The organism is Streptomyces sp. NPDC057623, from assembly GCF_042800355.1.
In the GTDB taxonomy this organism is placed as follows: domain Bacteria; phylum Actinomycetota; class Actinomycetes; order Streptomycetales; family Streptomycetaceae; genus Streptomyces.
This window is the reverse complement of the sequence record NZ_JBHVGZ010000004.1, coordinates 66,675-124,345: the sequence shown is the minus strand read 5'-3', so window position 1 is coordinate 124,345 and position 57,671 is coordinate 66,675. Positions and strand designations below refer to the sequence as shown.

Below are 57,671 nucleotides of genomic sequence, written 5' to 3'. Positions count from 1 at the left end.
CCGGCGTCGGCGTGATCGCGCCGGCCATCACCGCCGAGCAGGTGAAGCAGGCCCGCGAGGTCTACGGCCACCCGATCCTGGTCTGGGACAACTACCCGGTCAACGACTACGTCACCAGCCGTCTCCTGCTCGGCCCCTACACCGGCCGCGAGCCCGGCGTGGCGAGCGCCTCGGCGGGAGTGACCGCCAACCCGATGGTCCAGGCGGAGGCCAGCCGGATCGCCCTGTTCACCTCGGCGGCGTATCTGTGGAACCCGGACGCGTACGACCCCCGGGCCGCGTTCCTCGCCTCCGTACGGGACCTCGCCGGGCCGGGCGCCGCCAAGTGGCTGCGGATCTTCGCCGAGAACAACTACTCCTCCCAGCTCGACACGACCGAGTCCCCGACCCTCACCCGGCTGATCGCCGTCTTCCGCACGGCCTACGAGCAGGACAGCGGCCTCGACCGGGCCGCCGCCGCGCTCCAGGGCTACTTCGCCGACATGGCCGCCACCCCGGACCGGTTGCGCGCCCGGCTCGACAACGCCCGGTTCCTCGACGAGACCTCCGCCTGGCTCGACAAACTCGGCCGCTACGGCGGCGCGGGCGAGACCGCCGTACAGCTGCTGCTCGCCCACAAGGAGGGGGACGCGGAAGCCGTCACCCGGTACTGGACCGAGCTGAGGGCCGAGCGCAAGGCACTGGACGCCGTGCCCGAGCAGGTCTCCCCTGGCGTGATGGACCAGTTCCTCTACACGACGATGCTTCGGACGGCACCCGACCCCGGCGTCGACGCCTCCTTCTCCCCCGACGCGCTGTCGCTGCGGCCCGGGGCCTCCGCCACGGTCACGCTCGACCTGTCCGACGCGCGAACCGGGACCGTGAACTGGAAGCTCGACGTGCCCGACGGTGTCACCGCCACGCCCGCCGAGGGCACGGTGACCGGACCGGCCTCGGTCACCGTCACCCTCACCGCCGCCACGGCCGCGACCGAAGGCGTCCGCTCCGTCGTCGTGTCGGGGGCGGGGCTGCTCGATCGCGCCCTGCCGGTGCGGGTCACCGACGGCGCCGGTACGCCGCGAGCGCTGACCGCCGACTTCAGCGGCGCGTCGGTGAGTTCCATCGACCTCTCCACCAGAACCACCGAGAACATCGCGGTCGGTGACAACCCGGGCGAGGTCGTCGTGAGCGCCGACGGCCGTACCGCGTACGCCGCCAACCAGGGCTCGAACACGGTCAGCGTGATCGACGTACCGGGCGGCAGGGTCACCGCCACGGTCGCCGTCGGCCGGGTTCCCGCCGGACTCGCGCTCACACCGGACGGCGGCACGCTGTGGGTGGCCAACTACACGGACGGCACGGTGCAGCCCGTGGACACCGGCACCCTGAAGGCGGGCACACCCGTCCCCGTCGGCGACGGTCCGGAGAACATGGCGGTCACGCCCGACGGCAGGACGCTGTACGTGGCCAACATCCACGACAACACGGTCAGTCCCGTCGACCTGGCCACCGAACCGGCCGCCGGCCCGGCCATTCCCGTCGGCCCGCGTCCCTTCAACGTCGTGGCCGCGCCCGACGGCAGGACGGTGTACGTGTCCAACTCCGGTGGCTCGACGGTGACTCCGATCGACACCGCGACGAACGACACCGAGCCGACGCTGCTGGTCACCGGCCAGGCGTACGGGCTCGGGCTGTCCCCGGACGGGCGGACGCTGTGGGTCAGCCCCAGTACCGGGGACCACGTCACGCCCGTGGACACCGTGACCGGCGCGCCCGGCGCCGAGGTCACGGTCGGGAGGTCCGCCTTCGACGTCGGCCTGGACTGGGACGGCGCCACGGCCTACGTCACCACGGCGGACGGAAACGGCCTGGTCCCGGTCGACACCGCGTCGGGCACCGCCGGGGTGCCCCTGCGGACCGGCGCCTATCCGCTGGCCGTCGCGCTGACGCCGGTACCCGTGGAGTGATCAGCTCGCGGTACGCCGGATCCGTCCGGCGTACCGCTTCTCCAGTTCCAGGTTGCCCTCGAAGCCGCCCGGCACGTTGGCCGAGACGTACACCGGCGGTCGCTCCCCGGCGGCGAGGAGCAGACCTGAGGCCTCCGCGACCGCCATCTGCACCAGCAGCACACCGGTGAGCGTGGACAGGGCGCACACCGCGCCGCCGGTGGGCAGTTCCAGCAGCGCGTCGCCGGGCGGGGCCGCGTTGTCGAGGACGACGTCCGCCAGGTCGGCGAGCTTCTTGCCACTCGCGTGTCCCGCGGGGACGGCACGGGTGTGGGCGAGGGAGGTGATGGCCAGGATCTTGTGCCCCTGCTCCTTGGCATGCAGGGCCATCTCGACGATGACGTTGTTGACGCCGGAGTTGGAGATGATGACGAAGAGGTCCTGGGTGTGCGGGGCGGCCAGCTCGTAGAGCCGGGCGGCCACACCGGGCCGGCGCTCCAGGAGCGGGTCGTCCAGGACGCTCGGTGCGTCACCGCCGTACAGGACGAGGTCGGCGATGCTCAGCCGGTTGGTGGGCACCAACCCGCCCGCCCGGCCCGCGACTTCGAGGACCATCGCCTGGGAGTGGCCGGTGCCGAAGGCCTGGATCACGCCGTCCGCCCGTACGCAGTCGGCGATGAGTCCGGCGGCACGGGCCACCTGGTCGCGGGCGGACTCGGTCAGGCGGTCCAGGACAGCCATGCTCTCGCGCGCGAAGCGCCGGGCGCTCACAGACTCGTCGGACACGGGTCACTCCCCACTGACGGGCCCACCGGGCCTGATGGATTGAGCCTGATGGATTGAACCACCCTGTACTCCTGCATCGATGAATCAATAAATCACACACCGCACGGTACGGGCAATGAGCCCTCGCCCTGCGCCCGAGGTCGCCCCCATCTCGGTCCTGATCTCGGTCCTGGTATTCAACCTGTGTGGCAAACGGTGGCTGCTACCTTCTTTCCATGCCCCCGACGGACGTCACCACACTGATCCGCACCGAGCTGCCCCGGCTGGCCGGTTCCCTGCGCAAGGTAGGCGAGCTGATCCTGGAGGATCCGGCCGCCGTCACCCACTGCTCGGCCGCCGAGCTGGGCCGCCGCACCGGCACCTCCCAGGCGACGGTGACCCGGTTCTGCCGGGCCATCGGGCTCGACTCCTACCAGCATCTGCTGATCGAACTGGCCCAGGAGCGCGGCCGCGGCGAGGTCTCCGACTGGGGCAGCGCCGAGATCGGCCCCGACATCTCACCGGACGACAGCCTGGAGCGGGTCGTCCAGGTCGTCGGCAGCGCGGATCTGCGCGCGATCCAGCAGACCATCGAGCGGATCGACCTGGACGCCCTCGAACGGGCGGCCCAGGCCCTGGCCCGGGCCCGCCGTATCGACGTGTACGGCGTCGGCGGCAGCGGGGCGGTCGCCCAGGAGACGGAGACGCGGCTGTTCCGCATCGGCTGCCAGGTCCGGGGCTGGACCGAGGTGCACGGGGCGGCCACCTCCGCGGCCCTGCTCACCCCGGCCGACGTGGCGATCGGCATCTCCCACTCCGGGGCCACGCGCGAGACCCTCGAACCGTTCGAGATGGCCAAGGAGCGGGGCGCCACCACCGTCGCCATCACCACCGACCCGCGCTCGCCGCTGGCCAAGGCCGCCGACATCCGGCTCATCTCGGCCACCTCGGAGACCAGCTTCCGCACCGGCAGCATCGGCGGCCGGCACTCCGTCCTGATGATCGTCGACTGTCTCTACGTCCGGGTCGGCCAGGTCTCCTACCAGCGCGCCAGCGCCTCGCTGGCCCTGACGGACCACATCACGCCGCGGCACGCGGTGAAGAACCGCCGGGCTCGCTGAGCCTGGCCCGGAGTGTATGGATGAACCACCTGAGAACCATATAGGTGGTTGTTTGAATCATCCCGTTGCGCCAGGATGGGGCTCCCCACGAGCACTCGTAGGAGCCCCATGCGCGTCATCTCTGTCGAGCCGACCGAGCTCTTCGTCGGTTCCGAGGACCAGCCGCACCAGGTGGTGGCCGTCGAGATCGGACATGACCCGGGCCGCGCGGTCCGCCTCACCGTCGAGGGACCGGGCGTCCACGGCACCGCCGAGGCGACCGCGGGGGACGACGGCACCGTACGCGCCGAGATACCGGTGACGACCGACCTGGCCCCCGGCGACCGCACGCACATCAGGGTCACGGCCGAGGACGCCGACGACCCGGCGCGCGCTGCCGAGCACTCCGCCGCGTTCACGGCCGCCGAACCGGGCTGGACCATGTTCATGGTCAGCCACTTCCACTACGACCCCGTCTGGTGGAACACCCAGGCCGCCTACACCGAGACCTGGGACGTCGCCGACGACCCCGCCACCACCGGACTGCCCGCCCGCACCTTCGACTCACGCGGCCAGTCGGGCATGAGCCTGGTCCGCGCCCACTGCGATCTGGCGCGGCGCGACCCGGCGTACACCTTCGTGCTCGCGGAGGTCGACTACCTCAAGCCGTACTGGGACGCCTTCCCGGAGGAGCGCGCCTTCCTGCGCCAGCTGATCCGCACCGGCCGCGTCGAGATCATGGGCGGCACCTACAACGAGCCGAACACCAACCTCACCGGCGCCGAGGCGACCGTACGCAACGCCCTGTACGGCGACGGCTTCCAGCGCGGGATCATCGGGGCGTCGCCGGAGACGGCCTGGCAGCTGGACGCGTTCGGGCACGATCCGCAGTTCCCCGGGCTGATGGCGGACGCGGGGGTCAGCTCCAGCTCCTGGGCGCGCGGGCCGTTCCACCAGTGGGGGCCGACCCTCTCCGTGTTCGGCGAGGAGCCGCGGGACCCGAACCGGATGCAGTTCCCGGCGGAGTTCAGCTGGATCGCCCCGTCCGGGCGCGGACTGCTGACCGCCTACATGGTCAACCACTACGGCGCCGGCTGGGCGATCGACAACGCGCCGAACCTGCCCGAGGCGGAGGCGGCCGCGCTCAAGCTGTTCAAGGGGCTGAAGCAGGTCGCGCTCACCCGCAACGTGCTGCTCCCGGTCGGCGGTGACTACGCGCCGCCGTGCCGCTGGGTGATGGGCATCCACCGGGACTGGAACGCCCGTTACGTCTGGCCGCGCTTCGTCAGCGGGATCCCCCGGGACTTCTTCGCCGCCGTCCGCGCGCAGCTGGACGCCGAGGGCCGCAAGGCGTCCCCGCAGACGCGGGACATGAACCCGGTCTACACCGGCAAGGACGTCTCCTACATCGACACCAAGCAGGCCCAGCGCCACGGCGAGACGCTGCTCGCGGACGCGGAGGCCTGGGCGACGCTCGCCTCGCTGGTCACCGGCCACCCCTATCCGGACGCGGCACTCGACAAGGCATGGCGGCAGCTGATCTACGGCGCCCACCACGACGCCATCACCGGCTCGGAGTCCGACCAGGTCTACATCGACCTGCTGACCGGCTGGCGGGAGCTGTACGACCTGGCCGGGGCCGTGCACGCCGACGCGACCGACGCCCTGGCCCACCGGGTCGCCCCCCTGCCGGGCGGCACACCGGACCTGGTGGTCTTCAACGCGGCGACCTGGGAGCGGCGGGACGTCCTGGCCGTCGAGGACCCGGGACTCGTCCCGCTGGACGACACCGGCCTGCCCCTGCCCGCCGTACGGGAGGACGGCGAACTCCGTGTCGTCGTACCGCAGGTGCCCGGCATGGGCCTCAAGGCGCTCCCGCTCGCCGACGGGACCGTCCCCGGGTGGACGCCCGACGAGGGCGCCACCACCATCCGCAACGAGTTCTACGAGGTCACGGTCGATCCCGCGCGCGGCGGCGCCGTCAGCAGCCTGCGGGCCCTGCCGGAGGGCGGCCGGGAACTCCTGCGCCCCGGCGACATCGGCAACGAGCTGGTCGTACAGGAGGAGTACCCGAGACACCCCCGTTTCGGCGAGGGCCCCTGGCACCTCACGCCGACCGGCACGACCGCAGCCCGCAGCCGGGACGTCACGGCGGACATCGATGTCGAGCACTCCCCCGCCGGATCCCGGATCACCGTCCGCGCCGACCTCGGCCTCTTCCGCTACACGCAGCGGCTCACGCTCTGGAAGGGCGTCGACCGCCTGGACGTCACGACGACCGTCGACGGCTACGACGGTGCCGACCGTCTGATCCGGGTCCGCTGGCCCTGCGACGTGCGCGGCGGGCTGCCGGTGCACGAGGTGGCCGACGCGGTGATCGGGCGCGGGTTCGGGTTCGTGGAGGTGGACAGCGAGCGGTTCCCGTGGACGCTGGACAATCCGGCCAACACCTGGTTCGGGCTGGGGTCCACCGCGCGGGTCGCGGTCGCCGACGGCTCCGGCGGGCACCTGGGCGAACGGTCCATCGGTGTCGCCGAGCTGGTGTACGCGTCCTGGGACGACGCCGGTGAGCTGGGCACCGCGCTCGCGGCGGCCCTGGTGCGCGTGGGTGTGACCGCGACCTCGACGATCGCCGGCGGCCCGCGCTACGGCGACCTGGAGATCGACTCCAACCTGCCCGACATCCGGATCGCGGTCGGCGCGCCCGAGCGCAACTCCGTGGTCGCCGAGGCCCTCGGCTGGGACCCGGCGGCGGGGCGCGAACTGCGGCGCCAGCTCGCCGAACGGGGGGTGGCCGCCGTCTGGGTCGCACCGCGCGCCTCCCTGCGGGAGGAGTGGGTGCCCGGCGCCGACCTGCGCGACCTGGAGCGGCTGCCGCTGCTGGTGGTGGCGGGCGCCCGGCCCGAGGACGACGCCAAGGCCGTGGACGCGCTGATCGCCGACCTGGACGACGCGGTCGTCGGGGCCACGGCGGCGGGGGGCGGCGAGGCGCTGCCGCCGGGGGACGCCTGGGACGGGCGCAGCTTCGCGGTCCTGAACCGCGGAACGCCCGGGTGTGTGGTGACCTCGTCCGGCGACCTCTACATGTCCCTGATGCGCTCCTGCACGGGCTGGCCCTCCGGCATCTGGGTGGACCCGCCCCGGCGCACGGCTCCCGACGGCTCCGCCTTCCAGCTCCAGCGCTGGTCCCACACGTTCGAGTACGCCGTGGTCGCGGGCGCGGGCGACTGGCGGGAGCTGCGGCTGCCGCAGGCGGGACACGCCTTCAACCATCCGCTGACGGGACGGGTGCGGCGGACGGCGTCCGAGGACGCGGTGCTGCCCAGGAAGGCCGTGCTGCTGGGCCTCGAACCCTCCGGCGAGGTCCTGCTCGACGCCCTCAAGCCGGTCGGGTCGCCGCTCGCCCGGGGAAGCGTGGCGACGGCGGATCCCGGGCGCGGGGTCGTCGTGCGGGTGCACGAGGTGAACGGGCGGCCGGTGCGGGCGCGGGTGCGCGGGCCACGCGCGTGGACGGACGGCGCGCGGGCGGACGTGCTGGAGAGGCGCGGGGAGCCGCTGGCGCCCGGCGACCAGGGGGCACTGGACCTTGACCTGACCGGCTTCGAGGTGGCGACCGTCCTCGCCACGACGGACGCGGAGACGGCACCCGGCCAGGGCGTCGCCGCGCACGAGCCCGCGCAGCCCGTCCCCACCCGCTACTGGCTCCACAACTCCGGCCCCGCCCCGCGCGGCAACCTGCCGGTCGCGGTCTACGTCTCCCCGGCCACGCTCACGCTCTCCGGCGGTCCGGTCACGGCGACGGTCCGGGTCGGCTCGGAGCTGACCGACGCCCCGGTGTCGGGCACGGTGAGCCTGCACGTCCCGCCCGGCTGGTCCGTCGAGCCGCCCGAACTGCCCTACGCCCTGGGCCCCGGCGGGTTCACGGTGGCCGAGGTCACGGTGACACCACCGCCCGGCGCCGAGCCGGGGCGGCACTGGCTCGCCGCCCGGCTGCCGTACGGCGGGCAGACGTACGAGGACGTGGTGGCGCTGGACGTGCCGGACGGGGCGCCGGGCCCCTCACTCGTGACCGAGCTGGGAGTCGAGCGGGTGAGCGTACGCCGGGGTGAACGCGTCCGGGTTCCGGTGACCCTGCGCAACCCGACCCGGGGCCCGGTCAGCGGCACGCTCTGGGCCGTGTCCTCCTGGGGCACCTGGACGGGCGTGACCCCCGGCATCCAGGGGTTCACGGTGCCCGGCGGCGAGCAGTTGGAATGCGCGATCGAGGTGGACGGCGGGGCGGTGCCGCCGGGTTCGTACTGGCTGATGGCGAAGGTCGGCCGGCACGGCTGCGTCGCCTACACGGAGGCGGTCGTGCTGGAGGTGACGGAGTGAGCGAGCACGCCGCCCTGGTCCACGGCCAGGCAGTCCCCAGGTCCCGCGTGGACGCCTTCCTCGAAGCCGTCCCTCCCCGCGACCCAGAGACCCGCCCCGAGTCACTGGCAAGGGCCGAGCGCCAACGCCGTCGCTGGGCAACCCAGGTGGTGGTGATCGACGAGCTGGCCCGCCAGGCGTGCGCGGCGCACGGCTCGGCAACGCCCCCCAGGGGCGCGGGGCCGTATCGAGATGCGGCTCCGCCGCGGGGCGCGACCAGCCTCCACAGCGCCGCACCCGACGAACCACCCCTCACGGCCCCACCCGCGGAGCGCACCGTGGCCGACCTCGGCAGCATCATCGCCGTCGCCCTGGCCCACTCCCCCGCCGCGCGCACCCTGCTCAGCCACCTGGAAGCCGAGCAGCACATCCCCGAGGCGGCGATACGCGACTACTACGACCGCAACCGGGACCGCTACCTCACCCCGGCCGCACTCAGGCGGGGCGTGGACCCCTACGACCCCGCGGCCACACCCGCCGACTTCCTGCCCTACGAGCGCACGCGCCCCGCCATCGAGCACGAGCTACGGCAGGCGGCCGGCCGCTGGGCCTTCTTCGGCTGGCTGGACCAGGCTCGGACCGGCGTGGAGTACGCCCACGGGCACGAGCACCCCGGCGACCCGTCCCACCCGGACCACGAGCACCGGCACTGAACGGAACGGAAAAGCAACCCGGCAAACCATTGACCTCCGATGAATTCTGGTCCACCTTTTCATCAATCAGAGTCCAAGTTGGTGATTTGAACCAGCGAACACCAGCGACCCAGACGGCTCGGTCCGCCGCAGGAGGGCACCCATGCGCGCAAGCAGACTTCCCGGATCCCTGGCATGTTTCCTCGCCCTGGCACTCGCGGCCGCCGGCTGCGGCCTCTCCGGCGGCGGCTCCGACGACGGCGAGGCCACGGCCGGCGGCTGCAAGGTCGACAAGGCGAACGTCGGGTCGGGGGCGCTCACCGGGGACGTCAAGGGCGACATCACCTTCCAGACGACCAATCTGAAGAAGGACTTCGGCGACTACTTCAACGGCGTCATCGCCGCCTTCGAGAAGGCCCACCCGGACGCCAAGGTGAAGTGGATCGACGACCCGGGCGACGCCACCTTCACCCAGCGCCTGGTCGCCGACGCGCAGGGCTGCACCCTGCCGGACGTGGTGAACATCAACGTCAACACGGCGATCGCGCTCACCAAGAACGGCTACCTGCTCGACCTGGACAAGAAGGCGCCGGACGCGGGCGGCCCGTTCGTCCCCGCGCTGTGGAAGTCGAGCCTGTACGCGGACGCCTCGGGCACCAAGGTGCACAGCGTGCTGCCCTGGTACTCCGGCGGCATCGTGCAGACCTTCAACACCGAGCTGATGAAGAAGGCGGGCCTGGACCCGGCCAAACCTCCGACGACCGTCCTCGGCCTGTTCGAGGACGCCGAGAAGGTGGCCAAGGCATCGGGCGGCAAGTACTACGCCTTCCTCGCCAACCCGCAGCTGCGCATCCCGGCCGACTGGCAGCAGATGGGCATCAAGATCTTCTCGGCCGACGGCAAGTCGTTCACCTTCGCCGACGACCCGAAGACCGTGCGGTGGGTCGAGGCCATGACCAAGCTCTACAAGGCCGGCGGGATGCCCCGCGACTCCCTCTCCTCCACGCAGGACCCGGCCAACGTCTACGGCCAGGGCAAGCTCGTCTACGGGCCCACCAACCCCAACTTCCTGCGGTTCATCCAGCAGAACAACCCGACCGTCTACAAGAAGTCCGGCGTCGCCCGCTTCATGCTGGACGACCTCGGCCACACCGTCGGCGCCCCGCAGTACATAGGCGTCGCCTCCACCAGCAAGAACGCGACGACCGCGCTGTCCTTCGCGCAGTTCCTGACCAACGCGAAGAACCAGCTTCAGTGGGCGAAGGACCCCAACGTGGTCATCTTCCCCTCGACCACGGCCTCGCTGGACGACCCGTTCTTCCAGTCGGTCAAGGGCACGGACCCCTTCGCCGAGGCCCGGAAGATCGTGGCCAGCGACCGCAAGACCGCCACGGCGGACGAGATCGCCCTCACTCCGGGCGAGCTGAACGCCATCTCGGCCCAGATCCAGCTGGCCATGCAGGGCAAGAAGAGTGCCGAGGACGCCCTTGAGGACGCCCAGTCCAAGGGCAACGAGCTGATCAAGCAGGGCAGCTGACGATGGCTCAGCACACCGTGGACCAGGCGCCCGTTCCCGCTCCCCTCGGGGCGGGCGCCCCCCGCCCCGGCTCCGTACCCGAACCACCGCCGGGGCGCCTGCGCCGCGCCCTCCGCTCCGTCACGCCCGGCCCGACGGCGGACGCGGGGGGCGCGGCGCTCTACCGCCGCTGGTGGCTGCCCTGGCTGTGGATGCTCCCGGCGATCGTCGGCACGACGGTCTTCGGGGTGTTCCCGTTCCTCAACACGCTCCTGGTCTCCTTCACCGACGCCAAGCCGCTCGGCGGCGCGTACGACATGGTGGGCCTGGACAACTACACCCGGATGCTGGGGGATTCGGACTTCTGGCTGGCGACCCGCAACAGCGTGCTGTACGCGGTGATCGTCGTCCCGCTGATGGTCCTGCTGCCGCTGCTGCTCGCGATCCTGGTGGAGCGGAACCTCCCGGGCATCGGCTTCTTCCGCTCCGCCTTCTACACCCCGGTCCTCGCCTCCAGCGTGGTCGTGGGCCTGAGCTGGCAGTGGCTGTTGAGCGACCAGGGCCTGGTCAACACCTGGCTGCAGAAGGCCCACATCATCCGCGAGGCGATCCCGTTCCTGTCCGACTCGTGGCTGATCCTGCTGTCGGCGATGGGCCTGACCCTGTGGAAGGGCCTCGGCTGGTACATGATCTTCTACCTGGCCGCGCTGGGGAACGTGCCGAAGGAACTCCACGAGGCCGCGGCCGTCGACGGGGCGGGCGCGATCCGCCGCTTCTGGCACATCACCGTGCCCGGCGTGCGCCAGTCGATGATGCTGGTCGGCACTCTCACCGGCATCGGCTCGCTGCGGGTCTTCACCGAGATCTACATGCTCGGCGGCTCCACCGGCGGCCCCGGCGGCGCCGACCGCACGCTCCCCTTCTACATCCGGGACGTCGGCCTCGACCCGCTCACCGGCAACGCCGGCTACGGCGCCGCGGTCAGCGTCGCCCTGTTCGCCCTGACCCTGGGCCTCACCCTGCTCGCGCAGCGCCTGACGAAGGAGGACGAGGGATGACCACGGCCGTCGAGAAGAACCGGCGCCTGATGCCGCGCTGGCGGGACTACGGCCGCCCGCGCGAACTGGTCGTCCGCTACCTGCTGTTGGTGTTCGTCCTGTTCATCACCGTGGGCCCGCTGGTGTGGCAGGTGCTGTCGTCGCTCAAGGGCCCCACCGAAGACGTCTTCGGCGCCGGCGCCTCCCTGATCCCGCGCCATCCCACCCTGCGGGCCTACGAGCAGGTCTTCGACCAGGTCCCGGTGTGGACGTACATCCGCAACAGCCTGTTCGTCGCGGTCATCTCCATCACCAGCCAGCTGGTCTTCTCCACCATGGCCGGCTACATGCTCTCCAAGCCCGGCTGGAAGGGCCGCAAGCTGGTCTGGGTCGTCCTGATGGCGTCCATGATGTTCCCGTTCGAGTCGATCATGGTGTCGCTGTTCCTGAGCATCCGGGACATGGGCCTGGTCGACAACCTGGTCGGCGTCTGGCTGCCCGGCTTCGTCGCCGCGATCAACGTCCTCATCATGCGGGCCGCGTTCCTCGCCGTCCCGCGCGAGATCGAGGACGCGGCCATGCTGGACGGCGCGGGCGAGTGGAAGCGGTTCCGGTACCTGTACCTGCCCTCCGCGTACGGCGCGATCCTGGTCGTCACCATCAACACCTTCATCAGCGCCTGGGACGACTTCCTGTGGCCGCTGATCGTGCTGCGCACCGAGGACCACTTCACCCTCACGCTGGGGCTGTCCCGCCTCTCGTCGTCGTCGTTCGGCTACGACCAGCGGCTGGTGATGGCGGGGTCGGTCATCTCGGTGATCCCGGTGCTGGTGCTGTTCGTGATCACACAGCGGTGGTTCTACAAGGGGGTCTCGTCGGGGGCCGTCAAGCTCTGAGTCGGTACGGCGGTCAGTGCCGCCCGCGCCGAGCGCGCGACGCGGAACTCGACCACCGTGCCCCTGCCGGGCAGGTCGGCGCCGAGCGGGAACGCGACCGTGCGGGTCTCGCCCGGCGCCAGGTCGACGGCCTGGAAGCCGCACAGCTCCAGCGTGCGCGGCCACACGGGGGTCCGCAGCCGGCGCAGGTACAGCTGGGCGACGGAACGGCCGGGGCGCTGCCCGGTGTTGGTGATCTCGACCTCGACGGTGCGCCCCGACAGCCGCGGTGGGCCGTACGCGAAGCTCGTGTACGACAGGCCGTGCCCGAAGGAGTAGAGCGGCTCGGCGTCCTCGTCCACATAGCCGCCGTACTCGGTGTCCTTGTGGTTGTAGTAGACGGGGAGCTGGGCCGCGGAGCGCGGCACCGAGACCGGCAGCCGGCCGACGGGTTCGGCCAGCCCGAGCAGCACCTCGGCGATCGCCTCGCCGCCCCAGGGGCCCGGGTACCAGGCGGTGAGCAGCGCGGCTCCGGTGGCGGGCACGACATGCGGACGGCCCTGGACCAGCACGACCACGGTCGGCGTCCCGGTCGCGGTGACGGCCTCCAGCAGGGCGTTCTGGGCCCTGCCCAGCCCCAGCCCGGCCAGATCGACGCCCTCGCCGCAGGTCATCTCGGAGACGACGGTCCGGGCGGCCCCGTTGGCGTCGAACTCCGTGTCGGGCGTACGTGCGCTGCTGCCGCCCAGCACCACCACGGCCAGGTCGGAGGCGGCGGCTGCCGCGACCGCCTCGGGGATGCCGGAGAGGTCGCCGCCGGTGAGGGCGCAGCCGGGGGCGTGCCGGATGTCGAGGCCGGGCGGCGCGAGACGGCGCAGCCCGTCGAGCACGCTGACTCCCGTGCCGGGGCGCTGCGGCGCCGTGTAGTCGCCCGACTGGTGGGCGGCGGTGGCGGACTGGGGGCCGAGGACAGCGACACGGGAGACGGTCGCCGGTATGGGCAGGACCCCGCCGTCGTCGTGGAGGAGGGTGACCGCGGCCCGGGCGACGAGGGTGCTCACGTCCCGGCCGTGAGCCGGGAAGGGAGGTGGGGCGCCCTGCCGGTCGAACAGTCCCAGCCGGAACTTCAGCCGCAGGACGCGGGCGACCGCGGCGTCGAGGACCCCCTCGGCCACCAGCCCCCGCTCGACCGCCTCCTGAAGATGCGTGAAGCCCTCGTCCCAGAGGCTCAGATCGACACCGGCGTCGAGCGCGAGGGCGCCCGCGGACACATGGTCGCCGGTGATCCGGGCCAGCCGGTCCACCGCGAGACCGTCGGCCATGACCAGCCCCTCGAAGCCCCAGCGCTCTCTGAGGAGTTCGGTGAGCAGGGCCCTGTTCCCGGCGCACGGCAGGCCGTCCACCTCGTTGTACGCGGCCATCACGGCGGCGGCCCCGGCGCGGACTCCGGCGCGGGCGGCCGGGAGGTGGATCTCGTGCAGCTCCCGCGGGCCCAGCTCGGACTCGGCGGAGTTGCGGCCGCCGACGGTGGCGCCCTGTCCGGCGAAGTGCTTGAGGACGACGGGGGCCTTGTCGGCGGCGAAGTACTCGGCGGGCCCGCCCTGCATGCCGCGCACGACGGCCTCGGTGAAGCGGGCGGCGAGGTAGGGGTCCTCCCCGAAGCACTCCTCGGTGCGGCCCCAGCGGGGGTCACGGGCGATGTCGAGCGCCGAGACGAGGGCCACGTGGCCACCGCGGGCCCGCAGTTCGGCGGCGGCGTGGGCGGCGGCGCGTTCGTACAGCTCGGGGTCCCAGGTGGCGCCGGCGGCCAGATTGACCGGCAGGACCGTGCCGTCCAGCGCCATGTGCCCGTGCGGCACCTCCTCGACGAACAGCGCGGGGACGCCGAGCCGGCTGCGCTCGACGACATGCCGCTGCACCAGCTCGGCGAGGGCCGCGCCGTCCTCGGCGCCGGGCCCGTCGCCGTGGTCGACGCCGGACCAGGCGTCGGCGCGCTGGAGGCCGTAGAGGGCGCCGAGCCCCTCGAAGCGGTCGGTCTCGGCGTACAGGGCGTCGGTGAGTTCGAAGCCGCCGGCGAGGGTGCGACGGTAGGCGTCCCAGCCGTACATCCGCTGGTTGAGCTGGCCCGTCTTCTCGCGCAGGGTCATGCGGGCGAGCAGGTCGCGGACCCGGGCCTCGACCGGGGCGGTGGGGTCTCGGTAGAGCGGGGTGGGCGGGACGTCGGCGCTGTGCGGCCGTGCGGCGGAGGCGGTCATGCCCGGCACCCCAGTCGGGCGAGGGCGACGGCGCCCCGGGAGCCGTCCGAGACCCAGTCGAGGGTGAGCCCGAGAGGCCGGAGCCGGGCCGTGAGGGGTTCGGTCAGCGGTCCGTCCGGGCCCAGCAGGCCGCCGGTCGCGACGATCCGCTCGCCGGGCCGGGGGTCGAGGGCGCGGACGGTGCCGGTGAGGTGGTCGGCGGCCGTTTCGAGGATCCCGGTGGCGACGGCGTCCCGGTGCCGGGCGGCGGCTTCGGCGACGAGCGGGGCGAGCCGGGCCAGCTGGACCGGCGGCCGGTCCATCACGGCGGGAAGCAGGTGCATGCGGTACGCCTCCCGTCGGGCCCGGGTCCAGGCTCCGGTGTCGTGCGGGTCCGCGGCCTCCCCCGGCAGGACGTCCTCCGGTACGCCCAGCGCCCGACCGACCGACGCGGCCAGCGCCGTCGGGCCGCCCCGGCCGTCCGCCATGCGCAGCGCGAGCCGTACCGCCTCGCGCCCGATCCAGAAGCCGCTGCCGTCGTCGCCGAGCAACCAGCCGTCGCCGCCCGCGGTCTCGGTGCACGCGCGTGCCGTGACGCGCACCGCGACCGCGCCGGTGCCCGCCACCAGGGCGAGACCGTCGGCGGGGTGACCGGGCGCGGAGGCGAACGCGGCCTCGATGTCGCTGTGGATCTCGACCGAGTCGACGCCGATGCCCAGCCGGCGCAGCGCGACGGTGAGGGCGGCGTGCGCCCTGACCCGGCCCGGCTCGTCGGGAGCGGTGCGCGAGGCGCCCGCGAACCCGGCCGCCACCGCGACCACCCGGTCGCGCAGCGCTTGCGGCACGGCCTGCGCGAGGGCCTCGGCCAAGTGCTCGGTGAGCTGCGGGCCGGGCACGGTCAGAGCGTTGCCGGGCCCGGAGACGCCCTCGCCCTCGGGATCGCCGCCGCGCACCGGCGCCAGGACGGCACGCGTACGGGTGCCACCGGCGTCCAGGCCGACGACGTACACCGAGGTTTGGTTCAAATCACTATTCATCGTCGCCCATGGTGGTTGATACATTCGCAGCAGACAAGAGACAGACGGCAGCCAAGCCCCGTGCGGGCACGCCCGGCCCGAGGAGGATCCCATCCACCCGCTCCGCTTCGGCGTCAACTACACGCCCCGCCACGGCTGGTTCCACTCCTGGCACGACTTCGACCCGGCACGCGCGCGTGCCGACCTGGACGCGATAGCCGGCCTCGGCCTCGACCACGTCCGTGTCTTCCACCTCTGGCCACTGCTCCAGCCGAACCGCACCCTCGTGCGCACCGAGGCGGTCGACCAGCTGGCGCGCCTGGTCGACCTGGCCGGCGAGGCCGGTCTGGACGTCATGGTGGACGGCGTCCAGGGCCATCTGTCGAGCTTCGACTTCTACCCGGAGTGGACCCGCAGCTGGCACCACCGCAACGTGTTCACCGACCCGGAGGCCATCGAGGCCCAGGCCGGCCTCCTGCGCACCCTCGGCCGCGCGCTCGCCGGCCGCCCGAACCTCATCGGCCTCCAGCTCGGCAACGAGCTGAACAACCTGGTCGAGCACAACCCGGTGACGGCCGACGAGGTGGACCACTACCTCGACACCCTGCTGGCGGCGGCCCGCGAGGGACTCGGCGCCGACGGCGGCCTGGTCACGCACTCCGCCTACGACGCGGCCTGGTACGGCGACGACCACCCCTTCACCCCCGAGGCATCGGCCCGCAAGGGCGACCTGACGACCGTCCACCCCTGGGTGTTCTCCGGCGGCTGCGCCCAGCGCTACGGCCCCCGCTCCCCGCAGGTGCGGCACCTCGCCGAGTACGGCACCGAGCTGGCCAAGGCGTACGCCACCGACCCCGCGCGTCCGGTCTGGGTCCAGGAGACGGGCGCCCCCGAACCGCACATCCCGGCCGCCGACGCCCCGGACTTCGCGCGGGCGACCGTGCGCAACGCGGCCGGGTGCGCGGGGCTGTGGGGGGTGACCTGGTGGTGCTCGCACGACGTGGACCGGTCGCTGGCCGACTTCCCGGAACTGGAGTACACACTGGGCCTGTTCGACTCGGCGGGCCGCGCGAAGCCGATCGCCGAGGCGCTCGCCGAGACCATCACCGACCTGCGTGACGGATCCGCCACCTCCGCCCGGCCCCGCGACACCGCCCTGCTCCTGGACTGCGCGCCCGGCACCCGCTCGGTGTCCGGTCCGGGCGGTGCCTACTTCGAGTCCTGGATGCGGATGCGCGCCGACGGAGCGCGCCCGGCGGTGGTCCTGGCCGCGCGGGCGGAGGACGCCGGGTACCTGGCGGCCCGGGGGATCAAGGAGGTCGTACGGCCGTCCTGAGCGTCGTGTCCGGAGGGCGGGCGCGCTGCGGCCGTCGGTGCCGTCAGCTGTCGGCGACGCCCGCCAGCACCTCGGCCACCGCCCGCAGGTTCACCCGCCCCCGCCCGTACGAGCAGAGCGTGCCGCCCTCCGGCAGCCCTGTGTCCACCCGGATCGCGTCCGGCCGCCGCTCCAGCAGGGCGTCGCGCAGCCGGGCCTGCCAGGGATGCAGCGCGGCGTCGCAGGTGGCCACGACCAGCGGAGCGCCCCCACAGCACCGCAGCGTGCCGTCGACGAGTTCGGCGGGGTCGGCCGGTTCCCCGGTGACCGCCGTGCCGGTGGACGTGGGGTCGACGGCGCGTATCCCGCTCAGCAGGTCCTCGCCGCCCCAGTTGAGTGCGGGGTGCGGCGGCGGGAACAGGTCGACGACATGGGCGCCGCGCACGGCGGGCGGCACGCCCCCGCTCCGTACGGCCCGGCGCGCGGCGTCGAGTCCGGCGCCCGTGTCCCAGTCGGCGACGACGGTGGCGGGGGTCGCGTACCGCTCGGCGAGCCGCCGCACCCGTCCCGCGGCCTCCCCGATCCGCTCCTCGTCGAGCACTCCGGTGCGCAGCGCGTCGAGGACGGCGTCCCGGCAGTCCAGGGTGACGTTCAGGTCCCCCACGGCGACGATCACCTGGTCCGCTCCGGCGGCGAGCGCGATCCGCGCGCCGGCCGCCTCGCCGTACTGGTCGGCGATCGCCTTCATCTCCAGGGCGTCGCTGACGAGGACGCCGTCGAAGCCGAGGTCGTGGCGGAGCAGATCGCCCAGGACGCGGCGGCTGAGCGTGGCGGGGCGGCCCGGGTCCAGGGCCGGGAAGACGACATGGGCACTCATCAGCATCGGCACTCCGGCGGCGATCGCCGCGCGGAACGGTTCGAGGTCGACGCGGAGTTCGTCGTACGGCCGCGGGTCGACGGCCATGCCGTGGTGGCTGTCGGTGACGGTGCCGCCGTGGCCGGGGAAGTGCTTGGCGCATGAGGCTATGCCGCGGGCCTCGGTGGCGGTGATCCAGGCACGCAGATGGCGGGCGGCGAGTTCGGGGTCGGCGCCGAAGGAGCGGGTGCGCACGATCGGATTGTCCGGCCGGTGCTGGAGGTCGGCCACGGGGGCGTAGGAGACGGTGATGCCGAGGGTGGCCAGATGGCCGGCGAGTGCGTCGGCGCAGCGGGCGGTGAGGTTCGGGTCGTCGACGACGCCGAGGGCGTAGGAGCCGGGGACGTCGGGGGCGCCTGCGGCGACCAGGTGGCCGATGCCGCCGCCCTCGTTGTCGATGGCGACGAGGAGGTCCGGGCGTATCGCGCGCAGCTCGTCCGTGAGGCGGCGCACCTGCCGCGCGTCACGGATGTTGCGGGTGAAGAGGATGACTCCGCCGAGGCCGCGGTCGATGAGCTCCTTGAGCTGGTCCGGCACGCTCGTCGCGCCGTCGAACCCGGCGACGAGACAGCGGTGGGCGGCCTCGTCCAGGTCGACGGGGAGTGCGGTCGACCTGGAGGACACATGCTCGAAGTGGCTCACCCCGGCAATGCTCTGGCTCGGTCAGCCGAAAGTCAACCTCCTGGTGGATCGCTGATTCAGCAGGACCGCCGATCCGGCCCCGCAGCCCGGCTGCGCCGACCCGGCACGACGGGGCACTGGATGCGGTGCGGGCGGGACGCGGGCGGAAGCCGGAACGGGCCGCCGCCCCGGCGCACCCGGTCACGTCGCCCGCCCGCCGACGACGCTTCGGTTTGCGGACACCACGGCGTCATACCGGGCGGGCACGTTTCCTTCCGTCCCCTCCAGCCTCGCCCTCTAGCCGTCCGCACCGCGTCCGCGCGGAGAGGACGCGGAAGGACGACCGCGCCGTGTCCTCGCTCCCGCTCAGCGATCTCCCCGGACCACTGCCCGCCCGCCCCGCCCCTTCCCCCCTCCCCTCCCTCGCCCGCATCGCCCGCCACGCGCTGCCCCTGCTCCCGCTCCTGCTGATCGGGGCGTGGGCGGTGGCTGACTGGCACACCGTCCGCGACGGCGCCGCCCGGCTCGCCTCCGCCGACCCCTGGTGGCTGCTGGCCGGTCTCTTCTTCACCTGCACGGGCTGGGTGGTCGCCGCGGTCGTCCGCCAAGGGGCCCTGCCGGAACGGCTTCCGCCGGGCCTGCTGCTCGCGTCGCAGTTCGCCGCCGGCGCCGCCAACCAGGTGCTGCCGGCCGGCCTCGGCGCCCACGCCGTCACCCTTCGCTTCCTCCAGGGCCGCGGCGTACCCTTGCCCCGGGCCACCGCCTCACTCGCCCTGTACTCCCTGGTCAAACCGATCGCGAAGACGCTGGTGCTGCTCGCCTTCCTAGTCGCCTTCCCCGAGCTGCTGTACCTCGGCGAACTCGTCCCGGACCAGCGGACGTCGCTCATGGTCGCCGCAGGCGTGGCGACCGCCCTCGTCACCGCAGGCGTGCTCGTGACAGCCGTACGACCGCTACGGCGCCCCCTCCTCGGTTTCGTGCGCACCGCCCTGACCGACGCGCGGATCCTGCACACCCGCCCCGGCAGGGTCCTCGCCCTCTGGGGCGGGGCCGCCGCCACCCCGCTGCTCCAGGCGAGCGTGCTCGCCTCGGTCGGCTTCGCGCTCGGCCTGCCGTTGTCCTGGACGCAGGTGGCCCTCGCGCTCCTCCTCGCCAGTACGGCGGTGGGCGCCGTGCCCGCGCCCGGCGGCATCGGCCCCGTCGACGCGGCCCTGGTGTTCACGATGACCACCTTCGGCGCGCCGACGGGCCTGGCTGCGGCCACCGTCATCGGCTACCGCGTCCTGACGGTCTGGGTTCCCCTGCTGCCGGGCGCGCTGGTGCTCTCGGTGATGGTCCAGCGCAAGATCCTCTGATCCCCCTGGGCGGGCACGCCACCCTCACTCCTGCGCGACCCGCACCACCGCCACCGTGATGTTGTCGGGCCCGCCCGCCTCGATCGCGGCCTTCCACAGCTCGAAGGCCGCCCGGCCGTCGTCGTGCTCCCGCAGGATCTCGTCCAGTACGTCCTCCGGCAGCGGGTCCGTCAGCCCGTCCGAGCAGACGAGGTAGCGCTCACCGGGGGTCAGGGGTCCTGCCGTGACATGGGGATGGACGGCGCGATAGGTGGGTGAGCCGCCCAGGCACTGGGTGACGAGGGAGGTGGTGTGCCCGGCCGGGTGCGGAGGGCTGTCGTCGACGCTCAGCTGGCGCAGCCCGTCGCCCGACGCCGCGAGGACCCGGCTGTCCCCCACGTTGAACGTCGTGACCGAGTCGGGCTGTACGACGACTCCGGCGATCGTGGTCCCCATGGCGCTCAGCTCGCCTCCCTCATCGCCGCCGGCCGCCTGGTACACGGCGCGGTTGCAGACGTTCAGAGCGTCACGGACGGCGACCTCACTGCTCAGGGCGGGGCCGAGCGAGGCGATCCGACGCACCACCAGGGCACTGGCCACATCCCCGCCGGGATGCCCGCCGAGCCCGTCGGCGACGGCCACGACGAGGGGCGTGCCCAGCGGGAAGATCAGGGTCTGCGGATTCTCGGTCACGGTGCCGCACAGGGTCCACGGTCCGACGACGAGACTGTCCTCGTTCCGCTCGCGCAGCAGTCCTGGATGGCTGATCGCACTCACTGCGACGTACGGCATGCGGCCACACCGCCTTCCCGCGGGGACTGACGGCCGGGCCGGACGTCCCCTACGAGTCTAGGAACACCGGCATCCGGCGTGCCAGCGCAGCAAAGCCCTCGTCTCCGCCCTCGTCCGCCGTCAGCCGCAACGAGATGCTGTTGATGCGGTACCGCTGACCGGTCGCGATGAGCTCCACCGCGTCGGTGCCCTTCGGGTCGTAGAAGGAGGGCCAGCCGTGCCGTCAGACAGCGACCACACGCACATCCGGCGGCGTCAGCCCGCCGCCGGGAGGCGACCAGTGCCGGACACCCGGCATGCAGCCGCCCCCGGCCCGGACATGTTCCGCCCCTCGACCACCTCCACGCCCTGGAGGCCGCCCCGTGACACCGCGTCTTCCCTCATCCGGGTGGAGCGCCCACGGAACCGGGCGCTCGGACCGCGCCGACCGATATGAATCGTGGCTGCGGGCCAGCGCGGCGATCGACGGAGCAGGGGGAGGCAGGTCATGGAACCCATGGCGTTCATCATCGGCGTGGACCAGTCCGGCGGCGCTGGGGCGATGCCGGATCTGTGGCAGCGACTGGCGCAAGGCGCACCGGCCGGCTGCCACTTCGAGCTCCGAAGCGGGCGGCCCGTTCCCCAGACGCTGGGCGGGCTCCCGGAGATCCTGGCATCCGTCGGTGCCGGGGCGGCCACCGGGTGCGCGGCGGTGATCATCGCATGGCTGCGTGAGCGGACATCGAACGTCGAGATCACTGTCACGCGGGAGGACGGTGCCGTGTCCACGGTCAAGGCAGAGCGCTGCGGCCGGGTGGACGCCGCGGCTCTCGCCGAATTCCTGCGTGAGCGGGGCGAGTTGTCCGAACCCGCTGGGGAGTGATCACGTGCCGCCGACGGACCGGTACGGCGCGGTGGACGCGCCCGACCAGATGCTGGTGGTGGCGACCGGGCGGCATGCGCCCGGCTCCGGCCTTGCCGATGTCCCGGCCTCGACGGCCTCGGCCCGCGCCCTGGGCAAGGTACTTGGCGCGGACGCGGCCGGGGCAGGCCGGCATGTGCGCATCCTGACCGACCCGCCCGACGTCAGCGCACTCGGTGAGGCGATCGCCGACGCCGCCGAGCACGCCACCGGCCTGCTGCTGGTGTACTTCATCGGGCACGGCATCCTCGGTCCCGGCGGTGACCTCTACCTGGCCACGCGCACGACGGACAACTCGCGTGCCGTACGCCTCGCCCACACCGCTCTGCCGTGCGCCATGCTCGGCAACTACCTGCTGTCCTCCCGGGCGCCCGCGCGAGCCGTCGTCCTCGACTGCTGTTTCTCCGCGCACTCCTTCACCCGGCTCGGCGGTACCCGCACCTACGTGATCGCCTCGGCATCGGAGGACGTCCTGGCGCCGTCGGGGAGCGTCGTCACACCGTTCACGGCAGCGGCCATCGACACGCTGACGTCCGCACCCACGAGCGACCCGCCCCACGTGACCCTCGACGGCCTGTACCAGGGGGTCTCCGCGCGGCTCACGCAGCAGACGCCACCCGGCGCCCGGCCTCGCCGCCTCGGCGCGGACTGCGTGGGCGATACCGTCCTGTCGGTGCGGGCGCACCGGAACCTGCCGGGCACGACCGCCCCGCACGGTATGGTCCCCTATCCCGGCCTCGCCGCTTTCGAGACGAGCCAGGCCGCCTTCTTCCACGGCCGCGGCCGCGAACTCACCGAACTGCTCGCGCTGTTGGCGGATCGTGCCCACCAGCACCGGCCGCTCGCCGTCACCGCCCCGTCCGGCACCGGGAAGTCGTCACTGCTGCGGGCCGGCATGCTCGCCGCCGTCCAGGCCGATCAGGTGCCCGTGCCCGGGATGAGCGACTGGCCCGTCGCCCTCTTCCAGCCGGGCCGCCGACCGGTCACCGCTCTCGTCGACGCCCTGGCGGCGGCCCTCCCGGCAGGCGACCGCGCGGAGCTCGACCACCTCGTCACGACGGCGGACAGTGCCGGACTGTGTGACGCGGTGCGGCGGATACTGCGGACGGAAGACAGTCCCGGCGTGGAACGGCGGTTGCTGATCGTCGCCGACCAGTTCGAGCAGGCGTTCACCTCCGGTACACGCGAGCGCGAGACGTTCCTGACCGCCCTGGAGGCCCTGTGGCGCCCGAGCGGCCCCGAACCACCCCCTGCCGTCCTGGTGTACGCGGTCAAGCTCGACTTCCACAGCGCCTGCACGACGGCGCCGCAACTGACCGACGCCACCGCGTCGCCGCCCATGCTGCTCGGTCCGCTGCACGCCCGGGAGATCGAGCGGATGGTGACCGGCCCCGCCCGCCGCGCGGGCCTGCGTGTGGACAGCGGACTGGCCGCCCTCGTCCACCAGAACCTCGCCGAACTCTCCGGCGGGCCCGTCGTCGACGCCCAGGTCCTGCCGCTGGCCGCGCACGCCCTGCGCCGCACGTTCGAACACAGCGACGGCCTGAACATGTCCGTGGCCGCCTATCTGGCCGTCGGGGGAGCGTCCAAGGCCCTCGCCCGCACCGCCTCGGACGTCTTCGGCTCCCTCGATCCCGCCGCCCGGAAAGCTCTGCGCGCCCTGCTGCCCCTGCTCGCTCGGATCGGCGACGGCGTACCCGATACCGCGCGCCAGGCCACAGAGGCGGAACTGCTGGGCCGGGCACCCGATACCGCGGCGGCCGGCCGGGCCCTCGACGCCTTCGTCGCGGCCCGCCTGATGCGAGCGCTGCCCGGCCCGGCCTACGAGCTGGCTCACGAGACGCTCCTGCGCCACTGGCCCGAGATGCGGGAAGCCGTCGCCGACGGACATGAGCGCCAGGCCGCCGACCGGCGCATCCGCACCGATGCCGAGGCGTGGGAGGCCGCCGGACGCGACCCCGGCCTGGTGTACCGGGGCGCCCGCCTCGATCTGGCACTGGAGCGTACGCGGATGCCGGACGCCGCACCGGACCCCACCACTGTGGCGTTCGTGCAAGAGGGGCTGCGCACGCGCCACCAGGAGGGGCGCCAGGCAGCCCGGCAGCGCCGACAGCGGCTGGCGATCGTGGCGCTGGTCGCGGTGCTGATCGCCCTGACCCCTCTGCTGCTGGCCCTGAACCACGAGAACAACGCGCTGACCACATCCCAGCAGAGCCGGATCCTCACTGAGGCGGTCAGCCGACTGCGAGCCCGTCAGCAGGCGGCTGCTCTGCAGGTGAGCCTCGCCGCATGGCAGCAGTCGCCGAACCGGGCGAGCCGCAGTGCCCTCTTGAACGCGGCCGGGACGTCGCCGGAGATCCCGCTGGCCGGGCACGACAGCCCGGTCTACGCGAGCGCGGTCAGCAGCCGGAACCTGGTCGCGACCGCCGGGATCGACGGCGACGTACACCTCACCGACCTGACCGATCCGTTCCGTCCCCGTGCGATCGACGTACGGCTGAAGGACCCGGCCGGTGCGGTCTACGACCTGGCCTTCTCCCCCGGCGGCCGCTCGCTGGTGGCGGCGGACGAGAGCGGAACCGTGTGGCGGTGGGACGTCACACGGCCGGCCTCCCCCAGGAAACTGGGTCCCCTGCATGCTCCGCGTCGCGGCGGCAAGGCTGTCGGCGCCGCCCATGCTGTCGCCTTCGACCACAAGGGTTCCCGCCTGGCCGTCGGTTACGACAGCGGCCTCACCCTGCTATACGACACGCGAACCGCCGGGCAGCCACCGTCAGAGCTCCAGGGTGAGCCGTCGTCCTGGGTGAGCGCGGTCGCCTGGAGCCACGACGACACACTGCTGGCCACCGCCTACGGCCGGGACCCCGAAGGGGCACTGGTCCGCTTCTGGGCCGCGGGCCACGGGCGCGCGCCGACCACGGACGGTCCGGCGCACGGCGGGCCGCGCACCAACATCATGGCGCTCGCCTTCAGCGACGACGACACCCGACTCCTGGGCGCGACCACGGACGGCGGGAACGCCACCCGGTACTGGCTCACCGAAGAGCGCCGAACCGGTTCCTCCGCGAAGTCCCTGCAGTCAGGTCCGGACGGCATGGCGTCCGACGTGACGACCGTGCCCGAGCGGAAGCTGATCGCGGTCGGCGGCGTGGACCGCACGATCCGTCTGCTCAGCGAGGACACCTACCGCCCGGTTCGCACCCTCGAGGGACCGGTCCCGGTGACCTCGCTCGCGGCGACCCCGCAAGGCACAGCCGTCGTCGCGGGATACCACGACGGAAGCGTCCGCGTCTGGCCGCTCACCGGCCCCCTCATCCTGGGCCCCGGGGCGACGGCCCAGACGGTGGCCACCCATCCGCACAGCCGGCTCGCCGCGATCAGCAGCACCGATCGCGAGACGGGGGTCACCCTCTGGGACCTCACCCATCCGCGCAGGCCCGCCGAGCTCGCCCGGCTGCCGCTGCCCTCCGCACCCGCGCTGAAAGGGAAGGAGGTGGCACAGACCCTGGCATTCTCCGCGACCCGGCACCTCCTCGCCGCCGCCATCGGCAGGGGGTGGGCCCTCCTGTGGGACATCTCGAACCCCGCAGAACCGAAGCTCGTCGGTGAACCCCTGAGCGTCAGTGACAAAGGCGCGATGGCCCTGTCCGTGGCGCTGAGCGGCGACGGACGACTCATGGCCGTGGGCACCGCGGACCGTGACATCCACGTATGGGACATCACTGAGGCAGACGCGCCCATCCCGCTCGGTGCACCGCTGAAGGCATCATCGAATGTCCAGGCGCTGGCCTTCAGCCCCGACAGCCGCACGCTCGCGTCCGCCTCACTCGACGGGAAGGTCGAACTGTGGGACAGCAGTAGAAGGGAACAGCCCACCATGCTGACAGCTCCACTCGACTCGTCGACGGCGGGCGCCAACAGTCTGGCGTATTCCGCCGACGGGGAACTGCTCGCTGTCAGCTGCGGCGACGGCACCGTCCGGATGTGGCGCATGACAGACGTCCGGCGGCCCCGCGCCCTCCCTCCGTTGAAGGCCGCCGCCGGTTCGACCCACTCCATCGCCTTCGCCCCCGTCAAACCCGACCGGCGGCATGTGCTGGCCGTCGGCTATGGCGACGGCAGCATCAGGCTCTGGGAGCCGGACGCGGAACAGGCCGACAACCCGTCGGCGGTCCTCAGCGCCGGCCCGAGCCCGGTCAAGGGCGTCGCGTTCACCTCCGACGCCCAGACGCTGATCAGCGTGGACTGGTCGGGCACCGGCGTTGCCTGGTTCGTCCGCCCCGAGTCGGCCCGCGCCTACGTCTGCGCGGTCTCCGGGCCACCCCTGAGCAAAGCGGCCTGGCAGGCCGCAGTGCCGGACGCCCCGTATGCGCAGCCGTGCGACGCGAAGCAACAGTGACCGCGCGCCGGTCTCAGCCCTCGTCCGCCGTCAGCCGCAACGAGATGCTGTTGATGCAGTACCGCTGATCCGTCGGCGTCGGATACCCCTCGCCCTCGAAGACATGCCCGAGATGCGACCCGCACCGGGCGCACCGCACCTCGGTGCGGATCATCCCGTGCGAGCGGTCCGCGATGAGCTCCACCGCGTCGGTGTCCTTCGGGTCGTAGAAGGAGGGCCAGCCGCAGTGGGACTCGAACTTCGTGGTGGAGGTGAAGAGTTCGGCGCCGCAGGCGCGGCAGGAGTAGACGCCCGTCGTCTTGGTGTTGGTGTACTCACCGGTGAAGGCGGGCTCCGTCCCGGCCTGCCGGAGGACGGCGTACTCGGCCGGCGTCAGCTCCGTGCGCCACTGCTCGTCCGGCTTTTCGATGTCGTACGACATGAGTGCTTGCCCCTCACTTCGACAGGCGGTCCAGAATGAGCGGGCCCAGGTCGGTGACATCGCCCGCGCCCATGGTGAGAACGAGATCACCGGGCTTCGCCATTCCCGCGACCAGGTCGGGCACCTCGGCCTTGTCGTGCACCGGCGTCACCTCGGCGCCGACGGCGCGGGCCGCCTCGATGATCAGCTCGCTGGTGACACCGGGGATCGGGTCCTCGCGGGCCGGATAGATGTCGAGGACGAGCGAGGAGTCCGCGAGGGTGAGGGCGTCGCCCATCTCCTTGCCGAGCTCCTGCGTGCGGGAGAAGAGGTGGGGCTGGTAGACGACCAGGATCCGGGCGTCCCCGGCGGCCGAGCGCATGGCCTCCAGGTCGGCCGTCATCTCGGTCGGGTGGTGGGCGTAGGAGTCGATGACCTGGACGCCCGCGACCTCGCCCTTCAGCTGGAGCCGCCGCTTCACACCCGTATAGGCCGCCAGGGCGGGGGCCAGCTCGGCGACCGGCACGCCCAGCGCCGCGCCCGCCGCGAGGGCGGCCACCGCGTTGAGCGCGTAGTGGCGGCCCGGGACCGAGACCGTGAAGGTGAGCTCTCGGCCGTCGAGGAGGACGGTGACCTCGCTCTTGAGTCCCTGCGGCACCACCGACAGGACACGCACGTCGGCGCCCTCGGCCTCCCCGTAGGTCACCACCCGCACATCGCGGGCCGTGACCCGGCGGGTCAGCTCCCGGGCCCCCTCCTGGTCCGCCGAGATCACCAGGGTGCCGCCCTCGGTGATGCGGTCGGTGAACGTCACGAAGGACTCGTAGATCTCGTCCATCGAGGCGTAGTTGGCGTGGTGGTCGAGCTCGACGTTCAGGACGATCGCGACGTCGGGGGCGTACTTGTGGAAGCTGCGGTCCGATTCGTCCGCCTCGGCGACGAAGATGTCGCCGTCGCCGTGCAGGGCGTTCGAGCCGGGGGCGTCGAGGTCGCCGCCGATGGCGTACGACGGCTTCAGGCCCAGCTCGGTCAGGGAGACGGCCAGCATCGACGTCGTGGTCGTCTTGCCGTGCGTTCCGGCGACGGCGATCGGGCGCAGCCCGTCCATCAGCGACGCGAGCGCGTCGGAGCGGTGCACCACCTCGATGCCCAGCTCGGCGGCGCGGACCAGCTCGGGGTTGTCCTTCCGGATCGCCGACGACACGACGACACAGCTGGCGTCGTCCGCGAGGTGCTCCGCCGCGTGCCCGATGTGCACGGTCGCCCCGAGCGCCCGCAGCGCCTCGGCGGTCGCGGACTCCCGGGCATCACTGCCGGCCACCTTGGCCCCACGCTGGGCGAGGATCTTCGCGATCCCGGACATCCCGGCCCCGCCGATGCCGATGAAGTGCGGTCGGTCCATGGCGGTGGGAAGGCCGGGTGCCATGCGTGTTCTCCCAGGATTGCGATACGACGGTGAGGCCCCAGCCTATGGGGTGGGGAGGTGGGCCTCGCGAACGGGACGCGGGTGACCGCGCCTACCCAGGGGCGCGGGGCTGTGTCGATATGCGGCTCCGCCGCGTGGTCGCGAGCAACCACGACGGACCCGCACCCGGCAAACTCCTGCACCCCTGAGGCACTACACCTCGCTGTGCGAGAAAAGCTTCAGCACCGGCACCCCCACCTTGTGCCGAGCCCTCGAAGCCCAGTCCCGGTGGAAGAACTCCTCCACGTAGTGGGGATCGGTCAGCACGATCACCTCGTCCGCACCCACCTCGTCGACCACACCCTTCAGCACGTCAAGAGGGTGATCTTCCACCAGCCGCCCCTCCGCTCCACCGCCGGAGGCGGCCCGCAGCGCCGTGAGCGACACCTCCAGCGCCCGCTCCCCCGTGCTCAGGGCCTCCTGGCCCTCGGGGGTCTCCCCCTCCCGTACCGCCTCGTCCAGCTCGCCGAGCGCGATGTCGTCGATGGCGCGCAACAACCTGTCGGCCTGCTCGCCCCGCGGCTGGAGCAGCACATGGAACGAGACCTGCTCGTCCCCGTGCAAGGTGGTGACGAACTCCACGTCGGCCGACGTCAGGGCCTTCTCGATCATCAAAACGCTTGTGAACACCGGGCGCCCCTTCTGCGGAAACCATCCTGCCCCGTGCTCGCACGGGGACTGCGAGTTTTAGTGTGCCCGGCGGAAGCTAAACGGAACGGTGGATTCCGCCGTTTCGGGAGCACGGCATGCAGAGAACCCGTTTCCGGTCCGGCCCAACCTCACGTCCGCCGGTACCGCCCGAACAGAAAGCCCTCCTCCTCCAGCAGCGACACCAGCTCGAACCGTTTCGGGACCGCCACCGACGGTCCCCCGGCGATGCGCTGGGCGTCTCCGGCGGTGAGCATCGGGGAGATCGTCAGACAGAGCTCGTCGAGCACCCCGGCGGCCACCAGCTGCCCGAGCATCCGTGGGCCGCCTTCGGTCAGCAGCCGGGTGTGACCGAGCTCGGCGAGGGCCTGGACGGCCCGTACGGGGTCCACGCCGACGCCGTCACCGGCGATCACCACCCGGGCGCCCGCCTTCTCCGCGGCGGCGACCCGGTCCGGCGCCGCGGCGGCGCCCGTGAGGATCAGGGTGGGCACGGCGGGCGAGGTGAAGAGCGGCAGGCCGTAGTCGAACTCCAGGCCGGCGCTCACCACCGCGATCGCCGGCGCGGGGGCCTGTCCGGCCGCCTCACGCGCCTCGGCGAACTCCGCACGCACGCGCGCCGGACGGTACCCCTCCTGACGTACCGTTTCGGCGCCGACCATCACGACGTCCGCCAGCGCCCGCAGTGTGCCGAAGATCCGCATGTCGGTCGCGGTGGAGATGGGCTGCGAACGGCCGTCGTGCTGAGCGGCCCCGTCCAGCGTGGACACCATGTTGGCCCGCAGCCAGGGCTGCGGAGCGCCGGGCGCGGACTCGGGATAGGCGTAGGCGGCGGCAAGCTCGGCAAGGCTCCACTCCCGCTCGACGGGATCACCCCCGGCCGAACCGCCAAGGGCCCTGGTAGCTGTCTCGTCGGTCACAGGGAACAGGCGTCGCATGTCAAGGAGTGTGGCACGGCGCTTAGCATGGTGAACCGTGTCGTCCTCCTCCGCCGCGTCCCAGCCGAGCCCGATAGCCGAAGCGAGCCCGCTGTCCCTGTGCGCCCGCGAGCCGCATGTCCCGGCGGACCGGCTGGTCGCCGAGATGGTGCCGCCGCCGCGCTTCGACTCGGTTCGCTTCAGCACGTACATCCCGGACCCGAACCAGCCCAGCCAGATCGAGGCGGTCGGGGTCCTGGAGTCCTTCGCCGGCGGGCTCGGCGGGGCGCACGCGAGCGGCGCGGGGAAGGCCAAACGCGGTTTCCTCGGGTTCGGCAGGGCAAAGGCGTCCAAGGTGCCGGCGGGCCCCCGCGGCGTCTACCTCGACGGTGGCTACGGCGTCGGCAAGACCCACCTGCTCGCCTCCCTCTGGCACGCCACCCCGGCCGAGCCGTCCCTCAAGGCGTTCGGCACGTTCGTGGAACTGACCAACCTCGTCGGCGCCCTCGGTTTCCAGCAGACGGTGCAGACCCTCTCCGGTCACCGGCTCCTGTGCATCGACGAGTTCGAGCTCGACGACCCCGGCGACACCGTCCTCGTCTCCACCCTGCTCGGCAAGCTCGTCGACGCGGGCGTGGCACTCGCCGCCACCTCCAACACCCTCCCCGGCAAGCTCGGCGAGGGCCGCTTCGCGGCGGCCGACTTCCTGCGGGAGATCCAGGGGCTGTCGGCCCACTTCCGCCCGCTGCGCATCGACGGCGAGGACTACCGCCACCGCGGTCTGCCCGAGGCACCGGCGCCGTACTCCGACGAACAGGTGACCAAGGCGGCGTACGCGACCGAGGGCGCGTCGCTCGACGACTTCCCGCATCTGCTGGAGCACCTCGCCCGCGTCCACCCCAGTCGTTACGGCGCGTTGACCGATGGCTTGGAGGCCGTGTGTCTCACCGACGTCCAGCCGATTCCCGACCAGTCCACCGCGCTGCGGCTCGTCGTGCTCGCGGACCGGCTCTACGACCGTGAAGTCCCGGTCCTGGCCGCCGGACAGCCGTTCGACAAGCTGTTCAGCGAGGAGATGCTCAACGGCGGGTACCGCAAGAAGTACTTCCGCGCCATCTCACGACTCACCGCGCTGGCCCGCGACGCCAAGAGCCTGGTAACCCACTAATCCCCCCTGGTCAAGGGGTGGTTCAAGCCAAGCCACCCTCGCATTTCAGGCTCTCTTCAGCTCGAAACGTTAAGTTAACCCTGCAAACGACTTTGCCGGGTTAACGTGTTTCTTGACCAACGGTTGACCAAGCATTGGCGTGCACCATAGGTGTGAACTTTCTGGAGGGGGGCGCATGTTCCGAGGTACGACGGCACGGACCGTGGTTTCCGTCCTCGCCGCCCTCCTGCTCGCCCTCCAGTTCTTCACACCCAGCGGATCCTTCGCACACGCGCATACGGTCAGTCAGGCAAAGGCCAAGGCTCAGCCCGGAATCAAATCCTCCGGCAAGGCGTTGCGCGACGAGACCCTCACGTTCCGCCACTGCGCGCCATCAGGTGACGGGGACCCGACCGGTCCGCTGCGCACCCGCGACCACCTGCGCCACGCCGACTCCGGGCCCCAGCCGCCCGACCGCCCGTTGCTCACCCGGGACCCCGCGTCCGCGCACCAGCCGGGCACACCCGGCATCGCGCATGAACGCACGTCGAGATCCTCGACGTCCCACACTCCGGCGGGGCTTCAGATCTTCCGCTGCTGAGAAGCAGAGCGATCCCCCCCCCCACCTCTGTCATGTAAAAACCCCGACGCGCCAATGAGACGCGCCAGGAGGAGTCACCACACATGCAGCCCCTCATCGACAACGCCCGTACGTTCGGACAGCGCCCTGAGGAGTTCGCCAAACTGGCCGCAGGGCAGTCGCCGCAGGTCCTCTTCATCACCTGCTCCGACTCCCGGGTCGTTCCGGCCCTGATCACGGGCGCCCGCCCCGGCGAGCTCTTCGAGCTGCGCACCGCGGGCAACATCGTCCCGCCGTACGCCTCGGAGCACCCCACCAGCGAGGCCGCCACCATCGAGTACGCCGTGGAGGTCCTCGGCGTCAGCGAGATCGTGGTCTGCGGCCACTCCCACTGCGGAGCCGTCGGCGCGCTGGTGCGCGGCGACGACCTGGACGCCGTACCGGCCGTGCGCGACTGGCTCTCGCACGCCACCCCCCGCCCGACGGGCGCCGTGGAGGACCCGGAGGTCGCCGAAGGCGTCCAGGCCCATGTGCTGACGCAGCTGCTGCGGCTGCGGTCGTACCCCTGCATCGAGAAGAAGCTGAAGGAGCGTCAACTGAACCTGCACGCCTGGTACTACGAGGTGCACAAGGGAGCCGTGCGCGTCCACAGCTCCGAGACCGACGCGTTCGAAGCGCTGTGATCGGCATGATGACCAAATTCCCCCACCTGCGGCAGGACTTCGCCGCCTCGTTGGTCGTCTTCCTGGTCGCGCTGCCGCTGTGCGTCGGCGTCGCGGTCGCCTCCGGAGTGCCGGCCGAGCTCGGCCTCGTCACCGGCATAGTCGGCGGCATCGTCACCGGCCTGATGCGCGGCAGCAGCCTTCAGGTCTCCGGACCGGCCGCCGGTCTGACCGTGCTGGTCTTCGAGGCCGTCCAGGAGTTCGGGCTGCCGGTCCTCGGTGTGCTCGTGCTCGCCACCGGTCTGCTCCAGCTCCTCATGGGCGCCCTGAAGCTGGGGCGCTGGTTCCGGGCCATCTCGGTCTCCGTCGTCGAGGGCATGCTGGCCGGTATCGGCCTTGTGCTCATCGCCGGACAGCTCTACTCGGTCGCGGACGCCAAGGCGCCCGCCTCCGGCCTGGAGAAGATAGCCGGGCTTCCCGGCGCGCTCGCCGAAGCCGTCGGGAACACCGAAGCGCTGGCCTCGATCGGGCTGGGCGCGGGCACCATCGCCGTACTGGTGCTGTGGAAGCGGATGCCGCGCCAGGTGCGTACGGTTCCGGGACCGCTCGCCGCGGTGGGCCTCGCGACGCTGGTGTCCGTGGTGTTCGCCCTGCCGGTCGCCACCGTCGAGGTCAAGGGCCTGCTGGGCGCCATCCAGCCGCCGTCCATGAGCGCCTTCGGCGAGCTCGCCAACATCGGCGTGCTGGCCACGGTCGTCGCCTTCACGCTCATCGCGTCGGCCGAGTCGCTGTTCAGCGCCGCGGCCGTGGACCGGCTGCACGACGGCCCGCGCACCGAGTACGACAAGGAACTGATGGCGCAGGGCGCGGGCAACACGGTCTGCGGCGTCCTGGGCGCACTGCCGATGACCGCGGTCATCGTGCGCAGCTCGGCCAACGTCCAGGCGGGCGCGAAGACCAAGGCGTCCCGGGTCATGCACGGCGTGTGGCTGCTGCTGTTCGCGGCGCTGCTGCCGGCCACGCTGGCGCTGATCCCGATCCCCGCGCTGGCGGGCATCCTGGTCCACTCGGGCTTCAAGCTGATCCCCTTCCGCGGGATCGTCTCCCTGTGGCGGGGCCACCGGGGCGAGGCGCTGATCCTGGTCGTCACCGCCGTCTCGATCGTCGCGGTGAACATGTTCGAGGGCGTGCTCATCGGTCTGGCCCTGTCGATCGTCAAGACCGCCTGGGAGGCCTCGCACCTGAAGCTGGAGATCATCGACAAGGGCGCCGGACCGATCCAGGCGCACCTGTCGGGCAACGCGACCTTCCTCAGGCTGCCGAAGATCCTCGACAGCCTGGAGGCCCTGCCCCAGGACCGTCCGGTGGAGCTGGACCTGTCCGGGCTGCACCACCTGGACCACGCCTGCCGTACGGCCCTGGAGAACTGGGCCGAGCGCCACAGCGCGGTGGGCACGGAACCGGTGCGGGTCACCGAGGCCGAGCAGGTCTCGGCGACCTGACCGGCGTACACCCCTAGCCCGGTGTCTGGTCCGGGGCCGTCCATGGCCCCGGACCAGATACCGGGCATATCGTTACAAGAGCGTACAGAACGGGCCTCTCCGCAAGGAGGTCGTCATGGTCGAGGAGCTGCTGGGCGTGGCTGCGGGCGTCTGCGCGGCGGGAGCGGTGTACGTCGCGGCCGGCGCTCGGGTCGTCAAGCAGTACGAGCGCGGGGTGATCCTGCGGCTCGGACGCCTGCGGGGCCGGGTGCGCGAGCCGGGGTTCATGCTGATCGTCCCCGCCGTGGACCGGCTGCACAAGGTCAACATGCAGATCGTGACGATGCCCGTGCCCGCCCAGGAGGGCATCACCCGCGACAACGTGACGGTGCGGGTCGACGCGGTCGTCTACTTCAAGGTCGTGGATCCGACGGCCGCGATCATCAACGTCGAGGACTACCGCTTCGCCGTCTCCCAGATGGCGCAGACGTCGCTGCGCTCGATCATCGGCAAGAGCGATCTGGACGATCTGCTGTCCGACCGCGAGAAGCTCAACCAGGGGCTGGAGCTGATGATCGACAGCCCGGCCGTCGGCTGGGGCGTGCAGATCGACCGGGTCGAGATCAAGGACGTGTCCCTGCCGGAGTCGATGAAGCGCTCCATGGCCCGGCAGGCCGAGGCCGACCGCGAGCGCCGGGCCCGGGTCATCAACGCCGACGCCGAACTCCAGGCCTCCAAGAAGCTGGCCGAGGCCGCGCACCAGATGGCCGACGCGCCCTCGGCCCTCCAGCTGCGGCTGCTGCAGACGGTGATGGCGGTGGCGGCGGAGAAGAACTCCACGCTGGTGTTGCCGATCCCGGTGGAACTGCTGCGGTTCCTGGAGCGGGGGGCACAGCCGGCGCCGGAGCACAAGGCCGAGCCCGCCTCCGAGCAGGCGGCCGTGGAGAAGTCCGCCGCGGAATCCGCGCCGGACGCCCCCGGACAGCCCCTTCAGAATTGAACCCTCCCCCAGCTGAAGCAGCGGGATTCCTGGCTCAGGAAGCCCCGCAGGTCAACAACCTGAAGGGGCTTACTCCCTCATCACCAGCCGGGATGGAACCTGCCCGGTTTGTTGAGCAAAGCTCGACTGTGCCGTCTTGGCTCTCGATCGGCACGGTGTGCGCGCTTGGTTCTCGCAACGCACGGCGCACACCTTACCCGATCATGTGGGCGGTCTCTCGCCCTGGAGGCGAAACCCCGTTCTTACCTTGGTGACACACGCTACGCGCGTGGTTCCCGCGACTGGCGCCAAGTGATAGACACGGCGGGGTCACAGCTCCTGTCCGCCAGCAGGAAGGTTGTCCCATGTCCGAGAACACGGCCGTCGACCGTACGTCACGTCGTCAACTCCTTGCCCGTACCGGCGCGTTGGGCGTCTCGATCGCCTTCGCCGGCAATCTCACCGAACTCTTCGCGGGCACCGCCGCCGCGCAGAACCTCGGCCACACCGGATACGGTCCGCTGGTCCCCGACCCGAAGGGCCTGCTCGACCTGCCGGAAGGTTTCTCCTACCGCGTCCTCTCCCGCGAGGGCGACAAGCTCCGCTCCGGCGAGGGACTGGTCCCCTCCAACCACGACGGCATGACGGCCCTGCCCGGCCGGCACGGCCGCGTCCACCTGGTCCGCAACCACGAGAACCGCGCCGACGGCAGGGTTCCCGTCCCGACCGTCGAGGGCCTCACCTACGACCCCGCCGGCAAGGGCGGCTGTACGGCGCTCGCGCTGGACTCCCGTAACCGCGTCCTGTCCGAGCGGGTCGCCATCGCCGGTACGGCCGTCAACTGCGCGGGCGGGCCCACACCTTGGGGCACCTGGCTGACCTGCGAGGAGACCGAGGACCGGGCCGGCACCAACGGCTACACCAAGGACCACGGCTTCATCTTCGAGGTCGATCCGGCGAACCCGCACCGCTCCGGGGCGGTCCCGCTGACCGCGATGGGCCGCTTCCAGCACGAGGCGATCGCGGTGGACCCGCGGCGCGGCGTCGTCTACGAGACCGAGGACGCCTTCCAGAAACCCTTCGGCCTCTTCTACCGCTTCCTGCCCCACCACCCGCACGGCGGTCTGGGCACCCTGCGCGCGGGCGGCCGCCTCCAGGCGATGCGTGTACCGGGCGTCCCCGACCTCTCCTCGATCCAGGAGACCGGCGCGAGCTTCGAGAACATCGAGTGGGTCGACGTACCGGACCCGCTGGCCGCGCAGACCCCCATCCGCCACCAGGACTTCGGACCCAAGGGCATCACCCACGCGCAGAAGCTGGAGGGCTGCTACTGGGGCGGCCGCTCCGTCTACTTCGTCTCCTCCTTCGCGCGCGCGGCCGAGGGCTCGGCGGCGGACCACTACGGGCAGATCTGGCGCTACGACCCCTCCGAGCGCCGCCTGACCCTGGTGATCGTCTTCGGCCCCGACACGGACCTCCAGCTCCCCGGCGAGTCCCCCGACAACATCTGCCTCGCGCCCAGCGGCGGCCTGATGGTCTGCGAGGACGGCAACGGCGCCCAGCACGTCTACGGCGTGACGCGACGCGGGGAGGTGTACGCGATGGCGCGTAACGCCCAGAACATCGGCACGGCCGCAGAGCCGGAGTGGGGCGAGTTCGCGGGGGTCACCTTCTCGCCGGACGGCAGGACGATGTACGTCAACTGCTACACACCGGGCACGACGTTCGCGGTGACGGGACCTTGGCGCAGGTAGCCGCTCCCCCGGGCCTCCACGAGCGGAGGCCATCTCTCCGGCCGGTCCTCCAACCTGTGCGGCATGAACGCTGCGGGGGATCTCGTCGACGGCCGGTTCGAGCTGGTGGAACGGCTGGGCAGCGGAGGTATGGGCACCGTGTGGCGGGCGCGCGACACGGTGCTGCACCGCGAGGTCGCACTCAAGGCGGTGCGGTCCGACGCGGACACGGTCGGCGTGGTGCGCGAGCGGGTGCTGCGGGAGGCGCGGGCGCTGGCCCGGCTCAGCCATCCCCATGTGGTGATGGTCCATCAGATCGTGGACGCCGACCCGCATCCGTGGATCGTGATGGAGCTGGTGCCGGGCGTCTCGCTGCAACGTCGGCTGGACGACGGCGCCTTGTCCCCGGCACGGGCGGCCCGCCTCGGCCGCGAGATACTCGCCGCGCTGCGGGCCGCGCACGCGGCAGGCATCCAGCACCGGGACGTCAAGCCCGCCAACATCCTCCTGCGCCCCGACGGCAACGCCGTCCTCACCGACTTCGGCATCGCCGCCCTCCAGGGCACGACGGCCCTCACGGCCACCGGCGAACTGGTCGGTTCGCCCGAGTACATGGCGCCGGAGAGGATCCGGGGCCATGGCGACGCCCCGTCCGCCGACCTCTGGTCGCTGGGTGTGGTGCTGTACGTGTGCGTCGAGGGCGTCAGCCCCCTGCGCCGCCCCACCACCCTCGCCACGCTGGCCGCCGTACTCGACGACCCGCTCCCGCCCCCGACCCGCTCGGGCCCGCTGACGCCGGTGCTCGAAGCCCTGCTGGTCCGCGACCCGGCCGCGCGCCCGGACGCGGCCCGGCTGGACGCGATGCTGGCGCGGGTGGCGGCGGGGACGACACCCGACCGGGCCGCCCGGCCGACGGTGACCTCCGTGGCGCCGCACCCTGCGCCGGTGTCCACCCAGCTGGACACCCCGCGACCCACGGCGCCTCAGGCGGTGGGCGCGTCTCGCAGCCGTACGCCCCTGCTCGTGGCCGCGACCGCGGTGCTGGCGATCGCCACGGCCACGGCGCTGGTGCTCGCCCTGCGCCCCGGCGACACGGACGGTGACGACAAGGCCCGCGCCACGACGTCGTCACCCGCCACGACACCCACGCCCACTCCCGCCGTACAGAAGCCGGCCCCGGGCACCCCCACCTCCGCCCCGACGCCGACCCCGACGACGCCGGCCGGCCGCTGGGTCGCCCAGCTGCACTCCGAACCCGTCTCCGCCGGCGTCGCCAACCGGGACCGCAGACTCGCCGTCCTGCGCCAGTCCGTACCGGAGGCCGCCGTCCTGCGCAGCGACGACTACGCGTCCCTGCGCGGCGGCTACTGGGTGTTCTACGCCCCCGGCCCCTTCGCCGACGGCCGCGCCGCCCTGACCTTCTGCGCCGAGCGCGACCGAACGACGGCGAACACCTGCATCGGCCGCTATGTGAGCACCCGGCCGGCCGAGTCCACCCTCCAGTGCCGCCCTCCGGCCTCCGCGCCGACGGGCCGCTGCACCCGCGACGACTGAGCACCACGGCCCCGGCGGGCGGGTGACACGTGCCCGACACACCCCCACACATGCCGATATGACTATCTGATCCTCATATCTTCATGCGGTGATCACACGTGTGCGACGCATCACCGCCGTCTGCGCCCTGAGCGGGCTCGCCGCGTGCGGGGCGCCCGAGGCGACCCGCGCTCCCCACCCGGCCCCCAGCGCCACCGCCGCCGTCTCGCCCTCGGCCCGGCCGCCGACGCTCGCCCCCGGCCCCGCCGGCCTGACCCCCGTCTTCGAGCGCGGCCCGCAGACCCGGGAGAAGACCGTCGCCCTCACCTTCGACGCCGACATGACCGCCGACCAGGGATCGCGGGCGGCGCGGGGGGAACGGTTCGACAATCCGGGGCTGGTCACGGCCCTGCGGGAGCTGAAGGTGCCGGCGACCGTGTTCATGACGGGGCGGTGGGCCGAGGAGTATCCGGGGCAGGCCCGGGCCATCGGGCACAACCCGCTCTTCGAGGTCGCCAACCACTCGTACAGCCACCATGCCTTCACCGAGGACTGCTACGGACTGCCGGTCCTCGGGGAGGAGCGGATGCGGGCGGACGTGGAGCGGGCGTATGCCGTGTTCCGGAAGGTGGGGGTCCGTGACGCGCTGCCGTACTTCCGGTTTCCCGGCGGCTGTTATGACCGGCGTGCGCTGAAGGCGCTGACCCCGCTCGGCGTCACCGCCGTGCAGTGGGACGTGGTCAGCGGGGACGCCTTCGCGACGGACGCCCGCGCGGTCGCCCAGGAGGTGCTGGACGGGGTGCGGCCCGGGTCCGTGGTGGTCCTGCACTGCACGCTCAGCGCGGCTCCCACGACCGAGCGGGTGGTCCGGCGCGTCGTACCGGAGCTGCGCGCCAAGGGCTTCCGGTTCGTGAAGGTGTCCGAGCTGATCGGGGCGGCCGGCGCCGTCGGAGGGCGGGACTGAGGCTCGCACGCTGGACGTGTGAGCGAGGACCAGCGAATGCGAGAGTGGGGGAGGCAGGAGACGCAGCGCACGGCCTGTTCCGGATGATCCGCCTGTTCAGGGCGATCTGCGGGACGTGAGCGCGCAGGCCACGGCGATCGCCGCCGCCGTGAGCAGAGCCGCTGCCGCCAGGGGCAGCAGGGGCAGGGGGACCGTGCCCGAGCGGGAGCCGGTGACCAGGCCGCTGACGGCCGCATGCGCCGGGGAGCCGGTCGCCACCACCGCGAGCAGGGCCGCGAGCAGCATCGCCGGGACCGCGCGGCCGGTCGAGCGCAGCAGCGGCCAGGTGGTGAGGGCGCCGACGGCCGTGCCGAGCAGGGCGCAGGCCAGCGTGGCGAGCAGCCCGGCCGCGCCCGCGGGAAGCCGTGGCACGCGCGTCTCGTGGTCCGCGCTCACCGGGTCGCTGATGAGCGTCACGGCGACGGTCGCGACCACGCCCACGGCCGCCGCGGCGGTCAGCGCCACCAGCAGCGCGGCGAGGTGCGCCCGCCCCGGCCCGACCGCGGCGGAGACACAGCTGCGGGCGGCGGTCGGCTCGTTGGTCACGCAGATCCGCACCAGCCAGGCGGCGACGGGCAGCAGGGCCGCGGCCGTGAAGCCGAGCGAGTCGAGGATGGGCTGACCGCCCTGCACGCCGATTCCGAGGAACGCGACGTACAGGATGAAGGGCGGCAGCCAGCGCTGCGAGCGGACCAACAGGGCGGTCTGGTAGCTGAGAAGGGCGGTCATCGGCGGCTCTCGGTGTCGGGGGTCGGCTCCGTCGCGGGCGGGTCCTGGCTCGCGCTCTGCCGGCTCACGCTCACCACGTGCCAGGGCGGGCGGGCCGTCAGCAGGGCGCGCAGGAGCACGTCCGAGTGGGACGCGGGGAGGGTGAGGCGGTGGGTGCCGGGGGCGGGTTCCTCGACGGATATGACCGTGCGGGTCGCGTCGGTGGGGAGATGCCCGCCGCGCGGGCCCTGGACGACGACGACCATGTGCGGGCCGGTGGGGTCCGCGGCCACCTGTTCCGTACGGAGGTCGAGGCCCGCGTCCCGCAAGGTGTACGTCGCGTCGGGCGCCCCCGCCAGGCGGCTCGGGTCGTGGTCCACGAAGACCACGGCGGTACCGGCCGCGGTGCGTTCGGCGACGGCCCGCTCCAACTCGGCGCGGGCGGCGGCGTCGAGGCCGGTCCACGCCTCGTCCAGGACGAGCAGCTCCGGCTCGGCGAGAAGGGCCTGCACGACGGCGACCTTCTGGCTGCTGCCCTTCGACAGCTGGGCCATGGGAGTTCGGGCGTACGCGGCGGCGCCGAAGCGGTCGAGCCATTCCAGCGCGGCCCGGGCGGCCGCGGGGCGGGAGAGGCCGTGCACCTTGCCGAGGTGGGTGAGGTAGCCGACGGCGGTGAAGGGGAGCGCGGTCGGGAAGCGTTCGGGGACGTAGGCCGTGCGGGGGCGGCCGGTGATACGGCCCTCGGTCGGGGCGTCTATGCCGGCCAGGAGGCGCAGGAGGGTGGATTTGCCGGTGCCGTTGGGGCCTTCGACGCGGACGAGGTCGCCGGGGGCCACGGTCAGGTCGACACCACGTAACACCCAGGGACCGCGCAGGCCGTAGCGGCGGCCCACGTTGTCCAGACGTAGATCATGTCGCATGGGGCCCATCCTCTCCCGCCGCGGAACGGATCTTCCGCCTGGCAGACTGGAGGACGTGACCAGTGACCCGGCCGTTCCCGGCGACAGCCCCTTTCGTACCGAGCCTTCGACGCGCGACGAGGCACCTCAGTTCGTCCTGCCGCTCGTCGTCCGCATCGAGCGGGCCGCTCCCCCGGCCCGTACGGACGCGCTGGAAACCGCCGCCCGTGCCGTGCTGGTGATTCTCGGTGACGAGCGCTCGGCCGGCGAGGGCGAGTGGGCGCCGGCCATGCGGGACTGGCAGGACGCCCGTATCCGCAAGGTGGTGCGGCGGGCCCGCGGAGCCGAGTGGCGGCGAGCGGAAGGGCTGCCGGGCATCACCGTCAGCGGCAAGTCGGCCGAGGTGCGGGTCTTCCCGCCCGTGCCGTTGGACGGGTGGCCCAAGGAGCTGGCGAAGCTCCAGGTGTCCGGCACCGATCTCGACGATCCGGAGCCGCCCGTGGACGCCGATCCGTCGGCGCCCGTGCTCTGGCTGAACCCCGAGCTCGACATGTCGGCCGGCAAGGCGATGGCGCAGACGGGGCACGCGGCACAGCTCGCCTGGTGGGAGCTGTCGGACGAGGAGCGGGCCGCCTGGCGTGACGCGGGGTTCCCGCTGGCCGTGCGCCGTGCGCAGCCGCGGCGCTGGCACGAGCTGACGACGGGCGGGCTGCCGGTGGTGCGCGACGCGGGGTTCACCGAGATCGCGCCCGGCTCGTGCACCGTCGTCGCCGACCATCCGGCGCTGCGGCGGACACCGGGCGCCTGAACATCCCCGGCGTTCTGCGCGTACGTCCTTGCAGTGACCGTTCGCGGTGTGCGGGTCGCCGGTCGCAACCTCAAATGTTGCTCTGAAGGTGGCCCCCGAGAGGTTCGGCTCCCGGTACGGGGGCCATACCCCCGTCACATCCGACACGGAGCGGGCCGAGGAGGGGACGATGGAGCGACTGGGTACGGGCATCGGATGGCGTCCGGAGATCGCGGACGCGGTGGAGCGCATGCCGGGCATCGACTGGGTCGAGGCCGTCGCCGAGAACGTCTGCCCCGGGCATCTCCCCGAGTCCCTGGTACGGCTGCGGGAGCGCGGGGTGACGGTGGTCCCGCACGGCGTCTCGCTCGGCCTCGGCGGGGCGGAACGGCCCGACGCCGAGCGGCTGACCGCACTCGCCGAGCGGGTGGAGGCGCTGGGATCCCCGCTGGTGACCGAGCACATCGCGTTCGTACGGGCGGGCGGGCCGCTGACGGCGTCCCCCCGCCTGGAGGCAGGGCATCTCCTGCCGGTCCCCCGCACCCGGGACGCCCTGGACGTGCTGTGCGAGAACGTCCGTATCGCCCAGGACGCGCTGCCCGTGCCGCTCGCCGTGGAGAACATCGCCGCGCTGATCTCCTGGCCGGGCGAGGAGATGACCGAGGGGCAGTTCCTGTACGAACTCGCCGACCGCACGGGGGTGCGGCTGCTGATCGACGTGGCCAACCTGCACACCAACCACGTCAACCGGGGCGAGGACCCGGCCAAGGCGCTCGCCGAGCTGCCGCTGGAGGCCATCGCATACGTCCATGTCGCGGGCGGCTTCGAGCGCGACGGTGTCTGGCACGACAGCCACGCCCACCCCGTCCCGCAGCCGGTTCTGGACGTCCTGACCGACCTCGCGTCCCGGGTGTCCCCGCCGGGGGTGCTGCTGGAGCGGGACGAGAACTTTCCCGAACCGGCCGAGCTGGAGCGGGAGTTGGGGGCTGTCCGGGAGGCGCTGGAGAAGGGGGCGGCCGAGCGGGGGGCTGCTGACGGGCGGGCGACGGAGGCGCGGGCGAGCGCTGAGGGGGTCTCGCGGGGAGCGGCGCCGGAGAGGAGCGCGGCTCCGGCCGGGGACATCGACCCCGCCCGTCAGCGCGTCGCCCTCGCGCAGGCCGCCCTGCTGTCCGCGCTCGTCGCCGGGACGCCCGTGCCGGAGGGGTTCGACCGGGTGCGGCTCGGCGTGCAGGCGCGGGCGCTCGCCGGGAAGCGGGCGGATGTCGTGGCGAAGGTCGCGCCCGAGTTGCCGGTGATCCTCGGGGACGGGTACCGGCGGGCCTTCCTCGGGTACAGCCACGGGCACCCCATGACCGACGGCTACCGGCGCGACGCCCTGGACTTCGCCGCGTATCTGCTGGCCGAGGGGCGGGTCGAGGACACGCGGGTGCGGGCCGGGCTGCGGGAATGGTGGCTGGAGCGGTCGGGACCGAGGCCGCACTCGCGGCGGCCGGGGGTGCGGCTGGCCCGCGCCACGCGCCGGGTGCTGCTGCGGCGCTGAACGACACCGGCTACGCCAACCGCCGTTCCCTCGCTGGACGCGGACGCCCGCGCCGAGTGTGCCGGGGTTAACACCCCCCGCCCGCCACACGGGCGACTTACCCGTTTCCGCCCCCTTTACCGCTGTACGCCACCCACCTTCGATTCCCTATTCGCCCGTATCCACCCCGGTTGCAACCATTCGCTCCTGTACGGCAGTTGGCGTAGACCCCGCTGTACCCCGAAGTAATATGCCAACCTCACCCCCGAAGCGCACTAACGTGCGGTGCCGCAACAGGAGGCACCATGCGACCGCGACCGCCCATCAACGGCCGAGGCATCTTCAGCGGCACCGGCATCATCATCACGGGCCTGACGGTGACTCTGCTGGCGATGATCTTCCCGATCTGGTCGTACGCCGACCGGTCCGGGACCGGTCTGGACACGCTCAACGCCGAGACCGTCTCGACCGAGTACGGGCCGCTGTCCGCACTCGACCGCGACTTCCTCACGAAGGTCCGGCTGGCGGGGCTGTGGGAGCTGCCCGCCGGGCAGCAGGCGCAGCAGAAGGGCACGACCCCGGCCGTACGGACCGCGGGCCGGCACCTCGTCGAGGGACACATGTTCCTCGACGAGCGGGTGCGCGACGTCGCCGCCAAGCTCAGCCTCGCGCTGCCCAACGAGCCCACCGAGCAGCAGCAGGAGTGGCTGGCGACCCTGAGCGGGGCCCAGAGCGTCGAGTACGACCGGCAGTTCGCCAACATCCTGCGGCTGGCGCACGGCAAGGTGTTCTCCGTGGTCGCCCAGGTGCGGGCCGGCACGCGCAACACCCTGGTCCGCGAGCTCGCCGACGACGCCAACACCACGGTGCTGGACCACATCACGGTCCTGGAGGCCACGGGTTACGTCGACTTCGACAGCCTCGCCCGCGACATGGTCGCCGACAGCACCCCTCCGCTGACACCGCCCTCCGGGCCGCCCGGCCCGACCGCCGACCCCGCTCCGGCCGTCCCGATGACCCCGCCGCCGTCGCCGAGCTACACCCTGCCGCCGGCCGCCACCAGCCCACGGGCGCCCGGCTCCTGAATCCGGAACGTCACATCCCGGCAACTCTCGGTCCGGATTGTGAACAAGGCATGGCGGTTCGCCGGGTCTTTGGCATAGAAACGCGGCATGTTCTGGGTCCTTCTCCTGCTGCTGGCCTGGGCCGTCGCCGGCACCGCGTGCACCCGGCTGTGCCTGGCCGCCGTTCACGCCGCCGCCGCGGACACGAAAGAGGCGACCGCGGGCCGGGGGCACGATCTGACGTTGTACGAGGCCGCGTTCCTGTCCGGCGGGCCGCGGCGGGTCGCCGATCTGACCCTCGTCGCCATGGCGCGGCAACGGCGACTACTGCTCGCCCGCACCGGCTGGGCCACGGTCGTCGATCCGCGCGGGCGGGACGAGATGGAGCGCTCGGTGATAGGGGCCATCGGGCCGGAGGGCCAGTCCCGCATCGAGCCGGTGCGGGACGCCGCGGCCGCCGCCGACGCGGTGGGCAGCCTCGCCGACCGGCTGGTCAGCGACGGCCTCGCCGTGCCCGACGGGGCCCGCACCGGGATCGCGGCCGCGATCCGGCAGGTGCGGTTCGCCGCCGCCGTCGTACTGGCGTTGGGGGCGGCCGCCCTGTTGACGCCCGCCCAGTCGGAGATGCCGGCTCATCTGGTCGCACTCTGGTTCGCGCTCCCCTTCGTGCTCACCCTGAGCTGCCTGGCCATCGCCCGGGTGGAGATCCACCCGTACGCCCAGTGGGCCTCGCCGGCCGGGCAGCGACTGCTCAGCACCCTGGTGCGGCGCTCGCGGGGCGGGGAGGACCGTACGTATCTCACGTCCGTCGCCGTACGGGGCGTACGCGCGATCGGCGAGCCGGACCTGCGCGCGGCGTTCGCGCACCGCGAGACGCACCATCGCGCGCCCCACCCGCGCGACTGACCGCCCCTGAGCCCGGTGACGCATAGGGGGCATTGCGGCGACACCGGCGGGATGGTGCTTGCCTTCGTCAACAGACGAACGAAATATCCCTTTTGTTGCTGCCGTGCTGCGAAGGGATACGCAATGAGAGCTGCCGCCCTCTACTCGGCCGCGGGGGCTCTGCTCCTGACGACCCTGTCCGCCGCCCCGGCCGGCAGCACCGGGGCCGCCCCGGGCACGGCCGAGCAGCACGGCGCCGGCGTGGCCGCCGCGCGTGCCAAGGCGGCCGGCATCGCCTTCGGCAAGTGCGCCAAGGAGCAGGACCTGCCGGGCAGGATGGAATGCGGCACGGTGTCCGTCCCGCTCGACTACAGCCGTCCGGGCGGCAAGCAGATCAAGCTCGCCGTCAGCCGGGCCGTCGCCACGCACAAGGACCCGAACAACAGCAAGCGCCGGGTGCCGGGGCAAGGCTCCCTGGTCTACAACCCGGGCGGACCGGGCGCGTCCGGACTGCTCTTCCCGCTGGTCGGCATGCTGCCCGAGTGGAAGCGGCTGGCGGCCGCGTACGACCTCGTCGGCTACGCCCCGCGCGGAGTGGCGCCTTCCGCGCCGCTGTCCTGCCAGGACCCCAAGAAGTTCGCCCAGGGCCCGGCGCAGGCGCCGACGCACCCCTCGGAGGCGTACAAGCAGGAGCGTGTCGCGCGGGCGAAGGCCTACGCACGGGGCTGCGCCGAGCGCACGGGCAGTGCGCTGCGGCACTACAACTCCCTCAACAACGCCCGTGACCTGGATGTGCTGCGTGCCGCGCTGGGCGAGTCGAAGCTGACGTTCATGGGGGCCTCGTACGGCACCTACTTCGGCTCGCTGTACGCGACGCTGTTCCCGTCGCACGTACGGCGGATGGTGTTCGACTCCGCCGTGAACCCGGACCCCTCGCAGATCTGGTACCGCAACAACCTCGCCCAGTCGGCCGCGTTCGAGGGACGGTGGGAGGACTTCCGGGAGTGGGTCGCCGAGCACGACGACGTGTACGGGCTCGGTGACACGCCGGAGGACGTACTGGCCAGCTACGAGAAGGTGCGGGCGCGGCTGGCCGAGGAGCCGGCGGACGGGAAGGTCGGGCCGGGGCAGCTGCAGGAGGCGTACCTACAGGCCGGTTACTACGACGACTACTGGCCGTCGCGCGCGAAGGCGCTCTCGGAGTACCTGAAGGGCGACCCGAAGGCGCTGGTCGAGCTGGCCGCGCCGGTGCAGGAGGCGGCGGCCGAGCAGGAGAACTCCAGCGCGGTCTACACGGCCGTGGAGTGCAACGACGCGCCCTGGCCGACGGACTGGGCGGTCTGGGACCGGGACAACACGCGGCTCGCGCGCGTGGCGCCGTTCGAGACCTGGGACAACGCGTGGATGAACCTGCCGTGCGCCTACTGGCAGGCACCCCGGCAGAAGCCCCTCGACGTGCGCACCGGACAGGGTGAGCTGCCGCCGACGCTGATCCTCGCCGCCGAGCGGGACGCCGCCACACCGTACGACGGGGCGCTGGAGATGCACCGGCGGCTGGCCGGCTCGGTCCTGGTCACCGAACGGGACGCCGGTACGCACGGCATCGCCTACGGCCCGAACGCCTGTGTCAACGGCCACGTCGACGCGTATCTGCTGGAGGGCCGCCTCCCGGCCCGGCGCGCGGCGTGCGAGGCGCACCCCGAGCCGAAGCCGGAGCGTCCGGGCGAGGACAAGGCGAAGAAGAAGCTGGGCGACCGGGCGGGCGCGACGAAGCCGGGCGGCCGGCCACAGGAGGCCGCGACCGCCCGACTCCCGCACTGATCAGGCGAGCCCGGCGACCGGCTCGGCCACGGACGGCCGCCGCCGGGTGCCGCGTCTCCCGGGGGGACGCGGCACCCGGTCGCCACTGCACGGTGGGCCGGCCCCGGCCCACCTCACCTCACGGCGTCAGGCAAGCCCCGCGACCAACTCGGCCACGGACTTACGGCGCCCGGTGCCGCACCCCCCGGGGGACAACCCCCGGACCCCCGGCCCAGCCACAGTCACCGCACCCACTCAGGCAAGCCCCGCGACCAACTCGGCCACGGACTTACGGCGCCCGGTGTAGAACGGCACCTCTTCGCGGACGTGCATCCGGGCCTCGGAAGCCCGCAGGTGGCGCATGAGGTCGACGATGCGGTAGAGCTCGTCGGCCTCGAAGGCCAGCAGCCACTCGTAGTCGCCCAGCGAGAAGGAGGCGACCGTGTTGGCGCGGACGTCCGGGTAGCCGCGGGCCATCTTGCCGTGGTCGGCGAGCATGCGGCGACGGTCCTCGTCGGGCAGCAGGTACCAGTCGTAGGAGCGCACGAAGGGGTAGACGCTGACGTAGTCGCGCGGCGTCTCGTCGGCGAGGAACGCCGGGATGTGCGAGCGGTTGAACTCGGCGGGGCGGTGCAGCGCCATGTTCGACCACACCGGCTCCAGGGCACGCCCCAGCTTGGTGCGGCGGAAGAGGTTGTACGCCTCCTGGAGCTGGTCGCTGGTCTCGGCGTGCCACCAGATCATGAGATCGGCGTCGGCGCGCAGCCCGGACACGTCGTACGTGCCACGGATCGTCACGTCCTTGGCGGCGAGCTGGTCGAACAGCTCCTGGACCTCGTCGGCGTAGCCCGCGCGGTCCTCGGGGAGCACGTCCTTCAGCTTGAAGACGGACCAGAGGGTGTAGCGGATGACCTCGTTGAGGTCCTTGGCCAGCTTGCCCTTGTTCGGGATCCTGCCGGACTCGGTGGTGGAGGCGTCGTCACTCATGTCACCTATTCTCCCGCTCCGCCGTGCAGACTCTGCACCGGGTTGGCGGTGAGCTCCCGCACTCCCCGCAGATCGCCTTCCAGCTGGTCCACGGCCGCGTACGCGCTCGCGATGCACGCCGGGATGCCCACGCCGTCGTACTGCGCCCCGCACACGGCGAGGCCCGGCACCGCGGCCACGTGCTCGCGGATGCGGGACACGCGCGCGTGGTGGCCGACCGGGTACTGGGGCAGGCCGCCGGTCCAGCGGGTGACGCGGGTTTCGAGGGGGGTGGCGTCGAGGCCGGTGGCCGCCCGGAGGTCCTGTCGGGAGACGTCGACCAGGTGGGCGTCGTCGCGCTCCAGGATCTTCGTCTCGCCGTACCGCCCGAGGGACGTGCGCAGGACGACCACGTCCGGGTCCTCGTCGGCGATCCAGCCCCACTTCTGGGAGGCGAACGTCGAGGCCTTGATGGTGCGCCCGTCGACCGGCGGCACGAGGAAGCCGCTGCCCGCGGGCAGGTCGGTGTCGGCGCGGCGGTGGGCGAGGGTGACCAGGGCCATGGAGGCGTACTCGATGCCGTCCAGCTCGGTGGCGGCTTCGGGGGCCTCGGCGCGCAGGAGGGCCGCGGCGGCCGGGGCGGGTACGGCGACGACGACCGCGTCGGCGTGCAGCACCCGGTCACCGGCGACGACGCGCCACCGGGCGGCCTCCGCGCGGCTCAGCTCCGTGACCGGCGCCCCGGTGAGGATCTCGCCGCCCCGCGCGCGCACCGACTCCGCGACGGCGAGCGGGAGTTGCCCCACCCCGCCCTCGATGCCCATGAACACCGGCCCGGTCTGCTGGTTGGCCGCCGCCTTGGCCTGGATCTCGCGGACCGCCTCGGTGAGGGAGTCGTGCGTCCTCGCCGCCTGGTAGAGCTGCGGAACGGCCGAGCGCATCGAGATGCGGTACGCGTCACCCGCGTACACGCCGCCCAGCAGAGGCTCGACCAGGCGGTCGACGACCTCGCGGCCGAGGCGCGCCGCCACGTACTCACCGACCGCCACGTCGTCCCCGACCTCGGTGCGGGGCAGGTCGGCGTCGCGCTCGATGCGGGCCAGTCCCTCGTCGGACAGGACGCCGGAGAGGGCGGCGGCGGTGCCGGGGACGCCCATCACATGGCCCTTGGGCATGGGGCGCAGGGCACCGCGGGTCCAGATCGAGGCGGTCGCGGTGGCGGGCGGCTGGAGGCGCTCGTCGAGGCCCACCTCGCGGGCGAGGGCGATGGCCTCGGGGCGGCGGGCCAGCATCGACTCGGCGCCGAGGTCCACCCGGACGCCCGCGATCTCCCCGGGCAGCAGCTTGCCGCCGACCCGGTCCGACGCCTCCAGGACGGTCACCTGCCGGCCTCTGTCCAGCAGCCGGTGGGCCGCGGCGAGCCCCGCGATCCCGCCGCCGATGACGACAACCCGGCCCGTACCCGTACGAGTCTGAACTTCGCGCATGTCCACAGCCTCTCAGACCCCACTGACAAGCCCTCCGCGCCCCGGTGTCCTTCACGAGTCCTGACCGTGACCGCATCGGGACCGATCACCGCCAACGTTCCGCCGGACCCCGGCGTCGAAGAAGCGTCAGTCGTCACGACGACCCTCGGGGGTACGCCCAGATGCGCACACGAAGTTCCGCACGATCCGCGGGATCCGCACGATCCGTGCGAGCGGTCCCGGCCCTGGCCGCCGTCCTGCTGGCCGCGGCCCTCGCACTCACCGGATGCAGCGGCGCGGCGGACGACTCGGCCTCCGGCAGCAACGCCGCCGGGGGCGGGGCCGCCAAGTCGGAAGTCGCGGCCGGCGCTCAGGAGGGCGCCCCGGGCAGCGGCTCCGACGCCGACCGGGCGAGCGCGCCGCCCAAGGCCACCGCGAGCCACATCATCCGCACCGCCTCCCTGACCGTGCAGGTCAAGGACGTACCGAAGGCTCTCGACGAGGCCCGCACCACCACCGAGAACGCGGGCGGCTATGTCGGCAACGAGACCACCACACGCGACGAGGAGGGCCACGAGCACACCCGCGTCGTCCTGCGGGTACCCGTCGACCGGTACGCCGAGGTCCTCACGGACCTGGAGGGCGCGGGCAAGCTGGTCGAGCGCAGCGCCAAGGCGCAGGACGTCACCGACCAGGTCGTGGACGTGGAGAGCCGCATCAAGACGCAGCGGGCCAGCGTGGCACGGATCCGTGAGCTGATGGACCAGGCGACCAAGCTCAGCGACGTGGTCACACTGGAGGGCGAGCTGAGCTCCCGCCAGGCCGACCTGGAGGCGCTGCTGGCCCAGCAGGCGTCCCTGAAGGACCGCACCAGCCTGGCCACGATCACCCTCTCCCTGTCGGAGACCCCGGTGAAGAAGGTCGCGAAGGACGACGACGACCCCGGCTTCCTGGACGCGCTCGCGGGCGGCTGGAACGCGTTCGTGACGATGCTGCGCTGGCTCGCGGTCGCGATCGGCGCCGTGCTGCCCTTCGCCGCGGTGGCGGCGCTGATCGTGCTGCTGTGGCTGAAGGTCCTTCGGCCCAGGCTGCCGCGCCGCCCGGATCCGGCGCCCGTGACGACCGCGCTGGGGCCGCTGCCGACGGCACGCCCGGCGCCGCAGCCCACGCGCGCGGGCGACGAACAGAGCGGCGAGCGCGACTGAAATGCCCGGCGCTCGTAGCGTGTTCGCATGAACATGAGCGCTGCGAGGGGTGTGTCGGGTCCGCGAGAGCGGCTGGTCGTGATCGGCGGGGACGCCGCGGGGATGTCCGCGGCGTCGCAGGCACGAAGGCTCAGGAGCGCGGAGGAGCTGGAGATCGTCGCGTTCGAACGCGGCCACTTCACCTCCTTCTCGGCCTGCGGCATCCCGTACTGGGTGGGCGGCGACGTCCCCGACCGCGACCAGCTGATCGCCCGCGCACCCGAGGAGCATCGGGCCCGCGACATCGACCTGCGCATGCGGACGGAGGTCACGGAGATCGACGTGGACGGCGGGCGGGTACGCGCGCGTGACGTCGATTCCGGGGCCGAGTCCTGGACGTCGTACGACAAGCTCGTGATCGCGACCGGCGCCCGCCCGATCCGCCCCGACATGCCGGGCGTGGACGCCCCGGGCGTGCACGGCGTGCAGACCCTGGACGACGGCCAGGCCCTCATCGACACGCTGACACGCACGCGTGGCCGTCGCGCGGTGGTGGTGGGCGCCGGCTACATCGGCGTCGAGATGGCCGAGGCGCTCATCAACCGCGGCTACGAGGTGACGGTCGTCAACCGCGGCAGCGAGCCCATGTCGACGCTCGATGCGGACATGGGCCGCATGGTGCACGAGGCCATGGAGGGCCTGGGCATCACCATGGTCAACGACGCCGAGGTCACCAAGATCCTCACCGGCGAGGACGGCCGGGTCCGGGCGGTGGTCACGGATGACGCCGAATACCCGGCGGACGTCGTCGTCCTCGGCATCGGCGTCCGCCCGGAGACGACCCTCGCCCGGGCCGCGGGCCTCCCTCTCGGCGACCACGGCGGTCTCCTCACCGACCTGGCCATGCGGGTGCGCGGCCACGAGAACATCTGGGCGGGCGGCGACTGCGTGGAGGTCCTCGACCTCGTCTCCGGCCAGGAACGCCACATCGCCCTGGGCACCCACGCCAACAAGCACGGCCAGGTCATCGGCACGAACGCCGGCGGCGGCTACGCCACGTTCCCCGGCGTCGTCGGCACGGCCGTCAGCAAGGTCTGCGACCTGGAGATCGCCCGCACGGGCCTGCGCGAGAAGGACGCGCGCAGGGCGGGTCTCCAGTACGTCACGGCCACGATCGAGTCGACGAGCCGCGCGGGCTACTACCCGAACTCCTCAGTGATGACGGTCAAGATGCTCGCCGAACGCCGCACGGGACGGCTGTTGGGCGTACAGATCGTGGGCAGGGAGGGCGCGGGCAAGAGGGTCGACATCGCGGCGGTGGCACTGACGGCGGGGATGACGGTGGAGCAGATGGTGTCCCTGGACCTGGGTTACGCGCCTCCGTTCTCGCCGGTGTGGGACCCGGTGCTGGTGGCAGCCCGGAAGGCAGCCAAGGCAGTGAACGCCGGAACCTCATGACTGGCGGCGCGGTCAACGCCCCAAAGGGGCGCGGGGAACTGCGCGACCAGCCACAACGAACCCGCGGCCGCAGAACCACCGCGCCCGCACGGCGACTAGGCGGATCCGTTGATCCTCTCGATAGCCTGCCGAGCCTGCTCAGCCGGAGGCCGCGAAGGCAACGACGACACCGACGCGCTCACACTCGGCGGCATCGCGGCGGCGGCAGCGGGCTGCTCCCCCGCCGGCTTCGCATGCGCGGCCCCCCGCGCGGAGCGCAACCGATGGCTCACGGCCTCGTCCAGTGTCACCGGCCGCTGCATCTGCGCGGCGAGCCGCCCCGCCTCCTGCCCCAGCCGGGCCACGTCTTCCCACGGCAGCCGCACCACCACCGAGAGCTCGGCCTCACCGTCGGGCAACGCGTGCATCGCGGGAGTAACTCGGTCGTTCATCGCCTGTTCCTCACGTAGACCCCGCGACCCGCCTTCCCCGTGCCGCGGGCGGTTGAGAACAGATACGGGCGCCCGAACGACGGCGTTCACCGATTCGCCGGACGTTTCCCGGGCAGAAAACCCTCGTGGTCATCCCCGTCCATGACGTGAACCCGGTGCGCCGCACCCCCTGGGTGACATACGCGCTGATCGCCGCGAACGTCCTCGTCTTCCTGTCCACGCCCGGCATAGCCGGCTCCGTGGCCGGTGAGAGCAGCCTGTCCCAGCTGTGTCATCTGCACGCGTTCCTGGACCACTACGCGGCGGTGCCGCGGGAGTTGGTCCACGACCAGCTGCCGGGCGTGGTCCCCACGGGCGATGTCGCCGTGGGCCCCCAGGGCCGCCCGGGGTGTGTGGTCGGCCCGCCGGACTACGACAAGTCCCCGGCGCTGTCCGTCTTCACCGCGCTGTTCCTGCACGGCGGTTGGCTGCACCTGCTGGGCAACATGCTCTTCCTGCTGATCTTCGGCAACAACATCGAGGACCGCATGGGCCATGTGCGGTACTTCCTCTTCTACGTCGTCTGCGGCTACGCGGCGTCGTACGGCTTCGCGTTCCTCAACGACGACTCGGCCGAACCGCTGATCGGCGCCTCCGGGGCGATCGCGGGCGTACTCGGCGCCTATCTCGTGCTGTATCCGAAGGCCAGGGTGTGGGTCCTCGTCCCGTTCCTGGTCTTCCTGCCGCTGCGGCTGCCGGCCTGGCTGGTGCTGGGCTTCTGGTTCGTGCTCCAGGCGGTGTACTCGAACGGCGAGGGCGTCTCCGACGCGGGCACCGTGGCGTACGCGGCGCACATCGTGGGCTTCCTGGCCGGCATGGCCCTCGCCTGGCCGCTCAAGGCGGGGACACCGCCGCCACCGGAGCCGCGTGGCCTGCTGTTCGGCAGACGGGCGCGGCCTCACACGTGGTGAGCGCCGCTACCGGGCCGTCTGCGTGTGGACGTACTCGACGAGCCGGGTCAGCGCGTCCGGGTCGGTGGACGGCATGACGCCGTGGCCGAGGTTGAAGACGTGGCCCTCCAGGCCCGCCGCCGCGTCGAGGACCTCGCGGGTCTTGGCCTCGACCGCCTCGGGGGTGGTGAACAGGATGGTCGGGTCGAGGTTGCCCTGGAGCGCCTTGCCGGGGCCCACGCGGCGGGCGGCCTCGTCGAGCGGGACGCGCCAGTCGACGCCGACGACATCCGCGCCGGCCTCGCCCATGAGCTTCAGGAGTTCGCCGGTGCCGACGCCGAAGTGGATGCGTGGGACGCCGTAGCCCTCGACCGCCCGGAAGACCTTCGCCGAGGCGGGCATCACCGAGCGGCGGTAGTCGGCGGGGGCGAGGGAGCCGACCCAGGAGTCGAAGAGCTGGACCGCGGAGGCGCCGGCCTCGATCTGCACCTTGAGGAAGGCGGCCGTGATGTCCGCGAGGCGGTCGAGCAGGTCGGCCCAGAGCTCCGGGTCGCCGTACATCATCGCCTTGGAGTTCTCGTACGTGCGGGACGGGCCGCCCTCGACGAGGTAACTCGCGAGGGTGAAAGGCGCCCCGGCGAAACCGATGAGCGGGGTGGCGCCGAGCTCGCGGGTGAGCAGGCCGATGGCCTCGGTGACGTACGAGACGTCCTCGGGGGTCAGGTCGCGCAGCTGCGCCAGGTCGGCGCGGGTGCGGATCGGGCGCTCGACGACCGGGCCGACGCCGGGCTTGATGTCGAGGTCGATGCCGATGGCCTTGAGGGGTACGACGATGTCGCTGAAGTAGATCGCCGCGTCCACGTTGTGCCTGCGCACGGGCTGGAGGGTGATCTCGGTGACCAGCTCGGGCCGCATGCAGGATTCGAGCATCGGAATGCCCTCGCGCACCTTGCGGTACTCCGGCAGGGAGCGCCCGGCCTGCCGCATGAACCACACCGGCGTGTGCGGCACGGGTTCGCGCCTGCACGCCTTGAGGAAAGCGGAGTCGTACGTGGCTGACGGCGGCGTCTGATTGGCACTCACGGGGGCAAGTCTCGCACGGCCGCGGCGGGCCCGGCGGCCGGGGTTGCCGTGTTGTCCGGGTGTCTCTCCCTGCACGAAGCCCCCGTTCCCCTTAATCTTCCCGGCATGGCTGCGGCTCAGGAACGACTGTCGGACGGTACTGGCGGGATGGACGACGCGAAGGACGGCGGGGAGGCGGACCGGCATTCGAAGAGTACGGCTCCGCCGGCGTTCCGTGCGGCGGTCGACGCCCTGCGCGGCAGTCGGCTGCGGCCGCAGATCGAGGTCGAGCAGACCAAGGCGCCGCAACGGCTCGCTCCGTACGCGTACGCGCTGGAGGCGGCCGTCGTCGACGGCGACCAGGACCTGGCCGACGGCCGCCTGGTGCTGCTGCACGATCCGGCGGGCCACGACGCCTGGCGGGGCTCCTTCCGGCTGGTGACCCTGGTGCGCGCGGAACTGGAGGCGGAGATGGCCGTCGATCCGCTGCTGCCCGACGTGTGCTGGTCCTGGCTGACCGGTGCGCTCCAGGCGCGCGGGCTGTCGTACGGCGAGCCGAGCGGCACCGTCACGCGGGCGAGTTCGCACTACTTCGGCGGCCTGTCCGAGCGCCCGGCGGCCTCGCAGATCGAGATCCGTGCCTCCTGGACTCCGCGCGAGGGCCTGGGCGGCGTTCCGGACACCGCGGCCCACCTGGCGTCCTGGTGCGATCTGCTCGCCCAGGTCGCGGGGCTGCCACCGGCGGGCCCGGGCGACGCCTCCGTGGTGACGCTGCCGCAGCGCCGCGACCCGCAGGCCCGGTAACCGCTCCTCACTCGACGGCCACGCCCGCTTGACCATCACTTTGTCGATACGGCCACTTTCGGTCAGAAATCAGGCCATGATCGAGCCGTTTTACTCGCCGAACGATCGACCGTGCGTCCGAATTGCCCCGATTGTTACTCACTAAATCGTGATCTTTCCCTAAAGGGCCAGAGGTTTGGTGCCGAAGACGACTGTGACCTTGAAAGCCGTCCCCGCACCCAGGAGGCCTGGTGTCCGTTCTCCTCGAGCAGCCCGCAAGCCTGGTCGCCTACCGCCCGAACAAGCCGACCGCCATGGTGGTCGTGGCCGATCCACGCGTCCGATCCACCGTCACCCGTCACCTCTGGGCGCTCGGCGTGCGCGATGTCATCGAGGCCTCGTCCATCGCGGAGGCTCGTCCCCGCATCGGCAACCCCCGCGACATCTGTGTCGCCGACGTCCATCTGCCCGACGGCTCCGGCCTGACCCTCCTGTCGGAGACCCGTGCCGCGGGCTGGCCCAACGGCCTCGCCCTGTCCGCCGCCGACGACATCGGCGCCGTACGCAACGCCCTCGCCGGTGGCGTGAAGGGTTACGTCGTCACCGGCACCCGCACCAACGTCGGGCTCCCCACCCGGCCCGGTGCCGCTCCCATCGGCGCCGCCGCCGCCCGTATGCACCGTCGCCACCCGGGTGCCCCGAGCCACCCGGGCGGCTACCGCGAGCTGTCCGGTCGCGAGGTCGAGGTGCTGCGGCTGGTGGCGGAGGGCCAGTCGAACAAGGCGATCGGCGTCTCGATGGGCCTGTCCGCCCTGACCGTCAAGAGCCACCTCGCCCGTATCGCCCGCAAGCTGGGCACAGGTGACCGCGCCGGCATGGTCGCCGTGGCCCTGCGGACCGGCATCATCCACTGACCCTCACTCCTTCACCGACACCTGCTCCTTCACCGCCCCATGCCCCCGCCCCCTCACCGACGTGAACGGGATCGACCGCTGATCCCGCCCACGTCCCTCACCTGTCGTGGACCGGGCCGTCCACTTGGCCGATTGGTTTACGACCCTCAGGCGCCCGCCGACGGAACGTTCCGTCGGCGGGCGCTGTCCATGCGGCGGCCTCGGCCGGCCCAAGTGAAGATCACTCGCGGGCGGGAGCGGGAGGGTGTGAAGATCGGCCGGACGGGAAGCGCGGGCTGATAGACAGGCGCACTGACGAGTGCCATCTTCCGGCCCTCGTGATCCCCCCGCCCCGAACGGAGCCTGTCATGCCCAAGCCCTCCTCCTCCTTGGCCTCTTGGGGCCTCGCCGCCGCAGCCGCCGCTGCGCTGCTGGTGGGCTGCTCGTCGGAGGCCAAGCTGGGCAAGGACGAGGTGGCGAACTCGGTGGCCGAGAAGCTCGCCGCGCAGACGGGCCAGCCGAAGCCGGACGTCACCTGCCCCGAGGACCTCGTGGGCAAGGTCGGCACCTCGTTGCGCTGCAAGCTCACCGCGACCGACGGCACGAGTTTCGGGGTGACGGTCAAGGTCAACTCCGTCGAAGGCAGCACGATCCGCTACGACATCAAGGTCGACGAGAAGGCCTCCTGAGCCGGACCAGGCCCCACGCGCCCGCCCGGGCGGGCGCGTGGGAAATGTGTGACCGCGAGGTGCGGATTGTGATGGAGCACCGGTGGGGTGGGCCGGCCGAGAGGCCACAGGAGATGCTGGCTCCATGAGTGGAGCGGAAGCAGTCCTGATCGTGGTGTGGTGTGCCGCCCTCACGGCACTCGTCGTGTGGGTGAACCGGCGCAAGGCCCGCAAGAAGCGTGAGGCCGAAGAGTCGTACGCGCGACTGCGGTCGTTCGCCGAGAGCCGCGGGTGGACTTACGAGGAGGGCGTGCCGAGCCTCGTCGACGCCTACCAAGGGGCCGAGCCGCTCCCGGACAAGGCCAGCAACGTCATGGGGGACAACGTCGTCAGCGGTACTTACCGCGGATTCGGCTTCCGCGCCTTCGAGTACCGCTATTACAACAAGGACATCGATTCGGAGTCGACGCAGGTCATCGTCCACTCCGTCTGGGCCCTGAACCTGGGCGTGGAGGTTCCGGACCTGCGGATCTACCGCGACGGCTGGTTCGACACCTTCTATCGGGGACGGGCCATGGAGGTGGGAATCCCCCAGCTCGACAAGGACTTCCACATCGTCTCCCGAGACGAGGAGCGCGCCCGGCCCGTCGTGCTCGACGGCCTGGCGGGGTTCCTCACCTCCGACCCTCGCGCCCTGGAGATGCCGCTCCGGCTCCACGACGGTCAGCTGATCACCTCGCGTTCGCGGACCAAGCTGAGCAGCGAGACGTTCGACGAGCCCCTTGAGTATCTCGTCGACGCCGCGGGCCACTTGGGAGCCCTGTCACCCGCCCGGCCTCCGCAGGCGCCCTAGAACAGCAGTGCGTCAGGCGCACGATTCGATCGCATCCATGGAGCTTCCCGGCAGGGATCATGGTGATGTCCGGGGGCGTTGTCGCTGCTCCCGTGCCTTTGCGAGACCCTGTCGACGTTCTCAACAATCGGGGTGCCGACGTGCGTTCGCACCCGTTCGGACGTAGAGGGGGGTGCGGATGGGCCAGTTCGATGTGGAGCCGTCCGAACTGCGGTCGGCTTCCAAGAAGATCAAGGACTCCGTGGGCCGGAGCGACAAGGTGAAGCTCGACGAACTCGCGGACTCCGGCGACGACTTCGGCCACGGCGACGCGGCCGGCGAGTTCGGCGCGCTGATGGCCACCTGGATGGAGGCCATCAAGAGCCCGATGAAGGAGGACGGGGAGAGCTCGGCGGAGAAGCTGGACGAGAACGCCGCCTCCTACGAGCGCGCCGAGCGGGAGTCCCAGAACCACTTCACCGGGCCCGCGGTAGCCGGCCCGAGCTACTGACGGGGAAGCAATGGCGGCACAACTTGGCTCCACGCGCGACCCACGCGCACTCATCCCGGGAAACCCGTCGAAGCTCACCGGCGACGCGGACAAGCTCGACGGCCATGCGAAGACCCTCGACGGCATCGGGGACGAGCTCGGCTCCGTCCGTATCTCCAGCTGGCACGGGCAGGCCAGCGACGCCTTCTGGGACGACTTCTCGGGCCAGAAGCAGAAGTGGTTCCGCGGCTCGGACTCGCTGGGCGCGGCCGCCGGGGCACTGCGGGACTACGCCAGAGCCCTCAGCTGGGCCCAGGGCCAGGCCGAAGAGGCCATCCGGCTGTACGACGGGGGCGACGAGAGCGGCGGCGAGCAGCTGCTGGCCTCTGCACGCGCCCATGTCGAGTCGGAGGGCGACGCCGCGGCCGAGAAGTTCAAGGCGCAGGGCGGCGAGGGCGACAACGCGCCCGACTGGCTCTTCTGGGCCTCGGAAGCGGCGCAGGACGAC

At 72.2% G+C, this 57,671-nt stretch carries 48 protein-coding genes (2 of these 48 cut by a window edge); 33 read left to right on the top strand and 15 right to left on the bottom strand.

Going from position 1 to position 57,671, the window contains the following annotated elements:
• On the top strand, nt 1–1,946 hold the 3' portion of the coding sequence (locus tag ACFU95_RS06290) for a beta-N-acetylglucosaminidase domain-containing protein (RefSeq protein ID WP_383822509.1). It extends 1,156 nt beyond the left edge of the window; only the last 1,946 of its 3,102 coding nucleotides appear in the window; the start codon falls outside the window, past its left edge; its stop codon occupies nt 1,944–1,946.
• On the opposite strand, the gene ACFU95_RS06285 is transcribed toward ACFU95_RS06290, so the two are convergent.
• Nucleotides 1,947–2,711, bottom strand: coding sequence for a sugar isomerase domain-containing protein (locus tag ACFU95_RS06285; protein ID WP_383822506.1), 765 nt, complete (start codon nt 2,709–2,711; stop codon nt 1,947–1,949).
• Nucleotides 2,712–2,926: 215 nt separating this feature from the next.
• Between ACFU95_RS06285 and ACFU95_RS06280 the strand changes: the two genes are divergently transcribed.
• From ACFU95_RS06280 to ACFU95_RS06255, 6 genes are all read left to right on the top strand, one after another.
• Entirely contained in the window at nt 2,927–3,811 is an 885-nt protein-coding gene (locus ACFU95_RS06280) for a MurR/RpiR family transcriptional regulator (protein WP_030047801.1), read from the top strand.
• 108 nt (nt 3,812–3,919) lie between these two features.
• A complete protein-coding gene (locus tag ACFU95_RS06275) occupies nt 3,920–8,164 on the top strand; it encodes an NEW3 domain-containing protein (protein WP_383822503.1) in 4,245 nt (1,414 codons plus the stop codon).
• Complete coding sequence (locus tag ACFU95_RS06270) at nt 8,161–8,856, top strand: peptidyl-prolyl cis-trans isomerase (RefSeq protein WP_383822501.1); 696 nt, start codon at nt 8,161–8,163, stop codon at nt 8,854–8,856. The genes ACFU95_RS06275 and ACFU95_RS06270 overlap by 4 nt, the downstream gene beginning before the upstream one ends.
• Before the next feature lie 142 nt (nt 8,857–8,998).
• Nucleotides 8,999–10,372 (top strand): extracellular solute-binding protein, encoded by a 1,374-nt coding sequence (locus ACFU95_RS06265; protein WP_383822498.1) that lies wholly within the window; start codon nt 8,999–9,001, stop codon nt 10,370–10,372.
• Between the two features lie 2 nt (nt 10,373–10,374).
• Nucleotides 10,375–11,409, top strand: a complete 1,035-nt coding sequence (locus ACFU95_RS06260; protein ID WP_383822495.1) for a carbohydrate ABC transporter permease — start codon at nt 10,375–10,377, stop codon at nt 11,407–11,409.
• The gene (locus ACFU95_RS06255) at nt 11,406–12,284 is read left to right on the top strand and encodes a carbohydrate ABC transporter permease (RefSeq protein ID WP_383822493.1); all 879 of its coding nucleotides are present in this window, start codon (nt 11,406–11,408) and stop codon (nt 12,282–12,284) included. Before ACFU95_RS06260 ends, ACFU95_RS06255 begins: the two co-directional genes overlap by 4 nt.
• Here the strand turns inward: ACFU95_RS06255 and ACFU95_RS06250 are convergent.
• Together ACFU95_RS06250 and ACFU95_RS06245 are read right to left on the bottom strand one after the other, a co-directional pair.
• The gene (locus tag ACFU95_RS06250; protein ID WP_383822491.1) at nt 12,248–14,518 is read right to left on the bottom strand and encodes a glycoside hydrolase family 3 N-terminal domain-containing protein; all 2,271 of its coding nucleotides are present in this window, start codon (nt 14,516–14,518) and stop codon (nt 12,248–12,250) included. The genes ACFU95_RS06255 and ACFU95_RS06250 overlap by 37 nt on opposite strands.
• Nucleotides 14,515–15,534 (bottom strand): N-acetylglucosamine kinase, encoded by a 1,020-nt coding sequence (locus ACFU95_RS06245; RefSeq protein WP_383822489.1) that lies wholly within the window; start codon nt 15,532–15,534, stop codon nt 14,515–14,517. The genes ACFU95_RS06250 and ACFU95_RS06245 overlap by 4 nt, the downstream gene beginning before the upstream one ends.
• 91 nt (nt 15,535–15,625) lie before the next feature.
• Between ACFU95_RS06245 and ACFU95_RS06240 the strand changes: the two genes are divergently transcribed.
• Nucleotides 15,626–16,849 (top strand): glycosyl hydrolase, encoded by a 1,224-nt coding sequence (locus tag ACFU95_RS06240; RefSeq protein ID WP_383822934.1) that lies wholly within the window; start codon nt 15,626–15,628, stop codon nt 16,847–16,849.
• Between the two features lie 43 nt (nt 16,850–16,892).
• Here ACFU95_RS06240 and ACFU95_RS06235 read toward each other — a convergent pair whose 3' ends face one another.
• Nucleotides 16,893–18,386: a glycoside hydrolase family 3 N-terminal domain-containing protein gene (locus ACFU95_RS06235; protein WP_383822487.1), complete on the bottom strand. Its 1,494-nt coding sequence runs from the start codon at nt 18,384–18,386 to the stop codon at nt 16,893–16,895.
• Between the two features lie 329 nt (nt 18,387–18,715).
• On the opposite strand from ACFU95_RS06235, the gene ACFU95_RS06230 reads away from it, so the two are divergent.
• Entirely contained in the window at nt 18,716–19,720 is a 1,005-nt protein-coding gene (locus tag ACFU95_RS06230; protein WP_383822484.1) for a YbhN family protein, read from the top strand.
• A 24-nt stretch (nt 19,721–19,744) separates the two neighbouring features.
• On the opposite strand, the gene ACFU95_RS06225 is transcribed toward ACFU95_RS06230, so the two are convergent.
• Entirely contained in the window at nt 19,745–20,491 is a 747-nt protein-coding gene (locus tag ACFU95_RS06225; RefSeq protein ID WP_383822482.1) for a PP2C family protein-serine/threonine phosphatase, read from the bottom strand.
• 487 nt (nt 20,492–20,978) lie between these two features.
• Here ACFU95_RS06225 and ACFU95_RS06220 point away from each other — a divergent pair, with 487 nt between their 5' ends.
• Nucleotides 20,979–21,353 (top strand): hypothetical protein, encoded by a 375-nt coding sequence (locus ACFU95_RS06220; RefSeq protein ID WP_383822480.1) that lies wholly within the window; start codon nt 20,979–20,981, stop codon nt 21,351–21,353.
• A gap of 4 nt (nt 21,354–21,357) precedes the next feature.
• Nucleotides 21,358–25,791, top strand: coding sequence for an AAA family ATPase (locus ACFU95_RS06215; RefSeq protein ID WP_383822477.1), 4,434 nt, complete (start codon nt 21,358–21,360; stop codon nt 25,789–25,791).
• A gap of 13 nt (nt 25,792–25,804) precedes the next feature.
• Here the strand turns inward: ACFU95_RS06215 and msrB are convergent, their stop codons facing one another.
• The 4 genes from msrB to ACFU95_RS06195 all read right to left on the bottom strand — a co-directional run bounded on the left by msrB (nt 25,805) and on the right by ACFU95_RS06195 (nt 29,242).
• Nucleotides 25,805–26,212: a peptide-methionine (R)-S-oxide reductase MsrB gene (gene msrB / locus ACFU95_RS06210; RefSeq protein ID WP_383822474.1), complete on the bottom strand. Its 408-nt coding sequence runs from the start codon at nt 26,210–26,212 to the stop codon at nt 25,805–25,807.
• Between the two features lie 13 nt (nt 26,213–26,225).
• Entirely contained in the window at nt 26,226–27,617 is a 1,392-nt protein-coding gene (murC, locus tag ACFU95_RS06205; protein ID WP_383822471.1) for a UDP-N-acetylmuramate--L-alanine ligase, read from the bottom strand.
• Between the two features lie 192 nt (nt 27,618–27,809).
• Complete coding sequence (locus ACFU95_RS06200) at nt 27,810–28,286, bottom strand: indole-3-glycerol phosphate synthase (protein ID WP_383822469.1); 477 nt, start codon at nt 28,284–28,286, stop codon at nt 27,810–27,812.
• Between the two features lie 149 nt (nt 28,287–28,435).
• Nucleotides 28,436–29,242 (bottom strand): pyrimidine reductase family protein, encoded by an 807-nt coding sequence (locus tag ACFU95_RS06195; RefSeq protein WP_383822467.1) that lies wholly within the window; start codon nt 29,240–29,242, stop codon nt 28,436–28,438.
• A gap of 37 nt (nt 29,243–29,279) precedes the next feature.
• Between ACFU95_RS06195 and zapE the strand changes: the two genes are divergently transcribed.
• From zapE to ACFU95_RS06155, 8 genes are all read left to right on the top strand, one after another.
• Entirely contained in the window at nt 29,280–30,389 is a 1,110-nt protein-coding gene (gene zapE / locus ACFU95_RS06190) for a cell division protein ZapE (RefSeq protein WP_383822464.1), read from the top strand.
• A 175-nt stretch (nt 30,390–30,564) separates the two neighbouring features.
• The gene (locus ACFU95_RS06185; protein WP_383822461.1) at nt 30,565–30,969 is read left to right on the top strand and encodes a hypothetical protein; all 405 of its coding nucleotides are present in this window, start codon (nt 30,565–30,567) and stop codon (nt 30,967–30,969) included.
• A gap of 83 nt (nt 30,970–31,052) precedes the next feature.
• Nucleotides 31,053–31,631, top strand: coding sequence for a carbonic anhydrase (locus ACFU95_RS06180; protein WP_383822458.1), 579 nt, complete (start codon nt 31,053–31,055; stop codon nt 31,629–31,631).
• 5 nt (nt 31,632–31,636) lie between these two features.
• Entirely contained in the window at nt 31,637–33,112 is a 1,476-nt protein-coding gene (locus ACFU95_RS06175) for a SulP family inorganic anion transporter (protein WP_383822455.1), read from the top strand.
• Between the two features lie 115 nt (nt 33,113–33,227).
• Nucleotides 33,228–34,091, top strand: coding sequence for a slipin family protein (locus tag ACFU95_RS06170; RefSeq protein ID WP_383822452.1), 864 nt, complete (start codon nt 33,228–33,230; stop codon nt 34,089–34,091).
• Nucleotides 34,092–34,435: 344 nt separating this feature from the next.
• Nucleotides 34,436–35,824: a PhoX family protein gene (locus ACFU95_RS06165; protein WP_383822449.1), complete on the top strand. Its 1,389-nt coding sequence runs from the start codon at nt 34,436–34,438 to the stop codon at nt 35,822–35,824.
• A 63-nt stretch (nt 35,825–35,887) separates the two neighbouring features.
• Nucleotides 35,888–37,357: a protein kinase gene (locus ACFU95_RS06160; RefSeq protein ID WP_383822447.1), complete on the top strand. Its 1,470-nt coding sequence runs from the start codon at nt 35,888–35,890 to the stop codon at nt 37,355–37,357.
• 88 nt (nt 37,358–37,445) lie between these two features.
• Entirely contained in the window at nt 37,446–38,300 is an 855-nt protein-coding gene (locus ACFU95_RS06155) for a polysaccharide deacetylase family protein (protein WP_383822444.1), read from the top strand.
• A 96-nt stretch (nt 38,301–38,396) separates the two neighbouring features.
• On the opposite strand, the gene ACFU95_RS06150 is transcribed toward ACFU95_RS06155, so the two are convergent.
• On the bottom strand, nt 38,397–39,068 hold the full coding sequence (locus ACFU95_RS06150; RefSeq protein ID WP_383822441.1) for an ABC transporter: 672 nt from the start codon (nt 39,066–39,068) through the stop codon (nt 38,397–38,399).
• Nucleotides 39,065–39,967 (bottom strand): ATP-binding cassette domain-containing protein, encoded by a 903-nt coding sequence (locus tag ACFU95_RS06145; protein ID WP_383822438.1) that lies wholly within the window; start codon nt 39,965–39,967, stop codon nt 39,065–39,067. The genes ACFU95_RS06150 and ACFU95_RS06145 overlap by 4 nt, the downstream gene beginning before the upstream one ends.
• Nucleotides 39,968–40,022: 55 nt before the next feature.
• On the opposite strand from ACFU95_RS06145, the gene ACFU95_RS06140 reads away from it, so the two are divergent.
• From ACFU95_RS06140 to ACFU95_RS06120, 5 genes are all read left to right on the top strand, one after another.
• Nucleotides 40,023–40,754 carry a peptidyl-tRNA hydrolase gene (locus ACFU95_RS06140; protein WP_383822436.1) on the top strand — a complete coding sequence of 244 codons (732 nt, stop codon included), beginning with the start codon at nt 40,023–40,025 and terminating at the stop codon, nt 40,752–40,754.
• Between the two features lie 169 nt (nt 40,755–40,923).
• Nucleotides 40,924–42,273, top strand: coding sequence for a DUF692 domain-containing protein (locus ACFU95_RS06135; protein ID WP_383822433.1), 1,350 nt, complete (start codon nt 40,924–40,926; stop codon nt 42,271–42,273).
• Nucleotides 42,274–42,557: 284 nt separating this feature from the next.
• Nucleotides 42,558–43,337: a DUF4142 domain-containing protein gene (locus ACFU95_RS06130; protein WP_383822430.1), complete on the top strand. Its 780-nt coding sequence runs from the start codon at nt 42,558–42,560 to the stop codon at nt 43,335–43,337.
• 87 nt (nt 43,338–43,424) lie between these two features.
• Nucleotides 43,425–44,222 (top strand): TIGR04222 domain-containing membrane protein, encoded by a 798-nt coding sequence (locus ACFU95_RS06125; protein WP_383822427.1) that lies wholly within the window; start codon nt 43,425–43,427, stop codon nt 44,220–44,222.
• Between the two features lie 123 nt (nt 44,223–44,345).
• On the top strand, nt 44,346–46,022 hold the full coding sequence (locus ACFU95_RS06120) for an alpha/beta hydrolase (protein ID WP_383822424.1): 1,677 nt from the start codon (nt 44,346–44,348) through the stop codon (nt 46,020–46,022).
• 234 nt (nt 46,023–46,256) lie between these two features.
• Here the strand turns inward: ACFU95_RS06120 and hemQ are convergent, their stop codons facing one another.
• Together hemQ and hemG are read right to left on the bottom strand one after the other, a co-directional pair.
• Nucleotides 46,257–46,988 (bottom strand): hydrogen peroxide-dependent heme synthase, encoded by a 732-nt coding sequence (hemQ, locus tag ACFU95_RS06115; RefSeq protein ID WP_383822421.1) that lies wholly within the window; start codon nt 46,986–46,988, stop codon nt 46,257–46,259.
• A gap of 5 nt (nt 46,989–46,993) precedes the next feature.
• Nucleotides 46,994–48,454, bottom strand: a complete 1,461-nt coding sequence (gene hemG, locus ACFU95_RS06110; protein ID WP_383822418.1) for a protoporphyrinogen oxidase — start codon at nt 48,452–48,454, stop codon at nt 46,994–46,996.
• 161 nt (nt 48,455–48,615) lie between these two features.
• On the opposite strand from hemG, the gene ACFU95_RS06105 reads away from it, so the two are divergent.
• Nucleotides 48,616–49,638, top strand: a complete 1,023-nt coding sequence (locus tag ACFU95_RS06105) for a DUF4349 domain-containing protein (RefSeq protein WP_383822415.1) — start codon at nt 48,616–48,618, stop codon at nt 49,636–49,638.
• 27 nt (nt 49,639–49,665) lie between these two features.
• Nucleotides 49,666–51,075 carry an FAD-dependent oxidoreductase gene (locus tag ACFU95_RS06100; protein ID WP_383822412.1) on the top strand — a complete coding sequence of 470 codons (1,410 nt, stop codon included), beginning with the start codon at nt 49,666–49,668 and terminating at the stop codon, nt 51,073–51,075.
• Between the two features lie 95 nt (nt 51,076–51,170).
• Here the strand turns inward: ACFU95_RS06100 and ACFU95_RS06095 are convergent, their stop codons facing one another.
• Entirely contained in the window at nt 51,171–51,506 is a 336-nt protein-coding gene (locus ACFU95_RS06095) for a hypothetical protein (RefSeq protein WP_383822409.1), read from the bottom strand.
• Between the two features lie 125 nt (nt 51,507–51,631).
• Between ACFU95_RS06095 and ACFU95_RS06090 the strand changes: the two genes are divergently transcribed.
• Nucleotides 51,632–52,456, top strand: coding sequence for a rhomboid family intramembrane serine protease (locus ACFU95_RS06090; protein ID WP_383822406.1), 825 nt, complete (start codon nt 51,632–51,634; stop codon nt 52,454–52,456).
• Between the two features lie 6 nt (nt 52,457–52,462).
• Here the strand turns inward: ACFU95_RS06090 and hemE are convergent, their stop codons facing one another.
• Nucleotides 52,463–53,518: a uroporphyrinogen decarboxylase gene (hemE, locus tag ACFU95_RS06085; RefSeq protein ID WP_383822404.1), complete on the bottom strand. Its 1,056-nt coding sequence runs from the start codon at nt 53,516–53,518 to the stop codon at nt 52,463–52,465.
• A 105-nt stretch (nt 53,519–53,623) separates the two neighbouring features.
• Here hemE and ACFU95_RS06080 point away from each other — a divergent pair, with 105 nt between their 5' ends.
• The 6 genes from ACFU95_RS06080 to ACFU95_RS06055 form a co-directional block, all read left to right on the top strand.
• Nucleotides 53,624–54,301 carry a DUF3000 domain-containing protein gene (locus tag ACFU95_RS06080; RefSeq protein ID WP_383822401.1) on the top strand — a complete coding sequence of 226 codons (678 nt, stop codon included), beginning with the start codon at nt 53,624–53,626 and terminating at the stop codon, nt 54,299–54,301.
• Nucleotides 54,302–54,531: 230 nt separating this feature from the next.
• Nucleotides 54,532–55,194 carry a response regulator transcription factor gene (locus ACFU95_RS06075; protein ID WP_003997051.1) on the top strand — a complete coding sequence of 221 codons (663 nt, stop codon included), beginning with the start codon at nt 54,532–54,534 and terminating at the stop codon, nt 55,192–55,194.
• A gap of 347 nt (nt 55,195–55,541) precedes the next feature.
• Nucleotides 55,542–55,862 (top strand): DUF4333 domain-containing protein, encoded by a 321-nt coding sequence (locus ACFU95_RS06070; RefSeq protein ID WP_383822398.1) that lies wholly within the window; start codon nt 55,542–55,544, stop codon nt 55,860–55,862.
• Nucleotides 55,863–55,986: 124 nt separating this feature from the next.
• On the top strand, nt 55,987–56,694 hold the full coding sequence (locus tag ACFU95_RS06065; protein WP_383822395.1) for a hypothetical protein: 708 nt from the start codon (nt 55,987–55,989) through the stop codon (nt 56,692–56,694).
• A 178-nt stretch (nt 56,695–56,872) separates the two neighbouring features.
• Nucleotides 56,873–57,184 carry a WXG100 family type VII secretion target gene (locus ACFU95_RS06060; protein WP_383822394.1) on the top strand — a complete coding sequence of 104 codons (312 nt, stop codon included), beginning with the start codon at nt 56,873–56,875 and terminating at the stop codon, nt 57,182–57,184.
• Between the two features lie 10 nt (nt 57,185–57,194).
• A protein-coding gene (locus tag ACFU95_RS06055; protein WP_383822391.1) for a putative T7SS-secreted protein crosses the window boundary here: on the top strand, nt 57,195–57,671 show its beginning. It continues 723 nt past the right edge of the window; the window shows 477 of its 1,200 coding nt (coding positions 1–477); its start codon is at nt 57,195–57,197; the stop codon falls past the right edge of the window.

Coding starts and splice junctions, on each gene's coding strand:
- ACFU95_RS06280 (WP_030047801.1), top strand. CDS start 2,927: ATGCCCCCGACGGACGTCACCACACTGATCCGCACCGAGCTGCCCCGG.
- ACFU95_RS06275 (WP_383822503.1), top strand. CDS start 3,920: ATGCGCGTCATCTCTGTCGAGCCGACCGAGCTCTTCGTCGGTTCCGAG.
- ACFU95_RS06265 (WP_383822498.1), top strand. CDS start 8,999: ATGCGCGCAAGCAGACTTCCCGGATCCCTGGCATGTTTCCTCGCCCTG.
- ACFU95_RS06260 (WP_383822495.1), top strand. CDS start 10,375: ATGGCTCAGCACACCGTGGACCAGGCGCCCGTTCCCGCTCCCCTCGGG.
- ACFU95_RS06255 (WP_383822493.1), top strand. CDS start 11,406: ATGACCACGGCCGTCGAGAAGAACCGGCGCCTGATGCCGCGCTGGCGG.
- ACFU95_RS06250 (WP_383822491.1), bottom strand. CDS start 14,518: ATGACCGCCTCCGCCGCACGGCCGCACAGCGCCGACGTCCCGCCCACC.
- ACFU95_RS06245 (WP_383822489.1), bottom strand. CDS start 15,534: ATGAATAGTGATTTGAACCAAACCTCGGTGTACGTCGTCGGCCTGGAC.
- ACFU95_RS06225 (WP_383822482.1), bottom strand. CDS start 20,491: ATGCCGTACGTCGCAGTGAGTGCGATCAGCCATCCAGGACTGCTGCGC.
- ACFU95_RS06220 (WP_383822480.1), top strand. CDS start 20,979: ATGGAACCCATGGCGTTCATCATCGGCGTGGACCAGTCCGGCGGCGCT.
- msrB (WP_383822474.1), bottom strand. CDS start 26,212: ATGTCGTACGACATCGAAAAGCCGGACGAGCAGTGGCGCACGGAGCTG.
- murC (WP_383822471.1), bottom strand. CDS start 27,617: ATGGCACCCGGCCTTCCCACCGCCATGGACCGACCGCACTTCATCGGC.
- ACFU95_RS06195 (WP_383822467.1), bottom strand. CDS start 29,242: ATGCGACGCCTGTTCCCTGTGACCGACGAGACAGCTACCAGGGCCCTT.
- ACFU95_RS06185 (WP_383822461.1), top strand. CDS start 30,565: ATGTTCCGAGGTACGACGGCACGGACCGTGGTTTCCGTCCTCGCCGCC.
- ACFU95_RS06180 (WP_383822458.1), top strand. CDS start 31,053: ATGCAGCCCCTCATCGACAACGCCCGTACGTTCGGACAGCGCCCTGAG.
- ACFU95_RS06175 (WP_383822455.1), top strand. CDS start 31,637: ATGATGACCAAATTCCCCCACCTGCGGCAGGACTTCGCCGCCTCGTTG.
- ACFU95_RS06170 (WP_383822452.1), top strand. CDS start 33,228: ATGGTCGAGGAGCTGCTGGGCGTGGCTGCGGGCGTCTGCGCGGCGGGA.
- ACFU95_RS06165 (WP_383822449.1), top strand. CDS start 34,436: ATGTCCGAGAACACGGCCGTCGACCGTACGTCACGTCGTCAACTCCTT.
- ACFU95_RS06160 (WP_383822447.1), top strand. CDS start 35,888: ATGAACGCTGCGGGGGATCTCGTCGACGGCCGGTTCGAGCTGGTGGAA.
- ACFU95_RS06150 (WP_383822441.1), bottom strand. CDS start 39,068: ATGACCGCCCTTCTCAGCTACCAGACCGCCCTGTTGGTCCGCTCGCAG.
- ACFU95_RS06145 (WP_383822438.1), bottom strand. CDS start 39,967: ATGCGACATGATCTACGTCTGGACAACGTGGGCCGCCGCTACGGCCTG.
- ACFU95_RS06135 (WP_383822433.1), top strand. CDS start 40,924: ATGGAGCGACTGGGTACGGGCATCGGATGGCGTCCGGAGATCGCGGAC.
- ACFU95_RS06130 (WP_383822430.1), top strand. CDS start 42,558: ATGCGACCGCGACCGCCCATCAACGGCCGAGGCATCTTCAGCGGCACC.
- ACFU95_RS06125 (WP_383822427.1), top strand. CDS start 43,425: ATGTTCTGGGTCCTTCTCCTGCTGCTGGCCTGGGCCGTCGCCGGCACC.
- ACFU95_RS06120 (WP_383822424.1), top strand. CDS start 44,346: ATGAGAGCTGCCGCCCTCTACTCGGCCGCGGGGGCTCTGCTCCTGACG.
- hemQ (WP_383822421.1), bottom strand. CDS start 46,988: ATGAGTGACGACGCCTCCACCACCGAGTCCGGCAGGATCCCGAACAAG.
- hemG (WP_383822418.1), bottom strand. CDS start 48,454: ATGCGCGAAGTTCAGACTCGTACGGGTACGGGCCGGGTTGTCGTCATC.
- ACFU95_RS06105 (WP_383822415.1), top strand. CDS start 48,616: ATGCGCACACGAAGTTCCGCACGATCCGCGGGATCCGCACGATCCGTG.
- ACFU95_RS06100 (WP_383822412.1), top strand. CDS start 49,666: ATGAACATGAGCGCTGCGAGGGGTGTGTCGGGTCCGCGAGAGCGGCTG.
- ACFU95_RS06095 (WP_383822409.1), bottom strand. CDS start 51,506: ATGAACGACCGAGTTACTCCCGCGATGCACGCGTTGCCCGACGGTGAG.
- ACFU95_RS06080 (WP_383822401.1), top strand. CDS start 53,624: ATGGCTGCGGCTCAGGAACGACTGTCGGACGGTACTGGCGGGATGGAC.
- ACFU95_RS06070 (WP_383822398.1), top strand. CDS start 55,542: ATGCCCAAGCCCTCCTCCTCCTTGGCCTCTTGGGGCCTCGCCGCCGCA.
- ACFU95_RS06065 (WP_383822395.1), top strand. CDS start 55,987: ATGAGTGGAGCGGAAGCAGTCCTGATCGTGGTGTGGTGTGCCGCCCTC.
- ACFU95_RS06060 (WP_383822394.1), top strand. CDS start 56,873: ATGGGCCAGTTCGATGTGGAGCCGTCCGAACTGCGGTCGGCTTCCAAG.